This window comes from Microbacterium sp. ZW T6_19 (assembly GCF_044987465.1).
In the GTDB taxonomy this organism is placed as follows: domain Bacteria; phylum Actinomycetota; class Actinomycetes; order Actinomycetales; family Microbacteriaceae; genus Microbacterium; species Microbacterium natoriense_A.
On sequence record NZ_JBJDRH010000002.1, the window covers coordinates 111,365 to 166,585 of the forward strand.

At 67.9% G+C, this 55,221-nt stretch carries 56 protein-coding genes and 4 tRNA genes (2 of these 60 only partly in view); 44 read left to right on the plus strand and 16 right to left on the minus strand.

Translation table 11 applies throughout. The features are described from left to right. Window positions 1-518: the 5' portion of a sulfurtransferase gene (locus ACI3KT_RS02945; protein ID WP_292909068.1), read on the minus strand. 376 nt of this gene lie to the left of the window's left edge; 518 of the gene's 894 nt are visible here — the first part of the coding sequence; it begins with the start codon at window positions 516-518; the stop codon falls past the left edge of the window. Window positions 519-651: 133 nt separating this feature from the next. On the opposite strand from ACI3KT_RS02945, the gene zapE reads away from it, so the two are divergent. The 3 genes from zapE to ACI3KT_RS02960 all read left to right on the plus strand — a co-directional run bounded on the left by zapE (window position 652) and on the right by ACI3KT_RS02960 (window position 3,699). Further along, window positions 652-1,692, plus strand: a complete 1,041-nt coding sequence (gene zapE / locus ACI3KT_RS02950) for a cell division protein ZapE (protein ID WP_292909070.1) — start codon at window positions 652-654, stop codon at window positions 1,690-1,692. 131 nt (window positions 1,693-1,823) lie between these two features. Continuing rightward, on the plus strand, window positions 1,824-3,059 hold the full coding sequence (locus ACI3KT_RS02955; RefSeq protein ID WP_292909072.1) for an ammonium transporter: 1,236 nt from the start codon (window positions 1,824-1,826) through the stop codon (window positions 3,057-3,059). A 70-nt stretch (window positions 3,060-3,129) separates the two neighbouring features. Continuing rightward, window positions 3,130-3,699 carry a type II toxin-antitoxin system PemK/MazF family toxin gene (locus ACI3KT_RS02960; RefSeq protein ID WP_404902482.1) on the plus strand — a complete coding sequence of 190 codons (570 nt, stop codon included), beginning with the start codon at window positions 3,130-3,132 and terminating at the stop codon, window positions 3,697-3,699. Here the strand turns inward: ACI3KT_RS02960 and ACI3KT_RS02965 are convergent. The 4 genes from ACI3KT_RS02965 to ACI3KT_RS02980 all read right to left on the minus strand — a co-directional run bounded on the left by ACI3KT_RS02965 (window position 3,665) and on the right by ACI3KT_RS02980 (window position 6,500). Continuing rightward, window positions 3,665-4,801 (minus strand): DUF1611 domain-containing protein, encoded by a 1,137-nt coding sequence (locus tag ACI3KT_RS02965; protein WP_307297045.1) that lies wholly within the window; start codon window positions 4,799-4,801, stop codon window positions 3,665-3,667. The two genes, ACI3KT_RS02960 and ACI3KT_RS02965, sit on opposite strands and share 35 nt — an antisense overlap. A 161-nt stretch (window positions 4,802-4,962) precedes the next feature. Further along, on the minus strand, window positions 4,963-5,580 hold the full coding sequence (locus tag ACI3KT_RS02970; RefSeq protein WP_404902485.1) for a Pr6Pr family membrane protein: 618 nt from the start codon (window positions 5,578-5,580) through the stop codon (window positions 4,963-4,965). 53 nt (window positions 5,581-5,633) lie between these two features. Beyond that, on the minus strand, window positions 5,634-6,053 hold the full coding sequence (locus tag ACI3KT_RS02975) for a GIY-YIG nuclease family protein (protein ID WP_404902488.1): 420 nt from the start codon (window positions 6,051-6,053) through the stop codon (window positions 5,634-5,636). A gap of 81 nt (window positions 6,054-6,134) precedes the next feature. Further along, window positions 6,135-6,500: a cupin domain-containing protein gene (locus ACI3KT_RS02980; protein ID WP_404902491.1), complete on the minus strand. Its 366-nt coding sequence runs from the start codon at window positions 6,498-6,500 to the stop codon at window positions 6,135-6,137. A 189-nt stretch (window positions 6,501-6,689) separates the two neighbouring features. Between ACI3KT_RS02980 and ACI3KT_RS02985 the strand changes: the two genes are divergently transcribed. Further along, window positions 6,690-7,505 (plus strand): alpha/beta fold hydrolase, encoded by an 816-nt coding sequence (locus ACI3KT_RS02985; protein ID WP_404902867.1) that lies wholly within the window; start codon window positions 6,690-6,692, stop codon window positions 7,503-7,505. Between the two features lie 71 nt (window positions 7,506-7,576). Here the strand turns inward: ACI3KT_RS02985 and ACI3KT_RS02990 are convergent, their stop codons facing one another. Beyond that, window positions 7,577-9,013 (minus strand): MFS transporter, encoded by a 1,437-nt coding sequence (locus ACI3KT_RS02990; protein WP_404902493.1) that lies wholly within the window; start codon window positions 9,011-9,013, stop codon window positions 7,577-7,579. Between the two features lie 125 nt (window positions 9,014-9,138). Between ACI3KT_RS02990 and ACI3KT_RS02995 the strand changes: the two genes are divergently transcribed. Beyond that, window positions 9,139-10,044 (plus strand): helix-turn-helix domain-containing protein, encoded by a 906-nt coding sequence (locus ACI3KT_RS02995; protein ID WP_404902496.1) that lies wholly within the window; start codon window positions 9,139-9,141, stop codon window positions 10,042-10,044. A gap of 101 nt (window positions 10,045-10,145) precedes the next feature. Here ACI3KT_RS02995 and ACI3KT_RS03000 read toward each other — a convergent pair. Beyond that, a tRNA-Val gene (locus tag ACI3KT_RS03000) sits at window positions 10,146-10,221 on the minus strand. A gap of 153 nt (window positions 10,222-10,374) precedes the next feature. Here ACI3KT_RS03000 and ACI3KT_RS03005 point away from each other — a divergent pair. The 3 genes from ACI3KT_RS03005 to ACI3KT_RS03015 all read left to right on the plus strand — a co-directional run bounded on the left by ACI3KT_RS03005 (window position 10,375) and on the right by ACI3KT_RS03015 (window position 10,668). Beyond that, a tRNA-Gly gene (locus tag ACI3KT_RS03005) sits at window positions 10,375-10,447 on the plus strand. A 53-nt stretch (window positions 10,448-10,500) separates the two neighbouring features. Further along, window positions 10,501-10,571, plus strand: a tRNA-Cys gene (locus ACI3KT_RS03010). A 25-nt stretch (window positions 10,572-10,596) separates the two neighbouring features. Further along, window positions 10,597-10,668, plus strand: a tRNA-Val gene (locus ACI3KT_RS03015). Window positions 10,669-10,828: 160 nt separating this feature from the next. Here ACI3KT_RS03015 and ACI3KT_RS03020 read toward each other — a convergent pair. Next, window positions 10,829-11,782 carry an alpha/beta fold hydrolase gene (locus tag ACI3KT_RS03020; RefSeq protein WP_404902505.1) on the minus strand — a complete coding sequence of 318 codons (954 nt, stop codon included), beginning with the start codon at window positions 11,780-11,782 and terminating at the stop codon, window positions 10,829-10,831. A gap of 181 nt (window positions 11,783-11,963) precedes the next feature. Here ACI3KT_RS03020 and ACI3KT_RS03025 point away from each other — a divergent pair, with 181 nt between their 5' ends. Together ACI3KT_RS03025 and ACI3KT_RS03030 are read left to right on the plus strand one after the other, a co-directional pair. Next, the gene (locus ACI3KT_RS03025; protein WP_404902507.1) at window positions 11,964-13,112 is read left to right on the plus strand and encodes a sensor histidine kinase; all 1,149 of its coding nucleotides are present in this window, start codon (window positions 11,964-11,966) and stop codon (window positions 13,110-13,112) included. Further along, window positions 13,109-13,786, plus strand: coding sequence for a response regulator (locus tag ACI3KT_RS03030; protein ID WP_404902509.1), 678 nt, complete (start codon window positions 13,109-13,111; stop codon window positions 13,784-13,786). The genes ACI3KT_RS03025 and ACI3KT_RS03030 overlap by 4 nt, the downstream gene beginning before the upstream one ends. A gap of 63 nt (window positions 13,787-13,849) precedes the next feature. On the opposite strand, the gene ACI3KT_RS03035 is transcribed toward ACI3KT_RS03030, so the two are convergent. After that, window positions 13,850-15,502, minus strand: coding sequence for a hypothetical protein (locus ACI3KT_RS03035; protein WP_404902511.1), 1,653 nt, complete (start codon window positions 15,500-15,502; stop codon window positions 13,850-13,852). 132 nt (window positions 15,503-15,634) lie between these two features. Here ACI3KT_RS03035 and ACI3KT_RS03040 point away from each other — a divergent pair, with 132 nt between their 5' ends. The 5 genes from ACI3KT_RS03040 to ACI3KT_RS03060 all read left to right on the plus strand — a co-directional run bounded on the left by ACI3KT_RS03040 (window position 15,635) and on the right by ACI3KT_RS03060 (window position 19,980). Next, complete coding sequence (locus ACI3KT_RS03040; RefSeq protein WP_292909098.1) at window positions 15,635-15,985, plus strand: YnfA family protein; 351 nt, start codon at window positions 15,635-15,637, stop codon at window positions 15,983-15,985. 81 nt (window positions 15,986-16,066) lie between these two features. Beyond that, on the plus strand, window positions 16,067-16,249 hold the full coding sequence (locus ACI3KT_RS03045) for a hypothetical protein (protein ID WP_404902512.1): 183 nt from the start codon (window positions 16,067-16,069) through the stop codon (window positions 16,247-16,249). Between the two features lie 20 nt (window positions 16,250-16,269). Then, a complete protein-coding gene (locus ACI3KT_RS03050; RefSeq protein ID WP_404902514.1) occupies window positions 16,270-17,328 on the plus strand; it encodes an FUSC family protein in 1,059 nt (352 codons plus the stop codon). Between the two features lie 97 nt (window positions 17,329-17,425). Continuing rightward, entirely contained in the window at window positions 17,426-19,429 is a 2,004-nt protein-coding gene (thrS, locus tag ACI3KT_RS03055; RefSeq protein WP_404902516.1) for a threonine--tRNA ligase, read from the plus strand. Further along, complete coding sequence (locus ACI3KT_RS03060) at window positions 19,426-19,980, plus strand: HIT domain-containing protein (RefSeq protein ID WP_292909106.1); 555 nt, start codon at window positions 19,426-19,428, stop codon at window positions 19,978-19,980. The genes thrS and ACI3KT_RS03060 overlap by 4 nt, the downstream gene beginning before the upstream one ends. A 46-nt stretch (window positions 19,981-20,026) precedes the next feature. Here the strand turns inward: ACI3KT_RS03060 and pdxY are convergent, their stop codons facing one another. Then, complete coding sequence (pdxY, locus tag ACI3KT_RS03065) at window positions 20,027-20,878, minus strand: pyridoxal kinase PdxY (RefSeq protein ID WP_404902518.1); 852 nt, start codon at window positions 20,876-20,878, stop codon at window positions 20,027-20,029. Window positions 20,879-20,927: 49 nt separating this feature from the next. Then, entirely contained in the window at window positions 20,928-22,232 is a 1,305-nt protein-coding gene (locus ACI3KT_RS03070; protein ID WP_292909110.1) for an aminotransferase class I/II-fold pyridoxal phosphate-dependent enzyme, read from the minus strand. Window positions 22,233-22,322: 90 nt separating this feature from the next. On the opposite strand from ACI3KT_RS03070, the gene pdxS reads away from it, so the two are divergent. Continuing rightward, window positions 22,323-23,216, plus strand: a complete 894-nt coding sequence (gene pdxS, locus ACI3KT_RS03075; protein ID WP_307297017.1) for a pyridoxal 5'-phosphate synthase lyase subunit PdxS — start codon at window positions 22,323-22,325, stop codon at window positions 23,214-23,216. Then, window positions 23,206-23,802 carry a pyridoxal 5'-phosphate synthase glutaminase subunit PdxT gene (gene pdxT / locus ACI3KT_RS03080; protein WP_404902520.1) on the plus strand — a complete coding sequence of 199 codons (597 nt, stop codon included), beginning with the start codon at window positions 23,206-23,208 and terminating at the stop codon, window positions 23,800-23,802. Before pdxS ends, pdxT begins: the two co-directional genes overlap by 11 nt. Before the next feature lie 34 nt (window positions 23,803-23,836). On the opposite strand, the gene ACI3KT_RS03085 is transcribed toward pdxT, so the two are convergent. After that, complete coding sequence (locus ACI3KT_RS03085) at window positions 23,837-24,673, minus strand: MBL fold metallo-hydrolase (RefSeq protein WP_404902521.1); 837 nt, start codon at window positions 24,671-24,673, stop codon at window positions 23,837-23,839. Between the two features lie 207 nt (window positions 24,674-24,880). On the opposite strand from ACI3KT_RS03085, the gene ACI3KT_RS03090 reads away from it, so the two are divergent. The 8 genes from ACI3KT_RS03090 to ACI3KT_RS03125 all read left to right on the plus strand — a co-directional run bounded on the left by ACI3KT_RS03090 (window position 24,881) and on the right by ACI3KT_RS03125 (window position 33,511). After that, the gene (locus ACI3KT_RS03090) at window positions 24,881-25,639 is read left to right on the plus strand and encodes a YebC/PmpR family DNA-binding transcriptional regulator (RefSeq protein WP_292909118.1); all 759 of its coding nucleotides are present in this window, start codon (window positions 24,881-24,883) and stop codon (window positions 25,637-25,639) included. Between the two features lie 52 nt (window positions 25,640-25,691). Next, window positions 25,692-26,276: a crossover junction endodeoxyribonuclease RuvC gene (gene ruvC, locus ACI3KT_RS03095; RefSeq protein ID WP_404902523.1), complete on the plus strand. Its 585-nt coding sequence runs from the start codon at window positions 25,692-25,694 to the stop codon at window positions 26,274-26,276. A gap of 9 nt (window positions 26,277-26,285) precedes the next feature. After that, a complete protein-coding gene (gene ruvA, locus ACI3KT_RS03100) occupies window positions 26,286-26,891 on the plus strand; it encodes a Holliday junction branch migration protein RuvA (protein WP_292909122.1) in 606 nt (201 codons plus the stop codon). Further along, on the plus strand, window positions 26,884-27,909 hold the full coding sequence (gene ruvB, locus ACI3KT_RS03105; RefSeq protein ID WP_404902524.1) for a Holliday junction branch migration DNA helicase RuvB: 1,026 nt from the start codon (window positions 26,884-26,886) through the stop codon (window positions 27,907-27,909). Before ruvA ends, ruvB begins: the two co-directional genes overlap by 8 nt. Window positions 27,910-27,983: 74 nt before the next feature. Then, window positions 27,984-28,391, plus strand: coding sequence for a preprotein translocase subunit YajC (gene yajC, locus ACI3KT_RS03110; protein ID WP_404902526.1), 408 nt, complete (start codon window positions 27,984-27,986; stop codon window positions 28,389-28,391). 57 nt (window positions 28,392-28,448) lie between these two features. Then, window positions 28,449-30,197 carry a protein translocase subunit SecD gene (gene secD / locus ACI3KT_RS03115; protein ID WP_404902528.1) on the plus strand — a complete coding sequence of 583 codons (1,749 nt, stop codon included), beginning with the start codon at window positions 28,449-28,451 and terminating at the stop codon, window positions 30,195-30,197. Next, window positions 30,197-31,186 carry a protein translocase subunit SecF gene (gene secF / locus ACI3KT_RS03120; protein ID WP_292910911.1) on the plus strand — a complete coding sequence of 330 codons (990 nt, stop codon included), beginning with the start codon at window positions 30,197-30,199 and terminating at the stop codon, window positions 31,184-31,186. Before secD ends, secF begins: the two co-directional genes overlap by 1 nt. A 69-nt stretch (window positions 31,187-31,255) precedes the next feature. Next, entirely contained in the window at window positions 31,256-33,511 is a 2,256-nt protein-coding gene (locus ACI3KT_RS03125; protein WP_292910909.1) for a bifunctional (p)ppGpp synthetase/guanosine-3',5'-bis(diphosphate) 3'-pyrophosphohydrolase, read from the plus strand. On the opposite strand, the gene ACI3KT_RS03130 is transcribed toward ACI3KT_RS03125, so the two are convergent. Both ACI3KT_RS03130 and ACI3KT_RS03135 read right to left on the minus strand, forming a co-directional pair. Beyond that, complete coding sequence (locus ACI3KT_RS03130) at window positions 33,498-34,049, minus strand: hypothetical protein (protein WP_404902529.1); 552 nt, start codon at window positions 34,047-34,049, stop codon at window positions 33,498-33,500. The two genes, ACI3KT_RS03125 and ACI3KT_RS03130, sit on opposite strands and share 14 nt — an antisense overlap. Before the next feature lie 62 nt (window positions 34,050-34,111). Then, window positions 34,112-35,479, minus strand: coding sequence for a DUF349 domain-containing protein (locus tag ACI3KT_RS03135; protein WP_292910905.1), 1,368 nt, complete (start codon window positions 35,477-35,479; stop codon window positions 34,112-34,114). 185 nt (window positions 35,480-35,664) lie between these two features. Here ACI3KT_RS03135 and nirB point away from each other — a divergent pair, with 185 nt between their 5' ends. Genes nirB through ACI3KT_RS03155 form a run of 4 tightly spaced genes read left to right on the plus strand, consistent with a single transcriptional unit; the run spans window position 35,665 to window position 40,485 of the window. Then, on the plus strand, window positions 35,665-38,235 hold the full coding sequence (gene nirB, locus ACI3KT_RS03140) for a nitrite reductase large subunit NirB (protein WP_404902530.1): 2,571 nt from the start codon (window positions 35,665-35,667) through the stop codon (window positions 38,233-38,235). Beyond that, window positions 38,232-38,600 (plus strand): nitrite reductase small subunit NirD, encoded by a 369-nt coding sequence (gene nirD, locus ACI3KT_RS03145; RefSeq protein ID WP_404902531.1) that lies wholly within the window; start codon window positions 38,232-38,234, stop codon window positions 38,598-38,600. Before nirB ends, nirD begins: the two co-directional genes overlap by 4 nt. Further along, complete coding sequence (gene cobA / locus ACI3KT_RS03150; RefSeq protein WP_292910899.1) at window positions 38,597-39,361, plus strand: uroporphyrinogen-III C-methyltransferase; 765 nt, start codon at window positions 38,597-38,599, stop codon at window positions 39,359-39,361. Before nirD ends, cobA begins: the two co-directional genes overlap by 4 nt. Continuing rightward, complete coding sequence (locus ACI3KT_RS03155; RefSeq protein WP_404902533.1) at window positions 39,358-40,485, plus strand: uroporphyrinogen-III synthase; 1,128 nt, start codon at window positions 39,358-39,360, stop codon at window positions 40,483-40,485. Before cobA ends, ACI3KT_RS03155 begins: the two co-directional genes overlap by 4 nt. Before the next feature lie 113 nt (window positions 40,486-40,598). Here the strand turns inward: ACI3KT_RS03155 and ACI3KT_RS03160 are convergent, their stop codons facing one another. Beyond that, window positions 40,599-40,886, minus strand: a complete 288-nt coding sequence (locus ACI3KT_RS03160) for a hypothetical protein (RefSeq protein ID WP_307296992.1) — start codon at window positions 40,884-40,886, stop codon at window positions 40,599-40,601. Window positions 40,887-40,976: 90 nt separating this feature from the next. Between ACI3KT_RS03160 and ACI3KT_RS03165 the strand changes: the two genes are divergently transcribed. The 13 genes from ACI3KT_RS03165 (at window position 40,977) to ACI3KT_RS03225 (ending at window position 54,140) form a co-directional block, all read left to right on the plus strand. After that, a complete protein-coding gene (locus ACI3KT_RS03165) occupies window positions 40,977-42,308 on the plus strand; it encodes a replication-associated recombination protein A (RefSeq protein ID WP_307296990.1) in 1,332 nt (443 codons plus the stop codon). A 38-nt stretch (window positions 42,309-42,346) separates the two neighbouring features. Further along, on the plus strand, window positions 42,347-43,642 hold the full coding sequence (locus ACI3KT_RS03170; protein WP_404902534.1) for an acyltransferase: 1,296 nt from the start codon (window positions 42,347-42,349) through the stop codon (window positions 43,640-43,642). A 161-nt stretch (window positions 43,643-43,803) separates the two neighbouring features. Further along, window positions 43,804-44,433 (plus strand): 30S ribosomal protein S4, encoded by a 630-nt coding sequence (rpsD, locus tag ACI3KT_RS03175; protein ID WP_292910889.1) that lies wholly within the window; start codon window positions 43,804-43,806, stop codon window positions 44,431-44,433. A 105-nt stretch (window positions 44,434-44,538) separates the two neighbouring features. Further along, window positions 44,539-44,727: a hypothetical protein gene (locus ACI3KT_RS03180; protein ID WP_045258523.1), complete on the plus strand. Its 189-nt coding sequence runs from the start codon at window positions 44,539-44,541 to the stop codon at window positions 44,725-44,727. Between the two features lie 58 nt (window positions 44,728-44,785). Continuing rightward, window positions 44,786-47,446 carry an alanine--tRNA ligase gene (gene alaS / locus ACI3KT_RS03185; RefSeq protein ID WP_292910886.1) on the plus strand — a complete coding sequence of 887 codons (2,661 nt, stop codon included), beginning with the start codon at window positions 44,786-44,788 and terminating at the stop codon, window positions 47,444-47,446. Further along, the gene (gene ruvX, locus ACI3KT_RS03190; protein WP_292910884.1) at window positions 47,443-47,916 is read left to right on the plus strand and encodes a Holliday junction resolvase RuvX; all 474 of its coding nucleotides are present in this window, start codon (window positions 47,443-47,445) and stop codon (window positions 47,914-47,916) included. Before alaS ends, ruvX begins: the two co-directional genes overlap by 4 nt. A 2-nt stretch (window positions 47,917-47,918) precedes the next feature. Beyond that, window positions 47,919-49,499, plus strand: a complete 1,581-nt coding sequence (mltG, locus tag ACI3KT_RS03195; RefSeq protein ID WP_404902536.1) for an endolytic transglycosylase MltG — start codon at window positions 47,919-47,921, stop codon at window positions 49,497-49,499. Next, window positions 49,499-50,311: a shikimate dehydrogenase gene (locus tag ACI3KT_RS03200; RefSeq protein WP_404902538.1), complete on the plus strand. Its 813-nt coding sequence runs from the start codon at window positions 49,499-49,501 to the stop codon at window positions 50,309-50,311. The genes mltG and ACI3KT_RS03200 overlap by 1 nt, the downstream gene beginning before the upstream one ends. 54 nt (window positions 50,312-50,365) lie before the next feature. Continuing rightward, complete coding sequence (gene aroC / locus ACI3KT_RS03205) at window positions 50,366-51,595, plus strand: chorismate synthase (RefSeq protein ID WP_292910878.1); 1,230 nt, start codon at window positions 50,366-50,368, stop codon at window positions 51,593-51,595. Further along, window positions 51,579-52,097 carry a shikimate kinase gene (locus ACI3KT_RS03210; RefSeq protein ID WP_404902539.1) on the plus strand — a complete coding sequence of 173 codons (519 nt, stop codon included), beginning with the start codon at window positions 51,579-51,581 and terminating at the stop codon, window positions 52,095-52,097. Before aroC ends, ACI3KT_RS03210 begins: the two co-directional genes overlap by 17 nt. Further along, window positions 52,094-53,182 (plus strand): 3-dehydroquinate synthase, encoded by a 1,089-nt coding sequence (gene aroB, locus ACI3KT_RS03215; protein ID WP_404902541.1) that lies wholly within the window; start codon window positions 52,094-52,096, stop codon window positions 53,180-53,182. Before ACI3KT_RS03210 ends, aroB begins: the two co-directional genes overlap by 4 nt. Further along, window positions 53,179-53,703, plus strand: coding sequence for a GNAT family N-acetyltransferase (locus ACI3KT_RS03220; protein WP_404902543.1), 525 nt, complete (start codon window positions 53,179-53,181; stop codon window positions 53,701-53,703). The genes aroB and ACI3KT_RS03220 overlap by 4 nt, the downstream gene beginning before the upstream one ends. After that, entirely contained in the window at window positions 53,700-54,140 is a 441-nt protein-coding gene (locus ACI3KT_RS03225; protein WP_404902544.1) for a type II 3-dehydroquinate dehydratase, read from the plus strand. The genes ACI3KT_RS03220 and ACI3KT_RS03225 overlap by 4 nt, the downstream gene beginning before the upstream one ends. 13 nt (window positions 54,141-54,153) lie before the next feature. Here the strand turns inward: ACI3KT_RS03225 and ACI3KT_RS03230 are convergent, their stop codons facing one another. Continuing rightward, window positions 54,154-54,468 (minus strand): hypothetical protein, encoded by a 315-nt coding sequence (locus ACI3KT_RS03230; protein WP_404902546.1) that lies wholly within the window; start codon window positions 54,466-54,468, stop codon window positions 54,154-54,156. A 202-nt stretch (window positions 54,469-54,670) separates the two neighbouring features. Between ACI3KT_RS03230 and ACI3KT_RS03235 the strand changes: the two genes are divergently transcribed. Together ACI3KT_RS03235 and efp are read left to right on the plus strand one after the other, a co-directional pair. Further along, complete coding sequence (locus ACI3KT_RS03235; protein WP_404902548.1) at window positions 54,671-55,024, plus strand: hypothetical protein; 354 nt, start codon at window positions 54,671-54,673, stop codon at window positions 55,022-55,024. Window positions 55,025-55,135: 111 nt separating this feature from the next. Then, window positions 55,136-55,221: the 5' portion of an elongation factor P gene (gene efp / locus ACI3KT_RS03240; RefSeq protein WP_292911173.1), read on the plus strand. It continues 475 nt past the right edge of the window; only the first 86 of its 561 coding nucleotides appear in the window; its start codon is at window positions 55,136-55,138; its stop codon lies beyond the right edge, outside the window.

The window sequence follows — 55,221 nt, forward strand, 5'->3', positions numbered from 1 at the left end:
GGATTGCCCAGGTGTGCGAGCACGTCGTCCTTGTACGCGCGGATGACGGAATCGTCGCGTTCGACGACGGGATACTCCGTCGGGGGGCGATTCGTGGTCTCTCGGGTGATCTCGCGGCCCTCCGCGATCCAGCGATCGCGACCGCCATCGAGCAGACGCACGTCCTCGTGGCCGAACAGCGAGAACACCCACAGCGCGTACGCCGCCCACCAGTTGTTCTTGTCGCCGTAGATCACGACGGTGTCGTCGCGTGAGATGCCCTTCCTGCCGAGGAGCGCAGCGAAGCCCTCGCCATCGACATAATCCCGCACGACGGGGTCGTTGAGCTCGGTGTGCCAGTCGACCTTCACGGCGCCGGGGATGTGGCCGGTCTCGTAGAGAAGCACGTCTTCATCGGACTCCACCACGACGAGGCCAGGCGCGTCGAGGTGGGCGGCGAGCCAGTCGGTGGTGACGAGCCGACCGGGTTCGGCGTACTCGGCGAACTTGGCGGAAGACGAATCGAACTCGATGGCCACAGGGATCTCCTCAGACGGTGAGCGCGCGTGATGACGCAGGCGATGACGGCGTAGTGTTGAGCCGTCCCTTCGGCGATAGATCCCCGCTGCACCCCCGGCACCGGATTCGTAAGACTTCGACACAGGAAATCCGATGACTGACACCGCGAGCAGCCCCCGCGTCGTGCACCTGACCGAGCGCCAGCCGACCGTCACGGGTCCCGAGATGCTGGCGAGCCTCGTGCCTCCGCCCCAGTTCGACGGCGCCACCTTCGACAGCTACCGCGCGGACGCCGCTCACCCCTCGCAGGAGGAGGCGAAGGAGACCCTGATCCGCTTCGCCGGTCGCGGTGCGCCGGTCAAGCGCGGGGGGCTCTTCAGCAGGGCGAAGAAGGAGCCCGACGTCAAGCCCGGGGTGTACCTCGACGGAGGGTTCGGCGTCGGCAAGACGCATCTGCTCGCGTCGATCTATCACGCCATGCCTGCCCGGAGGAAGTACTTCGGCTCGTTCATCGAGTACACCGCGCTCGTGGGCGCGCTCGGGTACAAGAACACGGTCGATCTGCTCAAGGGGGCGGACCTGCTCTGCATCGACGAGTTCGAGCTCGACGATCCTGGCGACACGATGGTGATGACCCGTCTGCTCGGCGAGCTCGTGCCCACCGGCACCAAGCTCGCTGCGACGTCGAATACGCCCCCGAACGCGCTCGGCGAGGGGCGTTTCGCCGCCCAGGACTTCCTCCGCGAGATCCACGCCATGTCCGACAGCTTCCAGACGCTGCGCATCGACGGCGTCGACTTCCGTCAGCGGGCGCTCGACGGACACGCGGTGGTGTCGTCCGCGGAGGAGTACGCGCGCACGATCGACGCGGTCGCGGCTCAGGGCACGGCATCCGACGACTCCTTCTCCGCGGTGATCGCGCATCTCGCCCGCGTGCACCCCTCGCGCTACCTCCGAGTCATCTCGGGCATCGAACTGGTCGGGCTGCGCGATGTGAGCGTGCTGACCGACCAATCGGAGGCGCTGCGCTTCGTCGCCTTCGTCGACCGCGTGTACGACGCGCAGATCCCGATCGTCGCCACCGGAGTCAGCCTCGATCAGGTCTTCGCCGAGGAGATGCTCGGGGGCGGATACCGCAAGAAATACCTGCGCGCGATCTCGCGTCTGAACGCGCTCACGCACGCAGAACGCTGAATGTGCGGCCCGTGTAACGCGATGTTCACATGGCAGGGCCCGCTGTAACCTCGACGCAACAAACTTCACGCTTTCCGGAAATCGGGCATCGCCACACTGAAGCTCACAGTTCCCGAATGTGAGGTTTACACATGGATGCACCCGGCAACATCTCCTGGGCGATCACAGCCACAGCCCTTGTGCTGCTGATGACCCCGGGCGTCGCCTTCTTCTACGGAGGGCTCGTCAAGGCCAAGAGCGTCATCAGCATGATGATGATGAGCTTCGGCTCGATCGGCCTTGTCGCGGTCCTCTGGATCCTCTTCGGCTTCTCGATGAGCGCGGTGGAGAGCCCCACCCAGTTCGCCGGCAATCCGTTCGCCGACTTCGGCCTGTCGAGTCTCGCGGCTGGTGACGGTTCGAACGTCGCGCTGCTCGGAGTGGCATACGGTGCGACCTTCGCGATCATCACCGTCGCCCTGATCTCCGGCGCGATCGCCGATCGTGCGAAGTTCGGATCCTGGCTGATCTTCGCCGGCGTGTTCGCCACGGTCGGCTACTTCCCGGTCGCTGCCTGGGTCTGGGGCGGCGGCTGGATCATGAACCTCGGTCCGGCGCTGTTCGGTGAGGACGCCGGCATCAGCGTCATCGACTATGCCGGTGGCACCGCCGTGCACATCAACGCCGGCGCTGCGGCGCTCGCTCTCGCGATCGTCCTCGGCAAGCGCATCGGTTTCCAGAAGGGCATCCTGAAGCCGCACAACGTGCCGCTCACGCTTCTCGGCGCGGCCCTGCTGTGGTTCGGCTGGTTCGGCTTCAACGCCGGCGCCGAGTGGCTCGCGGAGGACATGGGCGGCGTCGGGCTGATCGGCCTGAACACGCTGGGCGCCACCGCCGCGGCCATCCTCGGCTGGATCCTCGTCGAGCGCATCAAGGACGGCAAGGCCACCTCGGTCGGCGCGGCTTCTGGTGCGGTCGCGGGTCTCGTCGCGATCACCCCGGCGTGCGCCAACCTGACGCCCGGTTGGTCCCTGCTGCTCGGTGCACTCGCCGGCATCATCTGCGCTCTCGCGGTCGAGCTGAAGTTCCGCCTCGGGTTCGACGACTCGCTGGACGTCGTCGGCATCCACCTCGTCGGCGGCCTCTTCGGAACGCTGTACCTGGGCCTGTTCGCGACCGGCACCGGCCTGTTCGTCGGCGGTGACTTCCGTCAGTTGGCCGTGCAGGCGATCGCCGCGATCGGCGTCCTGGTCTACTCCTTCGTCGTAGCCTTCGTCATCGGCTTCGCGATCGAGAAGACGATCGGGTTCCGCATCACGAACGAAGACGAGATCGCCGGCGTCGACCAGGTCGTGCACGGCGAAGAGGGATACGCCCTCGTCGAGTGACCTGACCGCAAGCGCCCCGGACACCGCGAGGGTCCGGGGCGCTTCTGCGTGCGGCGGCTAGGGTGAGCGAGTGGCTAAATCGAACGGCATCGTGTCGGCACTCCTCGACATCCTGCTCGCCGTCGTCCGACCAGGGCGCACGCAGGAATCGAATCCCCAGCGGCCGCGGGCGCATCTGCGGAAGGAGACGACGACGGATGCCGTCGTCGATCCCGGCCGCGCCGCGGGAACCGCGACCATGAGCATCGATCCCGACGGCATCCGCGATCTCCGAATCGCCTACGCGCCCGATCGCGATGGCGCGCCCGATGCCGGCGAGGTCATCTGGACCTGGGTGCCCTACGAGGAGAACGACGGCCGAGGCAAGGATCGCCCGGTTCTGGTGATCGGGCGTCAGTCCGCAGAACGTGTCTACGCGGTGCGGATGACCAGCAGGGCGCACGACGGCGACAGAGACTTCCTCTCGATCGGCAGTGGCGCCTGGGACTCGCAGGGACGCGAATCGTGGGTCGACATCGAACAGCTCTACAGCGTGCACGAGCAAGGACTGCGCCGTGAGGCAGCCGTTCTCGATCGGCCGCGCTACGGCCGCGTCGCCCAGGCGCTCAGCCGACGATACGGCTGGTCAGCCGCGGGCTGAGAGACGGGAAGGCCTGCAGAACCATCTCGACGAGCTGACTCTTCGGACGCGTGAGCGGGTCGGTCGCGGGCACCCCGAGGTCGAGTTCGATCTCGTCGATCGCAGCCGAGAGCTGTTCGTCCGTGAGGTTCTCGTGGTTGACGGTGATGCCGATCACGCGCGTATCGGCGAATGCTTCGATGAGAGCCACTTCGCTCGCGACAGAGGGCATCGGCATCATCGGGAAGTCGCCGAGGACCCGGCGGCCCGGCGCATGCTGGACGATCACGGCTTCGGGACGGCTGCCCCGGAGTATGTGCGCGGACGTCAGGTAGGCAGGATGGCTGAGCGCGCCCTGCCCCTCCACGACGATCACGTCGGGGTCTTCGCCCTCGAACGCCGCTACGACCTGGTGCTCGACCTCGCCCGAGCAGAACTGCGGAACGAGGGCGTCGAGCGCTACGCCGTAGCGCCCGCCCTGAATGATCGTCGTCTGTCCCGTGCCGACGAGCACGGCGCGGATGCCGTGGTCGTTGAGCGCCTGGACGAGAAGGGTCGCGGTCGTGCGCTTGCCGATGGCGCCATCGGTGCCGAGCACGGCGATCCGTGGGCAGGCGACGTCGAAGATCCGGCCTGTGAACAGGTGCAGATCCTTCGTGTCCTTCGGCCGGCGCACATCGGTGATCGTGACGCCCGCGGCCAGGCTCGCGGCGACGAACTCGACATCGTCGCCGAGGAACTCGTGCAGGCCGTTGATGATGTGCATGCCCCGGGCGATGCCGTCGAGGAGCACCACGCGCTGTTCCGCGGAGAGAAGCCCGTCGGCGGGTGCGACGCCGCAGATCAGGTAGTCGGGCACGCGACCGGCGTGGACGACGGCCTGGGCCAGGTTCGCGAGGATCGGGATGCCGTTGGGCGATCCGTCGAGGAACTCACCCGCGTCCTGGAATGCGCAGGTGCTGTCGATGACGCTGAGGATCTCGTACTTCTCGGAATGCCTGACCAGGCCGTTGGCGGTCTTTCCGTCCTGCTCACCGAACTGGCCCTCGCAGTAGACGACGGCGGTGGAGCCGGCCGGAAGGATGGACGGCTCGAGAGAGCCGAGGGGAGTGTGAACGGGCATGGTGTGCTCCTAGGATCACCCAGAGGAGGCGACGGAGAACGAAATGGCCGATGCGGGCCCGTTGGTCGACAAGAAGTCTTCCCTGACGTCGGCAAGATACCGACGCGCTCACCGTAGCAGTCGCGGCTGGGACCCAGCCGCGAGGGTCCGAGGCGTCAGCCTCAGCGCCTCGCCGGGAGGCGGCTGAGGGTCCAGGTGAGAACTGCAGCGAGCAGAAGGGCGACGAGCAGTGCGAGGACCGTCATGGACAGCTGCGCGGGACCTCGATCCGGCAACAGGAATCCGTAGGGAACCCAGCCGTCGGTCGCGCCGCGCAGCAGTGTCACGGTCAGCCACAGCAGCGGATAGGGGAGCATGAGCCAGATCCACCGCCAGGGGAGGGGCGGCCTGTCGGCGATGAGGGCCCAGTCGAGCACCAGCAGGACCGGGAGAACGAGGTGGAGGGTGGCGCTGACCCACACGGGCGCGGAACCCGTTCCAGGGACCACGAGGTTGTAGATGGCGGCCACGATGATCATGCAGGCCACTGCGATGCCACGGGCCGCGTGCATCGCGGTAGGTGTCTCTCGGTTGCCGAGGGCCTGAGCGCCTGTGGTGATCAGCAGGACGCCCGTCAGCAGACTCGTGAGATTCGTGAAGTAGCCGAAGTAGTCGAGGGGACTCGCGCCCTGCGCGGGAATCCCGATCGTGTAGGTGTAGAGCAGGATGCCGATCACCGCGGTACCGAGCGCGACCCGTGCGATCGCGATCGATCTCGAGGTCGTGGGCCGATGAGTCACGGGTTTCACCCTACGACCTCGCGTTCATGCCCGACTATGCACTCGCTCGGCGGTCAACCGCGCAGAGCGTCGCTGAGCCACCTCGCGTAGAGAAGCCAGGGGTCACCCTGCGCGCGGAGGCCGGCTGTGTGGGCTCGCAGATCGTCTGCGAGCGTGAACCATTCGCCTCCTTCACGCAGGGCGGCGAACTCGCGGTGGCGCTGCTGTTCGATGCCGCGTCCGCCGCGTTCGAAGGCGAGCAGCTCGTCATGGCGGATGCTGGCCAGGCGCTGCCGTGGGCGACGACTCGTCCCGATCTTCACGCGGCGGTCGTAGCGCAGGTAGTACACGACCTCGATGACCGGCCGCGGGAGTTCGAAGTCAGGGGCGTCGCCGTACCGCCAGCCGCAGGCCGAGCACACCCAGGCATCCTCGACGCGGGTGCCGTGCGGCTGGCCGCAGAGGTTGCACGGTCCGGGAAGACGCTCGTTCACCAGGTGCACACTATGCAGGGCCTCCGACACCCCACGCGAGCCGACGGTGGAGAAGGCGTCGTCGCAGGGTGCGGTCGGCGGCTACCCGATCTCTCGCAGCTCGGACGTCCGGTCGCCGCCTGCGTCGCCCGTGTTGACCGTGCCCTGGGGCTCGAACAGGACCGCCTCGACCTCTCCGTCTGCCTTGGGGCAGTGCTCGACGCCGCGCGGCACGACGAACACGTCGTGCGGATTCAACACGACATCCCGGTCGCGAAGCTGAATCGTCAGCCGCCCGCTCATCACCATGAACAGTTCATCGGTGTCCGGGTGGGTGTGCCAGACGAACTCGCCCCGCAGCTTCACCACCTTGACGTCGTAGTCGTTGATGCTGACGAGTCGGTGAGGCTGCCAGGGCTCGGAGATCGTCGAGAGGGCTTCGTCCACGTTGCGAACGTCGTCTGTCATGGCCGAAGTCTAACCAGGGGAGGTTCTGCGGACCGCGCTGCGATCGGAGCCGAGGGCTCGCGGCCCGCCTAATCTGAAGGCATGGCTTTTGTCGACCGAAGCGCTCGGCTGTCTGCGGGGGAGATCACTGCGCTGCCCCGCCAGGCTCTCAAAGCAGCGCCCGGGAGCGAGTGAACAGTGTTCGAGTCGTTGACGCGAGAGTTCCGGTGGCGTGGCCGGACGGTCCGGTGGGATCGTGGCGGGTCTGGGCCAGCCGTCGTCTTTCTTCACGGAACGCCCTGGTCGTCACAGCTGTGGGCGCCGATCGCTGCCACTCTCGCGGGTCAGTTCACGGTCTACCTCTGGGACATGCCGGGTTACGGCGCCTCCTCCAAGGACGCTTCTCATCCGGTCGACCTCGGTGTGCAGGGCGAACTGTTCGCCGATCTGCTCGAGCACTGGGGCCTCGAACGTCCGCATGTGGTCGCACATGACTTCGGAGGGGCGGTGGCTCTGCGTGCGCGGCTGCATCATGGAGCGGAGTATCAGTCGCTGTGCCTCGTCGACGTGGTCGCGCTCTCGCCATGGGGATCTCCGTTCTTCAGGCTGGTCAAAGAGAACGTCGCCGTATTCGAACAGCTGCCTCCGAACGTGCATCGTGGTGCGCTCGAGGCCTACATCGGCGGTGCGAGTCATCGCGGGCTGCGCCCCGACGATCTGAGCGTGCTCGCCGAACCATGGCTCGACGCGACCGGTCAGGCAGCTTTCTACCGGCAGATCGCCGAAGCCGACGAGCGCTTCACCGAGGAAGTCGAGCCGCACTACGGCGACATCGATGAACCGGTGCACATCATCTGGGGCACGGAGGATTCCTGGATCCCGAGTGACCGGGCGCAGCGTCTCGGCGAACTGATCCCCCACGCGTCGGTCGTGCTGATCGAGGAAGCGGGACACCTCATTCAACTCGATGCGCCGGCGGCACTCGCCGCAGAGCTCGGCAGGTGGTTGAGCCGGGTCGACCGATGAAGACTGTGCCGGGCTAGGCGCACACGCCGCTGTCGCGTCTGCCTGCCTCATCCCACCGAGCCCGGTCCGCCTCAATTCTCCTGCGGACGTAGGAAGACCCAGATGGCGGCGGCTGCGGCGAGACAGATCCCGCCGTTCACCCAGATCGCTGTGGTGACTCCGGAGAGCACCGCGTCCGACGACGCGGCGTCGCTGCGCAGGACCACGACGGCCAACACGGCGCTCATGACGGGTGTGCCGAGTACGATTCCCACCTGCTGGCTCATGGTGGCCAGTCCTGTGCCCAGACCTTGGTCCTGAGCTCGGAGTCCCGACGTGGCGGTGACCATGAATCCGACGATCACGACGAGGTTCGCCACGCCGCCGATGAAGGTGACGCCGAGCAGCAGCCAGGCGGATGCCGCGGCATCCGACAACAGCGCGAGCGGCATCGTCGCGAAGCCCTGGATGACGAAGCCGCCCACGATCGCCGCCTTGCTGCCGAAACGCGCGATGATCCGGGGGCCGACGAGACCGCCGATCACCGTCCCGATGCCCAGAGCCGCGAACGAGAGCCCCGCGGCGAGTGGGGTGTACCCGAGCACCTTCTGCAGATAGATCGTGAGCAGGAAGACGAGCGAGGTCTCCGTCGCGAAGGCGAGGACCCCGGCCACGTTGCCCCATGCGACGTTCGGTCGGACGACGATCGGCAGCGGCACCAGGGGGAAGGGCGATCTGCGTTCGATGAGCACGAACGAGCCGAGAAGGAGGACGGCGAGGGCCAGGGAGATGAGGGTGATCGATCCCGTCCACGATGACTCCGCCGCGGAAGTGAGCCCGAACACCAGGGCGAGCAGCCCGAGAGTCACGGTGATCGCGCCCGGGATGTCGAGCGCGGTCCGCCTGGTCCTGCGGCTCTCCTGCAAGACCACGGGAGCGACGACCAGCACCGCGACGGCGATGGGCACGTTGATGAGGAACGCCCAGCGCCAGGAGAGGAGGTCGGTGAGGAATCCTCCGAGAATCGCCCCGGTGGTGAAACCGGCGGCCATGAGGGAACCGTTCAGTCCCAGGGCCCTGTCTCGGGTCCGCCCCTCGGCGAAGGTTCCCAGGAGCAGGGACAGCGCTGCCGGAATGACGATCGCCGTGGCGAATCCTTGAGCGACCCTGGCGGCGAGCAGGAGCTCGGCGGTCGTGGCGAGACCACCGAGGAGAGATCCGGCGCCGAGGAGGACCATTCCGATCAGGAACATCCGACGGCGCCCCGCCAGATCAGCGATGCGGCCCATGAGCAGGGTGAACCCGGCGGCGCAGAGCGCGAACGAGGTGGCGATCCACTGCAGATTCTCGATGGTGAACCCGAGGTCGGCGCCGATGGCGGGCAGGGCGACGTTGAGCACGGAGAAGTCGACCGCGAGCGTGAAACTCGCTGTGAGCAGCACGACGAGCGCGATCCGCTGCTTGCCCGTCATCCCGGGCGGGTGCTCCGGGGAATCGATGTCCGCGGTGAGGGAGTTGTTCGTGGTCATGACGTGCCTTCCTGAAGTGGACCTGTTCGACAGGATCTCGGCACTGGAGACTGTCAACCACGCCCGCTCGTGCCTAGCACTGGCAGGGACAGGCACTGTGTTCGAGGAGAGCAGATAATGAGGTGATGACACACGCAAGCGAGCTCGGCGAGTTCCTCCGATTGCGCCGTGCGGCTCTGCAGCCGGAAGATGTCGGTGTCGTGGGTTACGGCATCCGACGCGTGCCAGGGTTGAGGCGCGAGGAGATCGCGATGCTCGCGGGCGTGAGCACCACGTACTACACACGCCTCGAGCAGGGGCAGAGCGTCAACGCCTCGGAGTCGGTCATCCAGTCCATCGCCCGAGCGCTGAACCTCACGGCGGATGAGCGCATCCACCTGTTCGACCTGGCTCGGGCGCGGTCGGCTCCGCGGCGCAGGCCTCCGACGAAGCCCGATCGCGCACGCCCCGGCACGCTGAGACTGATCAACTCCCTGCCGAACACGCCCGCGGTGATCATCGGCAGACGCAGTGAAGTGCTCGGATGGAACGCTCTCGGCCATCGGCTCGTCGCGGGACATCTCGACGTCGACAGCCCGGCGCATCCCGAGACTCGCCCTAACACCACTCGCATGATGTTCCTGGACGACCACACGCGCGAGCTCTACGGGCGCTGGGACGAAGAGGCCGAACGGGCCGTCTCGTCGTTGCGCGTCCTGGCCGCGAAAGACCCCGACGACATCGAGATGACCGCGCTCGTCGGTGAGCTGTGCCTGAAGAGTCCGGAGTTCGGTCGGCTCTGGGCAAGGCATCCCGTCACCGCCTGCGTGTCGGGCGCCAAGTACTTCCAACATCCGGATGTGGGGGATTTCGAACTCGCGTTCGAGGTGCTGAGCCCGCCCGATGAACCGATGCATCGCGTGCTGCTGTTCACGCCCGAACCCGGATCGGCGGCCGAGAGGGCAGTGCAGCTCTTGGCTCGAGAAGTCGAGCTCGCGGAGGACGCCGAGCAGTGGCCGCGGGGGAGAGCGGGCCTCGGATCAGACCGCTGAGCCACTCGACCACGTGCCTTGAGAACCCGAGATGTCGGTGCAGATCCCGAAGAAATCGCAGCGTGGATGCAGGAACGCCCCCGGAAGGACCGGGGGCGTGATGGTGGGCGATACCGGACTCGAACCGATGACCTCTTCCGTGTGAAGGAAGCGCGCTACCAACTGCGCCAATCGCCCATACCTTGCGGGTACGTCAACCGATACTACCCGACGCTCAGAGGCTCAGATGACCAGAAACCGAGACACGCGCGAGATTCGGTTCTGGTTTTGACAACGGCCGAACGTCGGCTAATGTTTATCAAGTGCTCGGGGCGATAACCCGGGAACAACGCGGATGTAGCGCAGTTGGTAGCGCACAACCTTGCCAAGGTTGGGGTCGCGAGTTCGAGTCTCGTCATCCGCTCAAGTGCAGGGGCTCTCTTCGGAGGGCCTTCAGCACGTGGGGTCAATCCACACGGTGGCGTGGCCGAGCGGCTAGGCACCGGCCTGCAAAGCCGTTTACACGGGTTCGAATCCCGTCGCCACCTCGCATAAACTGAATAGCCCACTTGGGCGCGATTGGCGCAGCGGTAGCGCGCTTCCCTGACACGGAAGAGGTCACTGGTTCGATCCCAGTATCGCGCACAGAGAAAACCCCCGGTTTCCCCGGGGGTTTTTCCGTTTCACAACGGTGCCGACCGGTGCGGGCAAGCGGCGTTTGGGTCAGCTATGACGGGCGCGGAGGACCGCCTGATCGCATGCGGGGCGGCATTCGGCGATCGGGCGGTTTCCGACAGCCCGAGACTCAGCTTGCGTCCGGCATCCGCGCTGATTCCCATCTACGGAGCTCTTCCGCGATGCGCGGTGACTGCGTGTGGTGCAGATAGTGACCGCCGACGAGAGGGACCACGGTGCCGTCGGCCACGGCTGCGGCCTGACGATCGTGCAACGCCAACCAGTCTGGGCTCGCCTCGTCGTCTTCGCGGACGAAGAGCAGCAGCGGCAGGTCTTCGGGGAACTCCGTGCCAAGCGCGCGGGAGAAGTTGATGCGGATGTGCGCCATCTCGTTCAGGTAAGTGGGTGCGAGGGAGTTCCGATTCGCGAGGAGCGCCATCTGGACCTGTGACTCGTGAGAGAACACGGACTCGTCGTACTCGGCTCCTCCGAAAGCGGCGGCGAGGCGCACCAGGCCCAGATTCTTCGCGGCGCCGAGAAGTCCGGTCGGGAACTGCGTATCCATGTGGGGCTGGCCGGGCACGCTCGAATCGATCCCGACGAATGCGGAGACCTCGTCGGGGAAGCGCTCAGCGAACTCGATCGCATACAGCCCGGCGATGGAATGTCCCATCAGCGCATAGCGATCGATGTCGAGTTGTGCGAGCGCGGCATGCACCTCGGTGACGATGTTCTCGGTCGTGCGCTCCCGATCGGTGCCGTCGCTGAGCCCGTAGCCGAAGGGCTCGACGACGATGACCCGATGATCCTCGCTGAGTTCGGCGACGAGCGGAGCGAAGTCGAGGGCGGGTGAGGCAGTCCCGAATCCGGGCAGGAGCACGACGTCCTGCGGCCCATCCCCGGTGATGACGACGTTCATCTCCTGGCCGTTCACCGAGATCAGCTGTCCGTAACCGTCGATCCGCTCCTTCTCGATCCCGGTCGCCACGACATTCACGATCGTGGTGGTCGTGAGACCCACAGCGACCACGGCCATGACAGCAGCCACGGCGACGAGCGCCTTCTTCTTCGCAGATTTCTTCATTTCAGACTTCTTCATCTCAGACCTGTCCCGGCACACGAACTGCGCACCATCGTTCCAGCGTGCGCTGGCTGCGGGGATGTCGCATCGCCCTCCGGTGGACATCGGTGTACCGCGTTCGTGGTACGGGAAAGTCATCCTGCAGGTGGAATCGCCGTGCTGTCGACCGGGGAATACTGGAGGGATGCCGCCTCGCCTCCGCTCCGGACCCGTCGGGCGCGTGACCGATCTGATCACGGTCGGGGTCATCGTCTTGTTCGTCGTGCTGCCGTACCCGGAAGCGGTGTTCCGCACCGCCGCTCCGCTGCTGCCGGTCGCCCTGCTTCCGGCCATCGCGATACTCTTCCGGCGCGGCTGGCCCCTGACCGTCCTCGCGCTGAGCCTGACATGCGCCATCATCCTCTCGTTCACGGGCCAGGTATCGCCGAGTTCGCTCATCGCCGTGGCCGTCAGCGCCTTCGCGGTCGCCGATCTGCGCGGCCGGATAGCGGGCGTCATCGCGGTGTCGACCGCGGCGGGTGCGGTCTTCCTCTCCAGCGCCGCTCCGCTGGGCGGTGACTTCTTCGATGCGCGCACCCTCCAGTTCGTCTTCGTCATCGCCCTGGCGGGCGCGCTGGGCGATGCGACCCGTTCCCGACGCGAGTTCGCGCAGGCGATGACGGAGCGCGCGGAGCGTGCCGAACGCGGACGTGACGACGAGGCTCGGCGCCGTGTGGCCGAGGAGCGTGTGCGCATCGCACGCGATCTGCACGACGTGGTGGCTCATCAGATTTCTGTGATCAGCTTGAGCGCCGGGGTGGCGAGCTCGGCTCTCGACGCTCGACCGGAGCGCGCCCGAGAGGCGCTGGCGACGATTCGGAGTGCTTCGCGCACCGTGCTCGCCGACATCGGCGGACTGATGGCTCTCCTGCGGTCGGATGACCGCGGCGATGCCAGCGATCTGCATCCGCAGACGGGTCTCGCGGGAACAGCCGATCTGATCGCGCAGTTCGCTGATGCCGGGATGCCTGTAGAACTGCACGACGAGTCCGGCGGAGCGCTCGTCTCACCTGCGAGCGACCACGTCGCCTATCTCGCACTGCGAGAGGGCTTGACGAACGCCCACAAGCACGGCGACGGCGCAGCGGTCGTCGTGCGGCTGAAACGTCGAGACGGCGCACTCCACCTCGAGATCCGCAATGGTCTGGGACACCGTGGCGCCTCCACCGCAGGCGGGCATGGACTGCTGGGTCTCAGGGAGCGGGTGGCCGCCGTGCGGGGCGATGTGCGCGCGGAGCGCGCGGATGACGGGTTCCTGCTCACGGTGCGACTTCCCGTGGCAGGGGCGGCATGATCTCCGTTGTCGTCGCCGACGACCAGCCGCTCATCAGACAGGCCGTCCGCGACATTCTCGGCGACAGCGGCATCCGGGTCGTCGGCGAGGCCGCAACCGGCAGGGAAGCGGTCCGCGCGGTCGAGCGCGATGCTCCGGATGTCGTGCTGATGGACATCCGGATGCCGGATCTCGACGGCATCGCCGCCACGGCGGAGATCTGCGCGAGCCACGACGGGGCGCACACTCGGGTGCTGATCCTCACGACCTTCGAAGAGGACGAGTACGTCGTGGCGGCGCTCCGTGCGGGGGCGAGCGGCTTCATCGGGAAAGGCGCCGAACCGGAGGACATCGTGCGTGCGGTCCGCACCATCCATCGGGGTGAGGCGCTGCTTTCATCCACGGCCACGCGCGCCCTCATCGAGCGATCGCTGCACAGGAGCGACGTACCTCCGGCGACGTGGGGACAGGAGCGCCTGGCGGCCCTCACCGTGCGCGAGCGCGAGGTTCTCCTGCTCGTCGCCGGGGGACGGACGATTCAGGAGATCGCCGATGTGCTGACGATCTCGCCTCACACCGCGAAGACCCATGTGAACCGGATCATGACGAAGAGCGATGCTCGTGATCGAGCCCAGCTCGTCATCCTCGCCTACGAGTCCGGTCTCCTCACGCCTGGCGACGGATCAGCTGCCTGATACCCGTGCAGGGGACGTCACGACCGATTCGAGGAGGTCATGCGCGGCTGACCACCGCACTGTTCACCGCTTCGACCGCTTGCGCGCGCCGAGGAGCACGGCTCCGACTCCGACGAAGAGCAGGACTCCCGCGGTGCCGATCGCAGCGGTCGGGACGTCCGCACCCGTGGTCGCGAGAGCTCCTCTCACGACCGTGCCCGGGGGAGTCGCGGTGACGGTGGTCATCGGTCGCGGGGCTATGGCGATCTCGGCGTCCGCGATCTCCGCTTCGACCGTGATCTCCGCGTTTCTGGGTACGGTGCCCAGCACGGTCCCGTGCCAGGTGATCGACCCTGGGGGCGGCCCGGTGGACGTCGCGCCGTAGACGTAGGTGAAGGTCACCGTGGCGCCGGGCAAGACCGCGCCCTTCCACTCCACCCCGCTCGGGATCGTCGTGGCCGATCCGGCGTCGGCCGCAGCGTGTGACAGCTCCACATCAGCATGCGAGTTAGAGAGCACATCGGCGGCGCGTACGTCGAGTACCGCGTTGCCGGTGTTGGTCACGGTGACGGTCACGAGCCCACTCGCCTCGCCATCTGTCGCCAGGTCTGGCGTGATGGTTCGGCTCGCAGAGAGAGCCGGGATGAGCCTGGTCGCCGACATGGCGCCGCCGGAACTGGCGAAGAAGGCGAGAGTCGACGGGCCCCCGACGCCGTCGCCGCCGTTCTCGTGCCCAGAGAGGGGACCGGTCACGATCCGGGTTCCCGCGCCGAAGACCTCGCGTGCAGGGGGCGGGAGAGCAGGGTTCGACGCCTCGAAGAACGCAGCTCCTGTGGAGACGAGGTCGTAGGCCTGCTCCACGACGATGTACCCGTCCGGCGGATCCGGGACTGTGATGCCGAACACCCGTCCGCCGTCGTGGGACTCCTGCTCATCCAGGGTGTACTCGACGCCGGGTCGCCATGCGGCGGACTGATCGGTGAATCCGGCGAGCGACGACGGAAGCTCCTCGACGCCGAAGATCCGAGTGGCGCCCGTGACCGGTTCAAGGGTGCCGTTCCAGGTGTCGACGCCGCCCACGCCGATCCATTGACCGCCGTCGGCGTGGAAGTCGGGTATAGCAGGCACGACGGAGCGCGCGAGGAAACGCAGAGAACCGGACGGGCTCGGCGACCACGTGCCGACAGTCCCCGAGGAGTTCCAGGGGATGGCCGAATACGAGGCGCTGAGCGGGAACGAGACGCCGGACGACGTCGCTTCGGCGTCGACCAGCGTCTTCCCCGGTCCGACCGAATCGGCGCTCACGAAGACGCCGAGAGTCGCCCGGAGATCGACGAAGGAAGCGGCGGCGGTCGAGTACGTGATCGTGATCCCGTGGCCGTCGGGCGAGACGGCGTACGTCGCGAGCTCCACACCGTCGTCATCGTGCAGTGCTCCCGCTGCGGCCGCTGCGGTGAGATTCGGGGACAGATCGAGGTGCACGGTCCCGCCGGGCACCGGGGCGGGCTCGGTCAGTTCGACGCGCAGCGCCCACGTCGGATAGGCGGTCGACGGCCACGATGCCTCCCCGGGGAAATACGGCTCGAGAGACACCTCAGTGATCGGCGATCCCGTCACTGCGGAAAGCGCAGATGGCTCAAACGCGGATGCCGTCTGCACGAGCGTCGTGAACGGTGCGCAAGCGAGAAGGAGGACTCCGCTCATCGCGATCGCGAGGCGGGGAAGCGTGAAGCGCATACGAGCCATTCCGTGGTGAACGTGCGGGGCGGGTGCACCCGCATTCACCGTATCGACTTCGAGCGGCCTACTCGCCACGGTTGACCCCGCGGGGCATCGGCGGAGGTCGGGGTCACCTGGAACACTGATCGCATGACCGTTCTGCGAATCAGCATCCTCTTCCTCCTCGCTGCCGTCGCGGAGATCGGTGGTGCATGGCTGGTCTGGCAGGCCGTGAAGGAGAACCGGGGGTGGCTGTTCGCGGTCCTCGGGGTGATGGCACTGGGAGCCTACGGATTCATCGCCGCCCTGCAGCCCGACGCCCACTTCGGTCGTGTGCTCGCCTCGTACGGCGGGATCTTCATCGCGGGATCGCTCGCATGGGGCATCATCGTCGACGGTTTCAAACCCACGACGTGGGACTGGGTGGGGTCGGCCGTCGCGCTCGTCGGAGCCGCGATCGTCATCTTCGCACCGGCGTCCCAGGCAGATGCCGCGGCCTGAAACGACGCTGTCAACCCCCTCGCGCACACGCCGCCGCCACTCCAGCCTGGACGACACGACCGTGCTGCAGAGGAGGCGGACATGTCAGACCCCCGTGCGATTCCCGACGACGAGCGTCCGATGATCCCCGAGGACCTCGTGCCTCGGCAGGAGAGCGACGATCCCGTCGACGCAGAGCGTGCGGATGCGACGTCCGGTGGCGCCGACAGTGACGACGGTGAGCATGACGGCGACGACACGATCGACGTCGAGGACCTGCCGTAGCGGCCCGTCACCCGAGTCCGATGCGTGAAGCGCTTCGCGGCGAGCGGCTGATCCTCGCCGCCAAGGCCGCGGGTGCGGCATCCCTCGCCTGGCTCCTCGCGCCGTACGTGCCTTACGCCGACGCCGAGTACTCGTACTACGCACCGCTCGGGGTGCTGGTGAGCATGTACCCGACGGTGGCCGGTTCCGCGCGTGCGGGTGCACAGTCGCTGGCCGGACTCGGCATCGGCATCGCTCTGGGCCTCGGGACCCTCGGCCTCGTCTTCGTCGGGTTGCCGGCGGTGATCGCCGTCGCCCTCGTCATCGGAGCCGGGATCGTCATCAGCGGCATCCGCGCGCTGGGCGCCGGAGGCGACTGGGTGGCGATCGCGGCGCTGTTCGTGCTGCTTCTCGGCGGGCCGCACGCCGAGGCGTTCTCACTGTCCTATCTGCTCACCATGGCCTTCGGCGTGCTCGTCGGCGTGCTGACGAACGTCCTCGTCGTCCCGCCGCTGTACCTCCGCCGCGCGTCGGAACGGCTGACGGCGCTCCGCGATGCCGTCTGTGCGGATCTGCGCGACGTCGCGGACGCGCTCGATCGGGGAACGATCGATCCCGGATGGCTCTCCGACGCGGGCTCGAGGCTCGGCGGCATGCTGAACGACGTGTCGGATGAGGTCCTGCTCGCGGAGGAGAGCAGCAGGGCGAACCCGAGAAGCCGTCGGCGTGCTGACGAGCGTCGGTTGAACGCGCGACGCATGGCCGCGCTCGAACGTTCGACGAGAGCGGCCACCGAGCTCGCCGACTTGCTGGCGCGCGGCTCCGCCGAGCACCTCTTCGCCGACGAGCAGACCCGCAGCGAACTCGCCTCGGCCGTCAGGGCCAGCGCCGACCTGGCGGAGTCGCCTGCCGCGGATCCTCGAGCTCAGGAACGGCTCAGGTCAGCGGTGGGGAAGCTGGACGACGCACTCGCCCAACTGGGGCGCCGCAGCGCGCAGACGGACGAGGCGCCCCACGCCCACGCGTACGCCTACGCCGCAGCTCTCTGCGTGCGCCGCATCGTCGACGCCTCACGCGACTTCATCGCGGCGACGGCGTGAATGTGCCGGCGTGGACCTGCCGGCGTCGTGGCGCGCGTGAGGCCGGTGCGCGTGAGGCCGGTGCTCGTCAGGCGAGTAACCTGGTGAGGACCCCGAGATGGAGTGCTCAGTGCCTGAAAATGCCCAGCCGAAAGACGGCTTCGCCCTGTTCTCTGACCGATCCGTCGTCGCGATGCGCGTCAACGGCGTCCTCAAGGACCTCGCCGCCACCGTGACCGATGCCGACGAGGTGGAGCCGGTCACGATCGACAGCCCCGAGGGGCTCGGCATCCTGCGCCACTCCACTGCGCACGTGCTCGCGCAGGCGGTGCAGCGGATCAACCCGCAAGCGAACCTCGGGATCGGCCCGCCCATCACCGACGGCTTCTACTACGACTTCGGCGTCGAGCAGCCGTTCACGCCCGAGGATCTCAAGGCGATCACCAAGGAGATGCAGCGGATCGTCCGCGAGGGACAGCGCTTCGTGCGCCGTGTCGTGACCGACGACGAAGCACGCGCCGAGCTCGTGGACGAGCCGTTCAAGCTCGAGCTCGTCGGACTCAAGGGCGCGAACGCGGATGCCGCAGAGGGCGCCTCGGTCGAGGTCGGCGAGGGCGAGCTCACGATCTATGACAACACCACGCGCGACGGCGAGGTCGTCTGGAAGGATCTCTGCCGCGGCCCGCACCTGCCGAACACGCGCATGATCGGCAACGGCTGGGACCTCACCCGCATTGCCGCGGCGTACTGGCGCGGCAGTGAGAAGAACCCGCAGCTGCAGCGCATCTACGGCACGGCGTGGCCGTCCAAGGACGAGCTGCGCGCATACCAGGAGCGCATCGCGGAGGCGGAGCGCCGCGACCACCGCAAGCTCGGCGCCGAGATGGACTTGTTCTCCTTCCCCGACGAGATCGGCTCCGGTCTCGCGGTGTTCCACCCCAAGGGCGGCATCATCCGCTACGAGATCGAGGAGAATCTGCGCAAGCACCTGCTGCGCAACGGATACGACCTGGTGAACTCCCCGCACATCACGAAGAAGGACCTCTTCATGACGTCGGGACACCTGCAGACCTACGCCGACGGCATGTTCCCGCCGATGCACCTCGACGAGATCGTCGACGACGAGGGGAACGTCACCCGTCAGGGCCAGGACTACTACCTGAAGCCCATGAACTGCCCGTTCCACAACCTGATCTTCCGGTCGCGAGGTCGTTCCTACCGCGAGCTGCCCCTGCGTCTCGCGGAGTTCGGCACCGTCTACCGCTACGAGAAGAGCGGCACGCTCTCGGGCCTGACCCGCGTGCGCGGACTGACGCAGGATGACGCGCACATCTACGTGGCTCAGGATCAGGTGAAGGAGGAACTCACCACCAACCTGAACCTCGTCCTGGATCTCCTCCGCGACTACGGTCTCAACGACTTCTACCTCGAGCTGTCGACGAACGAGGAGGGCAACCCGAAGTTCCTCGGCGAGCCCGAGCAGTGGACGACAGCGATCGAGACGCTGCGCGAGGTCGCGGTCGAATCCGGGCTCGAACTCGTCGCCGACCCGGGCGGAGCGGCCTTCTACGGTCCGAAGATCTCGGTGCAGGCGCGCGATGCGATCGGACGCACCTGGCAGATGTCGACGATCCAGTTGGACTTCAACCAGCCGGATCGCTTCGAGCTGGAGTACACGGGTCCCGACGGGCAGAAGCATCGTCCGGTGATGATCCACCGCGCGCTGCTCGGCTCCGTCGAGCGCTTCTTCGCGATCCTGCTCGAGCACTACGCGGGCGACTTCCCACTGTGGCTGGCTCCGAGCCAGGTCGTCGGCGTGCCGGTGGCAGAGCAGTACGGCGAGTACCTCGACGATGTGATCGGCCAGCTCCGCGCGGCAGGTGTGCGCGCAGACGTCGATCACTCGGACGACCGCATGCAGAAGAAGATCCGCAACCACACCACGGCGAAGGTCCCTGTGATCCTCATCGTCGGTGAGCAGGATCGTGCGGCAGGCACGGTGTCGTTCCGCTTCCGTGACGGAACGCAGGAGAACGGCGTGCCGGTGGCGGATGCCGTGCGCCGGATCGCCGCGGCGATCGCCTCGCACGCGCTGGTGCTGAAAGCAGGGGACCTGGCGTGACCTCAGGTCATGAGGAGTTGGAGGACGCCGGCCGTCTGGTCGGCGTCCCCGACGAGTTCCAGCGGCTGTGGACCCCGCACCGGATGGCGTACATCCAGGCGGGGCCCGAGCCGCTGCGCGAGGAGTGCCCGTTCTGCGAGGCGCCGAAGTTCCCCGACGCCGAGCGGCTGATCGTCGCGCGAGGCGAGACCGCGTACGTGCTGTTGAACCTGTTCCCGTACAACTCGGGACACATGCTCGTGTGCCCCTATCGGCACATCGCGACCTACGATCAGGCGACGGCCGAGGAGGTCGCCGAGATCGGCACCCTCACGCAGACCGCCATGCGCGTGCTCAGAGAGGTCTCGCGCTGCGACGGCTTCAACCTCGGGATGAACCAGGGTGCGGTCGCCGGCGCCGGCGTCGATGCCCACCTGCACCAGCATGTGGTGCCGCGATGGACGTCGGACGCCAACTTCTTCCCGATCATCGCGAAGACCAAGGCGCTGCCGCAGCTGCTCGGCGAGGTCCGCGAGGCCGTCGCCCACGCGTGGCCGATCACCGGTCGTTGAGCGAGCGCCAGTCTGGTCGCTTCGCTCCTCGCTCAACGACCAGCGTTCAGCGCACCTGGCGCGCCTCGAACTGCAGGCGCGGGTTCGCGTAGAACTCCTGCGCCTCGATGAGCTGCAGCTCCCGCTCGCCCGACTCGAGGGTCAGGGAGAGCAGGTCGAACACGCTGGACGCGGTGCGCTCGAGGGCGGTCTTGGCGCTTCCCGTCTCGACATAGTGAGCGGTGAACAGTGCCGCCGTGACATCGCCCGATCCATTCGCCTTCATCGGCAGCCGCGGGGTCTGCACGATCCAGGCCCCGGCGTCGTCTGCGACGAGCATCTCGATCGTGCCCTCCTCGCGGTCGGGGCGCTCGACGCTGGTCACGAGCACCGTCTTCGGCCCCATCGCCATCGCGAGGTCGACCGACGCGAGCGTCGACTCGAGCGTGTCGGGCTCCGTCTCGGTGAGGAATCCCAGCTCGAACTGGTTCGGCGTGATGATGTCGGCGACCGGCACGACCTTGTCGCGGAGCAGGACCGGGATCGCGGGGGCGACGAAGCATCCGCTCTTCGCGTTGCCCATCACCGGATCGCAGGCGTAGACCGCCTCGGGGTTGGCGACCTTCACCCGGGCGACCGCGTCGACGATCACATCGCCGATTCCCTCGCCGCCCTGGTAACCGCTGAGGATCGCGTCGATCTGACCGAACACACCGCGCTCCTCGATGCCCGTGATGACCTCGGCGACGTCGGACGGATCGATCAGCGGTCCGCGCCAGGTGCCGTAGCCGGTGTGGTTCGAGAAGTTGACCGTGTACACGGGCAGCACCTCGATGCCGATGCGCTGCAGCGGGAAGACGGCGGCCGAGTTGCCGACGTGGCCGTATGCGACGGCCGACTGGATGGAGAGGACCTTCATTCCTCGATCCCTTCGTGAGGGCGCGGGCAGATGTCCGCGCGGGGTGTGATCATCGCAGTGCCGCGACGAGGTCTGCGACGAGCATGTCCGCGTCGTCGTCCGAGAGGTCGTGCACGGTCAGGCGCAGGTGCCGAGACGGCTCGTTGCGGTCGCCGAGCGCGAACTCGTCACCGGTGCGCGCGAGCCATCCGCGGCGCATCAGGCGCTCGGTGACGACGCGGGCGGGGAGGGGGAGCGGGATCCACAGGCTCAGCCCGTCGGATGCCGGTGCATCGATGCCATGCGCGCGGAGCCGGGCGGAGAACGCCTCGTTGCGTGCGGCGTAGTGGGCGGCGGCGGCGGAGACTTCGGCGGTGACCCGGGCGTCCGTGAGCTGTGCGAGGGCGAGCCGCTGCAGCAGGTGGCTGACCCAGGTGGTTCCCGGGCTGAGCCGCATGGCGAGCCGGTCTGCCGTCTCCGGGTCGGTAGCCGCGATCGCGAGGCACATGTCGGGTCCGAGGAACTTCGACACCGAGCGCACCAGTGCGAACCGCCGATGCGCCGGCCCGATCAGCGACTCGTACGGGCGCTGCGACAGCATCGAGAAATGGTCGTCCTCGATGATCAGCACGTAGGGATGGTCGGCGAGCACGGCTCTCAGCGCCGCGGCTCGGGCCGCCGTCATGCTCGCACCGGTCGGGTTCTGGGCACGTGGCGTGCAGATCACGGCGCGGACGCCGGCATCCAGCGCTGCGCGGAGTCCTTCGACCGTCATCCCCTCCTCGTCGACGGGGACGGGGACAGCCCGATAGCCGCCGAGGCGGACGGTGTGGATGCTGGCCAGGAAGCAGGGGTCTTCGAGGGCCACCGCGTCGTCGCGCATGAGGGCCTGAGCCAGGAGGCGCTCGACCGCATCCACGGCCCCGCTGGTGACCGTGATGCGGAAGTCGGCCCCGAGATCGGCAGCGATCCATTCGCGCGCCCAGGCGTCGAGCGACTCGTCGATCACGGGTTCGCCGTACAGGACGGGGCGACCGGTCACGGTGGCGAGCGCGGGAGTCGGGTCGGGGATGAGACGGGGGTCGGGGTTGCCTGTCGCGACGTCGCGCAAGACGGTGTCCGCCGCGTAGCCCTCTTGCGCCACGGAGTGGTGGCCGGCGATGACGGTGCCCGCACGGCCACGGGAGACGACGAGTCCGGCCTGGGCGAGCTGCCGGTAGGCGGCGACCGCGGTGTTGCGGTTGACGCCGAGGGTCGCCGCGAGTTCGCGCACAGGAGGGAGCACGGTTCCCGGGGGGAGGGCGCCGCGGTCGCGCAGGCCGCGCACGCTGTCGGCGATCTCCGCCGCGGTGGTGCCTGTGATGTCGTCGCTCATGTGCCCTCGTGTCGATTCTAGGTTGTTCCGGACGGTGCTACTGTTTGGCATAGATCAAAACCTGGATTGGTTGCACCCGAGGAGCTCCCCATGACCGAACAGACCACCACCGGATCCTCGCGCGTCAAGCGCGGACTCGCCGAGATGCTCAAGGGCGGCGTCATCATGGACGTCGTCACCGCCGAGCAGGCGAAGATCGCCGAAGACGCCGGCGCCGTCGCTGTCATGGCGCTCGAGCGGGTTCCCGCCGACATCCGCGCTCAGGGTGGCGTCTCGCGAATGAGCGACCCCGACATGATCGACAGCATCATCGCGTCGGTGTCGATCCCCGTGATGGCGAAGGCGCGCATCGGCCACTTCGTCGAGGCGCAGGTGCTGCAGGAGCTCGGCGTCGACTACATCGACGAGTCCGAGGTGCTCTCGCCCGCCGACTACGTCAACCACATCGACAAGTACGACTTCACCGTGCCGTTCGTGTGCGGCGCCACCAACCTCGGCGAGGCGCTGCGTCGCATCAACGAGGGCGCCGCGATGATCCGCTCGAAGGGCGAGGCCGGCACGGGAGACGTCTCCGAGGCCATGAAGCACATCCGCAAGATCCGCGGCGAGATCGCGGCCCTCACGGCTCTGCCGAAGGATGAGCTGTACGTCGCGGCCAAGGAGCTGCAGGCGCCCTACGAGCTCGTCGCAGAGATCGCCGAGACCGGCAAGCTGCCCGTCGTGCTGTTCGTCGCCGGCGGCGTCGCGACGCCGGCGGATGCCGCCATGATGATGCAGCTGGGCGCCGACGGCGTGTTCGTCGGCTCCGGCATCTTCAAGTCGGGCAACCCGGCCGAGCGCGCCAAGGCGATCGTCAAGGCGACGACCTTCTTCGACGACCCCAAGGTCATCGCCGAGGTCTCACGCGGACTCGGCGAAGCCATGGTCGGCATCAACGTCTCCGACCTCCCCGCACCGCACCGTCTTGCCGAGCGTGGCTGGTAAGTCCGCGAAGGTCGGCGTCCTCGCGCTGCAGGGCGACGTGCGTGAGCACGCCGCCCTGCTCGTGGGGTTGGGTGCCGATGTCGTGCTCGTCCGACGCCCAGAGGAACTCGCGGCCGTCGACGGCCTCGTGATCCCGGGCGGTGAGTCGAGCGTGATCGACAAGCTGTCCCGCATCTTCGGGATGCAGGAACCCATCCGGGCGGCGATCGCCGACGGGATGCCGGTCTTCGGCACCTGCGCCGGGCTCATCATGCTCGCCGACACCGTCACGGACGCGATCGATGGGCAGGAGTCGTTCGGCGGGCTCGACGTCGTCGTGCGCCGCAACGCGTTCGGCAGACAGGCGGAGTCGTTCGAAGCCGAGCTCGACGTACCGGAGCTCGGGGGAGCGCCGGTCAAGGCCGCCTTCATCCGCGGACCCGTCGTCGAGAGCGTGGGGCCTGCGGCATCCGTGCTCGCAGCCCTGCCCGACGGCCGCGTGGTGGCCGTCGAGCAGGAGAATCTGCTCGGTCTGAGCTTCCATCCCGAGATCACGGGAGAGACGCGCTTCCACCAGCGTTTCCTCGACCTGCTCGCACCGCGCTAGGACGGCTCAGGCGTCCCGAGAAGCACCGGGATGACTATCGAATCCGTCGGAGCGTGAACGGCTCGCCGGGCGCGAGTACTCGGATGCGGTCGGGATTGACGACGACACCCGGCAGTGTCTCGGGATCGGCGTTGAACGGAGCGAAATCCGCGGAGTCGACGCTGCCCCAATGATGCAGGAGCAGATCCGCGTCGGGGTAGGCGTTCGCCATCTTCACGGCGCCCTCGAAACCGAAATGCCAGTCGCTGTCCGAGAAGTCGAACAGCAGTGCGTCCGGCGACGGCATGGCCAGATGGTGCTCGGGGATCAGGCGGGAGTCGCCCGGCGCCCAGATCACGCCGTCAGGTGTCGTGATCCAGAACCCACAGGAGTCCTCATCGTGGAAAACGCGCTGCCCGGGTTCAGGGTGCGCGTTCTGCCACGCGTGATCAGCGGGCGTCACCTTGACGCGCACCTCGCCGACGGCGAACTCGTCGCCGATGTCATGGCCCTCCGCACGCATACCGGATCCGCGCATCTGCTCGGCGACATATCGCGTCGAGTGGAAGCGCCCGGTGACTGCGCTCAGGGCCGTGCACGTCGGGACGCTGAAGTGATCGTTGTCCGCATGTGTGACCAGGACCGCATCGAGTCGAGGCACGTCGGCTGCTCGACGCGGGAAGTCGATGAGGACCGGCATGTCGAACCCCTCGAGCAGCGGATCGACGGCGAGCAGGGTTCCCCGCGCGTTGATGAGGAAACCAGCCATTCCCAGCCAGTGCAGCACAGTGCGATCGAGGGCATCGAATGCGGAAGCGGGTATCGGATCGGTGTCCGGAGCCATCGCCTGTCCGCGGGGACTGCGCTTGATCCGTGCACGAGGGTTCGTCATCGTTCCTCCTGAGCGGTGCATCCATGCACCTACGGGAGATGGTAGTCGCGGAGGTCGCGTCGTCGGCGTTCCACACCACGAGGACCATGCCGCGCCTGGTTCCGAGGTCACGGTCTGCGAGGCGAGCGTCGCAGACTCCGTGCTCATCTTCTAGACTGGACGATGCCCTTGGCCGAGCGCCGGGGCGGATACGACGAGCGGAGACTTATGTCCGGGCATTCCAAATGGGCCACGACCAAGCACAAGAAGGCGATCATCGACTCGCGTCGTGCCAAGTCGTGGGCGAAGCTCATCAAGAACATCGAGGTCGCGGCCAAGCTCGGCGGTCCTGATCTGGCGGGAAACCCGACGCTCTTCGACGCGGTGCAGAAGGCGAAGAAGACGTCCGTCCCGAAGGACAACATCGACCGTGCGGTCAAGCGCGGTGCGGGCATCGGCGGCGAAGCCGTCGAGTACACGTCGATCATGTACGAAGGCTACGGCCCCAACGGCGTCGCCCTCATGATCGAGTGTCTGACCGACAACAAGAATCGCGCGGCCGCCGAGGTGCGCACGGCCCTCAGCCGCAACGGCGGCACGCTCGCCGACCCCGGCAGCGTGGCCTACAACTTCAGCCGCAAGGGCGTCATCGTCGTCGGCTCCGAGGGCACGACGGAAGACGACGTCATGATGGCCGCTCTCGAGGCGGGGGCCGAGGAGATCGAGCCGCACGCCGAGGGCTTCGAGATCGTCACCGAGCCGACCGACCTGGTCACGGTCCGCACCGCGCTCCAGGACGCAGGCATCGACTACGAGTCGGCCGACGTCGAGTTCGTCCCGAACCTCAAGGTGGAGATCGACGCCGACACCGCGCGCAAGATCTTCCGCCTGATCGACGCTCTCGAAGACAGCGAGGACGTGCAGAACGTCTTCAGCAACTTCGACCTGACCGCAGAGGTGCAGGCGGAGCTCGAGAACGACGAGTGACTCTGCTGCGTGCCTGCGACGCAGTGCCGATGACCGCGCTTAGCCTGGGGGAGTGACCTCCTCCTCGCTACGCGTCCTCGGCATCGACCCCGGGCTCACGCGCTGCGGCGTGGGAGTCGTCGACGTCGATCGATCCCGCCGCGGCACGCTCGTGCACGTCGGTGTGATCCGCACCCCCGTGGATGCGCCGATCGGCGAGCGGCTCGCGCTGGTCGCCGCCGGCATCCGCGAGGTCCTCGAGATCCACGAGCCGGATGCCGTCGCGGTGGAGCGCGTGTTCGCCCAGCAGAACAGCCACACCGTGATGGGGACGGCTCAGGCCAGCGGGGTCGCCCTGCTGCTCGCCGCCGAGGCGGGGCTCCCCGCATCCACGCACACGCCGAGCGAGGTGAAGGCGGCGGTCACGGGCTACGGCGCCGCGGACAAGAAGCAGGTGCAGGCGATGATCGCCCGCATCCTGCGCCTCGACGCGCCCCCTCAGCCCGCCGACGCGGCAGATGCCCTCGCGATCGCTCTGTGCCATGCCTGGCGACGAGGAGCGGCCGGACCTCCGGGGCAGGACGCGCTCACGCCGGCGCAGAAGGCCTGGGCCGACGCGGAGCGTGTCGCTCGAACGTATGTACGATCCCGCGCCTAAGCTGGCCCCATGATCTCCTCCCTGCACGGCACCGTGCTGCACACGACGTCGGATCAGGTCGTCATCGAGGTCGGTGGCGTCGGCTTCTCCGTCGCCGTGCCCGCCGACGTCGCGCACACCGCGTCGATCGGCGAGCGGATGCTGCTGCACACCAGCCTCATCGTGCGTGAAGACGCGCTCTCGCTGTACGGGTTCGCCGACCGCGACGAGCTCGAGATCTTCGGGCTGCTGATCAGCGTCACGGGGGTCGGCCCGAAGTCCGCTCTCGGCGTGCTCTCGCACCTCACGGTGGATCAGATCGCCGAGGCGGTCACCGCCGAGGACGACGCTCCCTTCCGGCGGGTCTCCGGCATCGGGCCGAAGACTGCCAAGCTCATCGTCCTGCAGCTCGCAGGCAAGGTGCAGGCCACGGCGCCTGCGGCGAAGACCACCGGCGCATCCCGCGGCGACGTGGTCGACCAGGTCGCCGCCGCGCTCGTCGGCCTCGGCTGGTCCGAGAAGGTCGCGGTCGAGGCGGCCACGCAGACCGCCACCGACGCCTCCGAAGCCGAGCGCGCCTCCGTGTCCTCGCTCCTTCGTCGCGCTCTCGCGACACTGGGACCGGCACGTGTCTGAGGCCCGCGACGCCATGGAACCGGTCGACGAGGCCGAACTCGCGATCGAGGGGGCGCTCCGACCGAGCAGTCTCGACGAGTTCGTCGGACAGATGAAGGTCCGAGGGCAGCTGCAGCTGCTGCTCGACGCCGCGGCGATTCAAGGCCGCTCCGCCGACCACATCCTGCTCGCGGGCCCCCCGGGTCTCGGCAAGACCACTCTCGCCATGATCGTCGCGCACGAGAGCGGGCGTCCGCTGCGCATGTCGAGCGGGCCGGCGATCCAGCACGCCGGCGACCTCGCCGCTCTGCTGTCTAGCCTGACTCCGGGCGAAGTGCTGTTTATCGACGAGATCCACCGCATGGCGCGGTCCGCCGAGGAGATGCTGTACCTCGCCATGGAAGACTTCCGCATCGACATCATGGTCGGGAAGGGGGCTGGCGCCACGAGCATCCCGCTCGAGCTGGCTCCGTTCACCCTCGTCGGCGCGACGACGCGCTCGGGCCTTCTGCCGAACCCGCTGCGCGATCGCTTCGGCTTCACCGGCCACCTCGAGTTCTACGACGAGGGCGAACTCGAGCAGGTGATCGCGAGATCCGCGCTCGTGCTGGGCGTCGATCTGCCGTCCGATTCCCTCAGCGAGATCGCCCGTCGCTCACGAGGTACACCCCGCATCGCGAACCGGCTCCTGCGTCGTGTGCGCGACTACGCGCTCGTGCACGGCGGGGGAGCGGCATCACTCTCGGGCGTGCGAGCCGCGCTCGAGCTCTACGACGTAGACCCGATCGGTCTCGATCGTCTGGACCGCGCCGTGCTCGACGCCCTGGTCCGCCGGTTCCGAGGCGGCCCTGTCGGCCTCAGCACTCTCGCCGTCGCGGTGGGCGAAGAGGCTGAGACGGTCGAGAGCGTGGTGGAGCCCTATCTGGTGCGCATCGGCTTCCTCGGCAGAACGCCCCGCGGCCGCGTCGCGATGCCGGAGGCCTTCGCGCACCTCGGGCTCGCGCACCAGGCCGAGGGCGGACTCTTCGATAACCTATAATCGCTGGAGACTTCCGTCTCATCCCCCGAAGTGCAGGCCGCTGTTGGCGTGTGCGCGAATGAAAGGCATCCGTCATGGATCCCACACTCCTCATGCTGCCGGTCCTCGGCGTCCTGATCGTCTTCATGTTCGTCAACAGCCGCAAGCGGCAGAAGCAGATGAAGGCCGACCAGGAGGAGAAGGCGACCAAGACTGTTCCCGGCGCCAAGGTCCTGCTGCAGGGCGGCCTCTACGGCACGATCGTCGCGTACGACCCCGAGAACCTCGATGAGCCGGCGCTCGTCGAGATCGCACCGGGCACCATCATCGAGGTGCACAGCCAGGCGATCCTCCGCGTCGTGGAGCCGACGGTCGCGGACGACGTGGATGCCGCAGACGAGACGGATGCTGTGGACGACTCCGCAGCCGACGAGCAGGCCCCGTCGATCGAGACCGCCGAAGAGACGCGTGCGCGTCTCGAGCGCGACGCGGACGACAAGTAATCTTCTTCAGGATCTGCGCGCCGCAGCGGCGCGCCGGCATGTCAGAAAGCTGAGCACGTGGCTTCTTCCTCACCTGTCCGTCACGCCTGGAGGGTCCTTCTCGGGCTTCTTCTGGTGACGGGCGTCCTCTTCGGCATCAACGCGCTCGGCGTGTACGTGTTCCAGAAGAGCTCTTGGACTCCAGAACTCGCCCTCGACCTGCAGGGCGGGACGCAGATCGTCCTGCAGGCGCAGACCGAAGACGGCGCCGCTCCTTCGCAGGAGCAGATGGATCAGGCAGCGGCGATCATCCGCCAGCGCGTCGACGCCTCGGGTGTCAGCGAGGCGGACATCACCACCGAGGGCGGACAGAACATCGTCGTCCAGATCCCCGGTGTCGCCGATGAGGCCACCCGCAACCGGATCAAGTCGAGCGCTCAGCTCGAGTTCCGCGCTGTGCTCGCCACGACGGCCGCCGCGACCGCGTTCACGGGCGAGGACGGCAACACCACGCCATACCCGACCCCCGACGATTCGCTCAACGCGACACCTACCGCCACGCCGACCGACGCGAGCGACACCGCGTGGATCACCGACAAGCTGCAGGCCGAGTTCCTCGCCTACGACTGCGCGAACCCCTCCACCGACCCGGCCCGCGCTCCCAAAGACCAGCCGCTCATCGCGTGCGACCCGAGCGGCGCCGCGAAGTATCTGCTCGGACCGGCAGAGCTCGACGGCACCGCGATCACCGACGCGACGGCAGGCCGCGACCCGAAGTCGGGTGCATGGCTCGTGCAGCTGACCATGACCGCCGATGGCGCCGACGCGTTCGGCAAGGTCAGCACGCGCCTGTACCAGAACAAGCTCGCCAGCCTCTCGCCGCGCGATCAGTTCGCGTTCGTGCTCGACGGCAGCGTGATCAGCGCTCCGCAGATGAACGGACAGATCCTCGACGGGCGTCCCAGCATCTCGGGAAGCTTCACCCAGGAGTCGTCGAAGACGCTCGCCGACCAGCTCAAGTTCGGCGCGCTGCCGTTGAGCTTCGAAGTGCAGAGCTCCGGCACGGTGTCGGCCACGCTCGGCACGCAGCAGCTGCAGATCGGCCTCATCGCCGGTCTCATCGGCCTCGTGCTCGTCGCGATCTACTCGCTGATCGTCTATCGAGCCCTCGGCGCCGTGATCGTCGCATCGATCGCGGTGATGGGCGTGCTGACGTACATCATCATCTGCATCCTCGCCTGGCGCATGGGCTTCCGCCTGTCGCTGGCCGGTGTGGCAGGTCTGATCGTCTCGATCGGATTCGTGGCCGACTCGTTCATCGTGTACTTCGAGCGAATCCGAGACGAGCTCCGTGACGGCAAATCGATCACGGCGGCCGTGGAAGACGGCTGGGGCCGTGCCAAGCGCACGATCTACATCTCGAAGTCGATCAACATCCTCGCCGCCGTGGTGCTCTACATCCTGGCCGACGCGACGGTCAAGGGGTTCGCGTTCACGCTCGGCCTCACGACCATCATCGACGTGTTCATCTTCGTGATCTTCACGCACCCGGTCATGCAGCTGCTCGTGCGAACCCGGTTCTTCGGCAACGGCCACCCGCTGTCCGGACTCGACCCCGAGTCGCTGGGCGCGGTCTACCGCAGCAGGTCCCAGTACCGCGAGGTGGTCACTGCCACCAGCGGCCGCGGTGCGAAGAACGTCCGTTCCCGGGCCGAGGCCGACCGCCGCCAGACCATCGCCGAGCGCAAGCGCGCCGAGTCCCTGGCATCCGCCGGCAGCACCACCGACGAGAGTCCGCGCAGCAAGGCAGAGGAGGGGGAGAACTGATGGCTTCCATGAACGACTTCGGAAACAATCTCTACTCGGGCAAGACCTCCTTCCCGTTCGTCGGCAGGCGCCGGCTGTGGTTCATCATCGCGATCGCCCTCGTGGTCGGATCGGTTCTCGTGCCGGTGTTCCGCCCCGTGCAGTTCTCGATCGAGTTCACCGGCGGTTCACAGTTCACCGTCACGGCGCCCAAGAGCACCGATCAGTCCAAGGCCACCGAGGCTGTGCACTCGGTGGTGCCGGGAGCTGCGACCAAGGTCGTCACGGTCAACGAGAAGGACATCCGCGTCCAGACCGACCAGATGAGCGATGACGAGACGCAGAAGGTGTCGAATGCTCTCGCCGACGCCTACGGCGTCGAGCCCGACAGCGTCACCTCGTCGTTCATCGGCCCGGCCTGGGGTGAGAACGTCACCAAGCAGTCCCTCTGGGGTCTGGCGATCTTCCTCGCTCTGACCTTCCTGATCCTGGCGCTGTACTTCCGTACGTGGAAGATGTCGGCTGCGGCGATCATCGGCCTGCTCGACGTGCTGGTCATCACGATCGGCATCTACGCTCTCGCCGGCTTCGAGATCTCTCCCGCCGCCGTGATCGGCTTCCTGACGATCCTCGCGTACTCGCTGTACGACACGACGGTCGTGTTCGACAAGATCCGCGAGAACACCACGGAAGACGGCGACAAGTCTGGACGCACCTTCGGGGAAGCGGTCAACCTCGCGGTCAACCAGACCCTGGTGCGCTCGATCAACACGTCGGTCGTCGCGGCCCTGCCGGTCGGTGCGATCCTCTTCATCGGGTCCTTCTGGCTCGGAGCCGAGACGCTCACCGACATCTCGCTGTCGATCTTCGTCGGAATCCTCGTCGCGACGTACTCGACTCTGTTCGTCGCCGCCCCGCTGTACTCGCTGTTCCGCGAGGGGGAGCCGAAGATCAAGGCGCGCGATGCCAAGATTCTCGAAGCGCGCAGCAAGGCGACCGTCGACGCGTGACCGTCCGCGTCCTGCGGGGCTCAGCCCCGCAGGACGCGAGTAAGATGTAGAAGTTCGGGAGGTACGCGGATGGCGGAACCGCAGTCGTCGTCGCAGGGATCCAGTCTGCGACGTCTGGTTCCCCGCATCTTCTCCCGCGCGTCCCGGATCAACGACGTCGACAACCTGATCCGCACGGTCAGGGCGAACCATCCGCGCGGCGATTTCGCGGTGATCGAGCGTGCGTACGCCGTCGCCAAGCAGAAGCACGAAGGCCAGAAGCGCCAGAGCGGTGAGCCGTACATCACGCACCCGCTCGCGGTCGCGCAGATCCTCGCAGAGCTCGGCCTCGGACCGCGTGCGGTCGCTGCAGCTCTTCTGCACGACACCGTCGAGGACACCGGCTACGCACTGAGCGAGCTGACGGCCGAGTTCGGCGACGAGGTCGCCATGCTGGTCGACGGGGTCACGAAGCTCGACAAGGTCAAGTACGGCGAGAGCGCGCAGGCCGAGACGGTCCGCAAGATGATCGTCGCGATGTCGAAGGACATCCGCGTCCTGCTCATCAAGCTGGCCGATCGCCTGCACAATGCGCGAACCTGGGGCTTCGTCCCGCCCGAGAAGGCGGCGAAGAAGGCCAAGGAGACTCTCGAGATCTACGCGCCGCTGGCGAACAGGCTCGGCATCCAGGCGATCAAGTCCGAACTCGAGGATCTGTCGTTCGCCGTCCTGCATCCGAAGATCTACAACGAGATCCAGAGCCTCATCGCGCAGCGCACCCCGCAGCGCGAGAAGTATCTTAATCAGGTCGTCGAGGAGATCGACGAGGATCTGCGCGATCTTCGCATCCGCGGAACCGTGGTCGGGCGCCCGAAGCAGCTGTACTCGGTGTATCAGAAGATGGTCGTCAGAGGTCGCGAGTTCGACGACATCTACGACCTCATCGGCATCCGCGTCATCGTCGCCTCGGTGCGCGACTGCTACGCCGTGCTCGGCGCCATCCACGCCCGCTGGACACCGTTGCCCGGCCGGTTCAAGGACTACATCGCCACGCCGAAGTTCAACCTGTATCAGTCCCTCCACACGACCGTCATCGGCCCCGCGGGTCGCACGGTCGAGATCCAGATCCGCACGCAGGAGATGCACCACCAGGCGGAGTACGGCGTCGCGGCGCACTGGATGTACAAGGAGCGGATGAACGGCGGCAAGACCGAGGTCCGCGCCGCCGACGCCGACATGGCCTGGCTCGCGCACATCTCGGACTGGCAGGCCGAGACGGCCGACCCCGGCGAGTTCCTCGATTCGCTGAGATTCGAGATCGGCGCGAAGGAAGTGTACGTCTTCACGCCGAAGGGCCGCGTGATCGGTCTACCGGCGGACGCCTCACCGGTCGACTTCGCCTATGCCGTGCACACCGAGATCGGCCACCGCACGATGGGCGCCAAAGTCAACGGACGCCTGGTGCCGCTCGAGTCGGAGCTCAAGAGCGGCGACGTGGTCGAGGTCTTCACCTCCAAGAACCCTGATGCCGGACCCAGCCAGGATTGGCTCGGGTTCGTCAAGAGCACACGCGCGCGCAACAAGATCCGCGGCTGGTTCACGAAGGAGCGTCGCGAAGAGGCGATCGAGCAGGGTAAAGAGGCCATCGCCCGCGCGATGCGCCGTCAGAACCTGCCCCTGCAGCGCTTGATGAGTCAGGATTCGTTCGCCGAAGTCGCCAGGCAGCTGCGCTACGAAGACGTCTCCGCGCTTTACGCCGCAGTGGGCGAGGGGCACGTGTCGACCCAGTCGGTGCTCGAGAAGGTCACCGCTCTCGTGGCGGCGAACGACCCGGCGACCGGTCCCATCGACGTTCCGGGACACACGCAGGCCCGCGAGTCCCGCTCCGGCGATTCCGGCATCCTCGTCCGTGGCGCATCCGACATCCTGGTCAAGCTCGCGAAGTGCTGCACTCCTGTGCCGGGTGACCAGATCGTCGGCTTCGTGACCCGCGGAAGCGGCGTCTCGGTGCATCGCGCTGATTGCGTCAACATCAAGGCGCTGAGCGGCGATGCGGAACAGGAACGGTTCGTCGACGTCTCCTGGGCCCCGACGACGAAGAGCGTGTTCCGCGTGCAGATCCAGGTCGAGGCCCTCGATCGCTCGGGTCTGCTGTCGGACGTCACTCGTGTGCTCAGCGAGCATCACGTGAACATCCTCTCCGCGACGGTGTCGACGACCGACGAGCGCTTGGCGCTCAGCCGCTTCGTGTTCGAGATGGGCGATGCCGTCCACCTCGATCGTGTGCTCAACGCCGTCCGACGCATCGACGCCGTCTACGACGTGTATCGGGTCACGTCTTCCTGAAGCCCAACGCGGCAAGCGCCTCGAGCGCCTGACGGCGCCCGGGAACACGGTGCAGCGATTCGATCTCCTGCTCAGCCTGCTCGACCGCCGTGGGGAGCGCGTCGGCGAGCAGGCGCGCCCATATGAGGAAATCGGGCCCACGCCGTGTGCCGAGCAGCAGATCGGTCATGGTCCGCGCGGGGGTCGTGACCCGGACGCTGCTCAGCAGACTGACCTCGGCCGGCTCGACACGGCGGTCGTGGAACGTGACCCGCCGGTCGACGTCGATGCGCAGACGCTGGGCGCTGGTGCGGCTCACGTGGTGCCGTGCCGGGGGCGGAGCGCCGCCCGCATGCACCCAGGCCGCCGTCGGGCCGCTGGCGGCTGTGCCGGCGGGTATCAGCGAAGCGATGGCCTGGGCGCGCAGCGCCGCCCCCTCCACGAGATCGGCCGGAATGTACCCTTCGCCGAGCTCGACCACATGTCCGTCGAGGCGCGCCGCGCTCAGTTCGCTCACGCTCAGCCTGCCGCCGGGCATGTACAGGAACGCGGGATGCATCACGCCAGTGTGGCGCAGTGCATCCCGCGTTCGGATGTCGGTGCGGAGATCTGTGGAGAAGTTCAGCCGCCCAGGGCGCTGAGCCAGGTGCGGCGCGCCTCGAGAGCATCCGCCGCCGCCTTCGCGGCCTTCTTGTCGCCGGCCTTCTCGGCCGCGGCGAGCTCGGCCTCGAGCTTCTCGATCGCCTCGAGCAGCTGCGAGCTCATGTCGTTGGCGCGGGCCTTGGTCTCCGGGTTGTTCTTCTTCCAGTCGACCTCTTCGCGGGCCTTCAGCGCCTGCTCGATCACGCGCAGACGGTCGTCGAGCGCGCGTTCCTTCTCGCGCGGGAAGATGCGTCCGATCTCGTCCCACTGGCGCTGGATGCGGGTGAGGAGAGCCCGGGCGCTCTTGATGTTCGCCTCGTCCGCGACCGCCTTCGCCTCTTCGAGCAGGGCCTGACGGGCCTCGATCTTCGGCGCGGAGTCGGCCTCTTCCGCTGCGGCCTGCTCGGCGCGTGCCGAATACAGCGCGTCGCCGGCGGCCTTGAACCGAGCCCACAGAGCGTCGTCGACCTTGCGTCCGGCGCGGCCCGCCGACTTCCACTCGTCGAGCAGGGTGCGGTACGCGGGGATGCCGTCGACGCCGCGAGGCGCCAGGGCCTCTGCGCGTTCGACCAGACGGGTCTTGGCGTCGCGGGCGGATTTATGCGCGTCGTCGAGCTCGGCGTAGAAGGCGCGGCGGTGCTTGTCGACCGCGGCACGGGCGTCGCGGAATCGCTTCCAGAGCTGCTGCGAGACGCTCTTCGAGAGGCGAGGGCCGTTCTGCTGGTGGGCCTGCCATTCGTCGAAGAGATCGCTGAGCTCGGCCGTGACCTGCTTCCACTGCACCTTCGACAGGTCGCGTGCGGCGATCGCCTCGGCGCGCTCGACGAGAGCGGTCCGCTCTGCGATCGCCTTGTCGACGAGCTCCTTGGCAGCCTGTGCCTCCTGCGCCGTCGCCTCCGACAGGGAGGCGGTGAGGGCGTTCAGACGATCGCGGAGACCGGCGAGATCGCCGACGGCGGCGGCGTCGGTCGCCTCCTCCAGCAGATGCGCGGCCTGCTTCGCGAGATCGCTCGCCGATGCCCCACCGGCCTGGTGCCGCTGCTCGAGCGTGTGCACCTTGAAGGCGATGTCATCGTACTTGCGCACGAAGTAGGCGAGAGCCTCGTCAGGGGTGCCGTCCGGATACTGGCCGACGACGCGCCAGGCGTCGTTCTCGAGAACCTCGACGGTGCCGTCTTCGGACACGCGACCCCACTTGGCGACCTCCTCAGGGGAGGAGGTGGGCGCGACCGGCGCCGCAGGCGTCTGCGCAGCAGCGGGCGCCTTGGCAGGCAGCTTGCGCGGCAGCGGAGCCGTCGGGGGAGCGGGAACGGGGGGAGTCGGCTTCGAGGGCTCGGTGGCAGACACTATTGATCTCCTTGCGCGGACGACCGCGGGAGGCGGAAAGGACGAGCTTCAGCCTAGTACGCGCGGGCCGATCCGTCGTGGACGCGGATCTCACATCCCTTGTTATCGATCTGTGAGCAGATCGTTCGATCGAGGAAACACGCCACGACCACTGCGGGAAACACGGCTTTCCTATCGTCGCAGTCATGAACCAGACAGCATCCGAGATCGTGGTCGTCGGCGCCGGCATGGTCGCGCACCGTTTCGTGGAGAGTCTGCTGAGCCGCACGGATGCCGCAGTGCGCGTTCACGTGTTCGGCGATGAGGGCCGCGGCCCCTACGACCGCGTCGGACTCACCGGTTTCTTCTCAGGAGCGACGGGTGACGACCTGACACTCGACAGGTCCGTCTTCGATGACGAGCGGGTGCTGCTGCATCCCGGCGATCGGGTCATGCAGATCGACCGAGCGGCCCGCACGGTGACGACGAGCACGCGCCGCGTCGTGCGCTACGACACACTCGTGCTGGCCACCGGCTCGTACGCTGCGCGCGTCGCCGTCGACGGCGCCGACCTTCCCGGCTGCTTCGTGTATCGCACTCTCGACGACGTGCAGGAGCTGAAGGACTTCGTCGAGCGCCGTCGTCGGATGCTGGACCGGCCGCTTCGCGGCGCCGTGATCGGCGGCGGTCTGCTGGGACTCGAGGCGGCAGGCGCCCTGCAGGGCATGGACGTCGACGCGACCGTGGTGCAGTACTCGGATCGCCTGATGTCGCAGCAGCTCGACGTCGCGGGTGGGGCGATGCTGCGCCGACTGCTCGAGAGCCGAGGCATCAACGTGCGCACCGAGTCGCGCACGACGCGGCTGGACCCCGATCGCACTGGCGCGGTGGCCGCGCTCGAGTTCCAGGACGGCTCGATGCACGAGGCGGACGTCGTCGTGTTCACGGTCGGCGTGCGACCTCGCGACGAACTCGCCCGTTCCGCCGGCCTCGATGTCGACGCGCGCGGCGGCGTGCTCATCGACGAGCGGTGCATCACCAGCGACCCCGACATCCTCGCGATCGGCGAGGTCGCGAACTTCGACGGCAGGTGCGTCGGGCTCGTCGCCCCCGGCTATGCGATGGCCGAGGTGGCCGCGACTCGTCTGCTCGGTGGAGAGGCCTCCTTCCCGGGCTACGACGACTCGTCGAAGCTCAAGCTCTCCGGCGTCGACGTGGCGAGCTTCGGCGACGCGATGGCCACCACGCCGAACGCGCTCGACGTCGTCTACGCCGATGCGGTCGCCGGTGTCTACAAGAAGCTCGTGCTGTCCGACGACGCGCAGACCCTTCTCGGCGGCATCCTCGTCGGCGACGCCTCGGCCTACGGCTCGCTGCGTCCGCTGCTCGGGGCGAAGCTCGGTGCCGACCCGGCCGCCTACCTGCTTCCCGAGGGCGGGAACGAGGCGCCGGGCGGTGAGCTCCCCGACGAGGCGGTCGTCTGCTCGTGCTCGAACGTGTCGGCCGGCCGCATCCGTCAGGCCGTGCATGAAGAGGGATGCATGGACGCAGCGGCGGTGAAGGGGTGCACCAAGGCGGGGGCGACCTGCGGCTCGTGCGTGCTGATGGTCAAGAAGGTGGTCGGGCAAGAGCTCACCAAGCTCGGTCAGACCGTGTCGAACGCGTTGTGCGAGCACTTCGACATGTCTCGCCGGCAGCTGTTCGACGCGGTGCGCGTCGCCGAGCTCACGACTTTCAGCGCGATCGCCGAGCGGTTCGGCCGCGGTCGCGGTTGCGACATCTGCAAGCCGGCGATCGCCAGCATCCTCTCGGTGCTCGTCGGGGCGCATGTGCTCGACGGCGAGAACGCGACTCTGCAGGACACGAACGACCACGTCATGGCGAACATGCAGAAGGACGGCACGTACTCGGTCGTCCCGCGCATGCCCGGTGGCGAAGTCACCCCTGAAGGGCTGCTCGCGATCGGCCAGATCGCGAAGGATTACGCGCTCTACACGAAGATCACCGGCGGACAGCGGATCGACATGTTCGGCGCCCGACTCGAGCAGCTGCCGGCGATCTGGGGTCGGCTGGTGGACGCCGGGTTCGAATCCGGCCACGCCTACGGCAAGTCGCTGCGCACGGTGAAGTCCTGCGTGGGATCGACATGGTGCCGTTACGGTGTCCTGGACTCGGTGGGCATGGCGGTGAAGCTCGAGCTGCGCTACCGCGGACTGCGGGCGCCGCACAAGCTCAAGCTCGGCGTCTCCGGATGCGCACGCGAGTGCGCCGAGGCCCGTGGAAAGGACGTCGGCGTCATCGCGACCGAGACGGGCTGGAACATGTACGTCGGCGGCAACGGCGGGTTCGCGCCCAAGCACGCCCAGCTGCTCGCCTCCGATCTCGACGACGACGGCCTGATCCAGGCGATCGACCGCTTCTTCATGTACTACATCCGCACGGCGGACCGCCTGCAGCGCACAGCGCCGTGGCTCGACGACCTCGAGGGCGGGCTGGACGAGCTGCGTCGAGTCATCTTCGACGACAGCCTGGGGATCTGCGCCGACCTCGACGCGGCGATGGCGCGACACGTCGATCGCTATGAGGACGAATGGGCTGCGACGCTGCGCGACCCCGAGAAGCTGCAGCGGTTCCATTCGTTCGTGAACGCCACAGACACGCCCGACCCGTCGCTCGCCTACGTCGCCGAGCGCGGGCAGATCCGCCCAGCCACATCAGAGGAACGACGCACCGGCGGCGTCCTCATCGCCGGAACTGCACTGGAGGTACGCCGATGACGCTCATCACAGAGGACACGATGGTGCGCATCTGCTCCCTCGACGACCTGGAAGTCGAACGGGGGAGGGCTGCGCTGATCGACGTGCAGCAGATCGCCTTGTTCCGGCTGCCAGACGGCAGCGTGCACGCCGTCGACAACTTCGACCCGTTCAGTGGAGCGAACGTCATCTCGCGCGGCATCGTCGGCACGCGGGGAGCATCGGCGACGGTCGCCTCGCCGTTGCACAAGCAGGTGTTCGACCTGATGACGGGCACCTGCCTGGATTCGCAGGGCAAGCAGCCGGTGAGCGGTGTGGATGCCGCGCTGCGCGTGTGGCCCGTGCGGATCATCGGCGGCGACGTGTACATCGAGGTGGCATCGTGAGCCGCACACGCGTGGGCCGCGTCGATCTGATCGGAGGCGGCCCCGGCCCCGCCGATCTCATGACGATCCGGGCCTACCGACTGCTCCGCGAGGCGGAGGTGATCGTCGCCGACAGGCTCGGCCCGTTCGACGAGCTGCGGTCCGAGATCCCCTCCGACGTGCTGGTGATAGACGTCGGCAAGCGGCCGGGTCATCACCCGGTGCCGCAGGAGCAGATCAACGCCCTGCTGGTCGAGCATGCCAGGGCGGGCAGACGCGTCGTGCGGCTGAAAGGCGGCGACCCCTTCGTGTTCGGACGCGGAGGCGAAGAGGTGCTCGCGTGCCAAGCCGCAGGCATCCCCGTGAGTGTGACACCCGGCATCAGCAGCGCGATCTCCGTCCCGCAGGCGGCGGGCATCCCTGTCACGCACCGGGGCGTCTCGGCCGGAATCCACGTCATGAACGGTCAGGGAGACATCACACCGAGCGCCCTCGCCTCGATGGCGGACCCGGCGGTGACCACGGTCGTGCTGATGGGCGTGGCCGCGATCGGCCGGATCTCGGCATCCGCTCTGAATGCCGGAGTATCTCCGTCGACGCCGGTCGCCATCGTCGAGAACGGCTCCACGCCGCTTCAGCGCACGATCCGCACGACGGTGGGCACTATCGTGGCGGATGCAGAGGAGGCCAACGTGATCAATCCCGCCGTGATCGTCATCGGTGAGGTGGCCAGGGAAGGGCTGCTGCTCCCCGCTGATGTCCTGGCCGTGGGTACCGCGTGACCCGCCCGCGCGTCCTCGAACACGCACTCGCCGGCTGCACGATCATCGTGGCAGCCGATCGTCGTTCCATCGACCTCGCCACGGCTCTCGAGCGCCGTGGCGCCGTCGTGCACCGCGCACCTGCGCTGAGCATCGTGCCCAACGTCGACGATGCCGAGCTCCTGCGGCGCACACGACTGCTGATCGAGTCGCCGCCCGACATCGTGATCGTCACGACGGGCGTCGGATTCCGCGGCTGGATGGATGCCGTGCACGAGCACGGCATCGACGAGAAGCTGGGCGCGGCCTTCGACGGCGCCCAGTTCATCGCCAGAGGGCCCAAAGCGCACGGCGCGATCCAGCAGGCGGGCTTCAGCGCCGACTGGGTCGCCGAATCCGAGACCTCGGCCGAGGTCGGCGAGTATCTGCTCGCGAGCGGTGTCGCAGGAAAACGCATCGTCGTACAGCACCACGGCGCAGGATCGGACGGGTTGGACGAACTTCTCGCCGATGCAGGCGCCGATGTGCTCAGCGTCGTCGTCTACCGCTGGGGGCCGCCGCCGAATCCCGACGTGGTCCGGAGGTCGGCGCTGCAGGCGGCCGCGGGCGAAGCGGATGCCGTGCTCTTCACATCCGCCCCGGGAGCCGCGTCGTGGCTCGCCGTCGCCGAGGAGGCCGGGGCTCTGGACGGCATCCGTCGCCGCGCGGCATCCGGACGTCTGCTGATCGCCGCCGTCGGCCCTGTGACCGCCGTCCCGTTGCAGGAGGCGGGCCTCACCCTGACGATCGCCGACCGCGGACGGCTGGGCTCCCTCGCGCGTACGGTCATCGCGTACTTCGGTGGAGGCAAGGCTCCGTCGGTGTACACCGACGAGGGCCGCGTCGAGGTCCGAAGCGGAGGCGCGATCGTCGACAACAGATTCGTCCCGCTCTCGCGCACGGGCTCCGTGTTGCTGGAAGTGCTCGCCGACGCCGGAGGACGCGTGCTCTCGCGCGCAGAGCTGAGCGCGGTGCTGCCGGGCGGCGAGCGCAACGCGCACGCTGTGGAGGTGGCAGTGGCGCGTGTCCGCGAATCTCTCGGAGCAAGAGACCTCATCCAGACCGTCGTCAAGCGCGGGTACCGGCTCGCGGTCTCCGACCGCTGATCCCTGACACAGGGGGAGACCCGCGAGCAGCAGCCCACCGATGAGGTTGCTGACGACGGTCGAGATCTCGTTCCAGATCTCACAGGCGCGGACGGCGCCGTGTCAGCGCAGGATCACTCCGCAGGCGTCTCGACCGGTGTCGGCTCGGGGGCCGGGGCGTCCGTGGGCGCGACTGTCGAGGTCGGCGTGGGCGTCGGCTCGGGAGCGGTGGCCTGAGCGTGTACGAACTGGCTCGCCACGGCACCGGCGACGATGAGGCCGCCCAGGATGCCGGCGATCGTGTTGTCGCGTACGCGACGACGGATCCGACCGTCGTGCCAGGACGTGCGCGCTGCGTGCAGTCGAGCGCGCTCTGCCTCCGTGCGCGCCTGCTGTGCGCTCTTCGAACCGCGTGCGGCCATGCCGTGTGCTCCCTTACTGGACGTGAAACGACGACGTCGCCTGAGAGCCTATCGTCGCCGGCGTCGGAGGCCGGCATTAGCCTGGAGTGCATGACCTCCGCCGCCGCGCTCCTCTCCGGGCAGACGCCGCTCGCCGTGCGCATGCGGCCGATCTCGCTGGCCGAGGTCGCCGGGCAGAAGCATCTGCTGCGCGCCGGCTCGCCGATCGTGGCGCTGGCCGACCCGGCCGCCGCCTCGCCGGGAGCGGTGTCGATCATCCTGTGGGGACCTCCCGGCACCGGCAAGACGACGCTCGCTCAGGCGATCGCCCGCTCGTCCGGCAGGCGGTTCGTCGAGCTCTCGGCGATCACGGCGGGCGTCAAGGACGTGCGCGAGGTCATGCAGGAGGCGATCACGCAGCGCGACCTGTACGGGCAGACGACCATCCTGTTCCTCGACGAGATCCACCGGTTCACGAAGGCCCAGCAGGACGCGCTGCTCCCGGGTGTCGAGAACGGCTGGGTGCTGCTCATCGCGGCGACGACCGAGAACCCCTCGTTCTCGGTGATCTCGCCGCTGCTGTCGCGGTCGCTGCTGCTGACCCTGCAGCCCCTCACCGACGATGACATCGGCCTCCTCATAGACCGCGCCGTCACTGATGCGCGCGGACTGAACGGCGCGGTCACGCTCGCCGACGAGGCGCGATCGTCGCTGATCCGGCTCGCTTCGGGCGACGCACGCCGCGCTCTCACCGGGCTGGAGGCCGCGGCCGCGGTGGCGTTGTCGAACGCAGGAGACGACAAGAATCCGGCCGTCAGCGGCGACGACGTCGCGCAGGCCGTCGACAAGGCGCTGCTGCGCTACGACCGGCAGGGTGACGAGCACTACGACGTGATCAGCGCCTTCATCAAGTCGATCCGCGGATCCGACCCCGATGCGGCTCTGCACTATCTGGCACGCATGATCGAGGCAGGGGAGGACCCGCGCTTCATCGCGCGGCGACTGGTCATCTCGGCGTCGGAAGACGTCGGGCTCGCCGATCCGCAAGCGCTGACGATCGCTGTCGCCGCGGCCGACGCCGTCGCATTCATCGGCATGCCCGAGGGGCGGATCCCGCTCGCCGAGGCGACGGTGTACCTCGCGACGACAGCGAAGTCGAACGCCGCCTACGAGGGCATCAACGCGGCGATCGCCGACATCCGCGCGGGTGGATTCGGACGCGTGCCGGTGCATCTGCGCGATGCGCACTACCCGGGGGCGAAGCGACTCGGGCACGGGCGCGGATACGTGTACCCCCACGACAGCGAGTTCGGCATCCTTCCCCAGCAGTACCTCCCCGACGAACTCGAGGGTCGCCGTTACTACGAGCCGAAGAACCTCGGAGCCGAACGCGACATCACTGCGCGGCTCGAGAAGATCCGCCGCATCCTCGACGACCGCTGATCCGTTGAGAGGCTCGGCCCACCCCCTACAGTGGGCACATGTCACGCAGTCCGATCCGGATCCCGCCCGACCGCGACCTCTCGATCGACTTCGTGCGTGCGATCTGCCTGCCGATCGTCGTGCTGCTGCACGCGTTCCAGATGGGGATCGACGGCGAGCCGCTTAGGGCGTTCAACGCGCTGGCCGAGTGGAAGCCGCTGGCAGGCATCACATGGATCGGCATGATCATGCCGACGTTCTTCATCGCGGGCGGCTTCGCCGGCATCACGACATGGCGACGGCTGCGTCACCGAGGGGAGACAGCGGGGGAGTACATCCGAGTGCGCGCGCTGCGACTCGCCCGCCCTGTGCTGCTCGCCATGGTCGGCGTTCTCGTGACGATCGGTGCGATGGCCGCACTCGGAGCCGATCCCGAGTTCTTGCGCAGCTTCGCTTTCCGGCTCGCCGAGCCGCTGTGGTTCATCGCGGTCTACGCGATCTGCACCTCCTGCGTGCCGCTGATGGCGTGGTTGCACCACCGTGCGGCGTGGGCGACCTACTTCACGCTCGCCGCTCTCGTCGTCGTGATCGACCTGGCAGGCAAGTACCTGGGCGTGCCGCTCGGCGCGTTGAACTGGCTGTTCCTCTGGCTGTTCGTGCAGCAGCTCGGCTTCGGCGTGCGAGACCAGTGGTACTCGCGCCGGCCCGCGTGGCTGCTGCTCGCGCTCGCGCTGGTGGCCTACGCGCTGATCGGCGTGGCGGTGTTCGGTATGGGATACGACCCCGACATGATCGCGAACCTGAACCCGCCGACCGTCGTCCTGCTGCTCCTCGGACTCGCTCAGGTGTATCTGTTCACGCTGCTGCAGCCGGCGATCCGCGCGCTCATGCGACGGCGAGCGGTGCTCGTCACCATCGGAGCCCTCGGCATCTACGGCATGGTCGTGTACCTGTGGCACACTGTCGCGATGGCCGTGGTCGTCGGCGTGCAGCTCGCGCTCGGGCTGCCTTTCCCGAGCGTGCTGAGCACAGAGTGGTGGATCACGCGCGTCCCGTGGCTGCTCGCGATCTTCGCAGTGATCACGGTGTTCTGCGTGATCATCCCTCCGATCGAGAAGCGCTGGCCGGCAGAGCGCCCTCGGATCATGCCGCTGTGGGCGGCCGCGCTGTGCACGCTGCTGCTGGTCGCGGCGGTCGGCTGCGTGCTGACGCAGGGTTATCTGACGCCGTGGACGGTGGTCGCGGTGTGCGCGCTGGCGGCGTCGATCGTGTGGCTCACGGCAGGAGGACCAGGGGCTGCGCAGGGCGAGCGGATGCTCGAAGACGCCGGAGTCCGCGGCATCCCGCGGGAGTGATTGCCGATCTGTTAGACTTGACCGGCTCGAAACCGAGTTTTCGGGCATCTCCTCGTTCACACCCCACCTTGCTGGCGCCCCGGCGTGCGCTCCAAGGCAGAACGCGGTGATACGTCCGCGAGTCGCGAAAGTCGCGACCGCGTCATCGGAAGGACAGCTTCGTGACCACGAAGTCCCAGGACCGCCGCAAGGTGCGTCTCAGCCGCGCCCTCGGCGTCGCTCTCACCCCGAAGGCCGCACGCTACCTCGAGAAGCGTCCCTACGCTCCGGGCGAGCACGGCCGCACCAAGCGCAAGGCAGACAGCGACTACGCCGTCCGCCTTCGTGAGAAGCAGCGTCTGCGCGAGCAGTACGGCATCCGCGAGAAGCAGATGCGCAACACGTTCAACGAGGCCCGCCGCACCGAGGGTCTGACGGGTGAGAACCTCGTCGAGCTCCTCGAGATGCGTCTCGACGCCCTCGTGCTGCGTTCGGGCTTCGCCCGCACCACCGCGCAGGCTCGCCAGCTCGTCGTGCACCGCCACATCCTCGTCGACGGCCAGCTCGTCGACCGCCCGTCGTTCCGCGTGAAGCCGGGTCAGCTCGTCCACGTCAAGGCCAAGAGCGAGGGCACCGAGCCCTTCCAGGTCGCAGCAGCCGGCGGCCACGCCGAGGTCCTGCCTCCCGTTCCGGGCTACCTCGAGGTCGAGCTCGACAAGCTCCAGGCTCGTCTGCTCCGTCGCCCGAAGCGCGCCGAGGTCCCCGTGACCTGTGAAGTGCAGCTCGTCGTCGAGTACTACGCAGCTCGCTGATCCAGCGTTCCGCACAAGAGGCGTCGGGGTGACCCGACGCCTCTTGTCGTTTCCGCATACGATGGAGGCACCGCGCCCTCGCGGGCACAAGGCAAGGATGATCACATGAAGAACGTGCTCTGGTTCCTGATCGGCGTGATCGGCGGCTTCGTCGCGGCGCACTTCATGAACAAGGACCCGCGCGGTCACGACCTCCTGGCCGAGCTCGACGCCAGAATCAACGGATTCACCGCGATCATCGGCGACGCGTATCGCGAGCAGGAGGCGCGGCTCACCGAGCCCGCTGACGACTGAATCGCGCTCTCGCGCGGCACCTCACTCCCTTTCACACGCAAGGACACCCGGCACAGCTATGAAAACTGCGGAGATCGCGCAGCGCTATCTCGACTTCTTCGAGAAGAACGACCACCTCATCGTCCCCTCGGCATCGCTGGTCAGCGACGACCCGTCGCTGCTGTTCACCGTCGCAGGCATGGTGCCGATGATCCCGTACCTCACGGGGGTCGTTCCCGCGCCGCATCCGCGCATCGCGGATCTGCAGAAGTGCATCCGCACCAACGACATCGAAGAGGTGGGCCGCACCGCTCGCCATGGCACGTTCTTCCAGATGCTCGGGAACTGGTCGTTCGGCGACTACTTCAAAGAGGGAGCGATCCGCTACGCCTGGGAGCTGCTGACCTCGTCCGAGGCAGATGGCGGTCTCGGTTTCGACGAGAAGGATCTCTGGGTCACCGTCTACGAGACGGATGACGAAGCCGAAGCGATCTGGCGGGACATCATCGGCCTCAAGCCCGAGCGCATCCAGCGACTCGGCCGCGCAGACAACTACTGGAACACCGGCCAGCCGGGACCTGGTGGACCCGACAGCGAGATCTTCTTCGACCGCGGGCCCGCCTACGGCAAGGACGGCGGACCGGCCGCCGACGACTCGCGGTTCCTGGAGATCTGGAACCTCGTGTTCATGCAGGACTTCATCGAGAACATCCGAGGCAAGACCGAGTTCGACATCGTCGGCGAGCTGCCGATGAAGAACATCGACACCGGCATGGGCCTCGAGCGCGTCGCGTTCCTCAAGCAGGGCGTCGAGAACATGTACGAGACCGATCAGGTCCGTCCTGTGCTCGACCGCGCAGTCGAGCTGTCCGGCCGCACCTACGGGGCCGTTCACGAAGACGACGTGCGTTTCCGCGTGATCGCCGATCACGTCCGCTCCTCGCTCATGCTGCTCTCCGACGGCGTCCGACCGTCGAACGAGGGCCGCGGCTACATCCTGCGCCGCCTGATGCGCCGCACCGTCCGCGCCATGCGTCTGCTGGGCGTCGATGAGCCCGTCTTCCCTGAGCTTTTCGCGACATCCCGCGACGCCATGAAGACCGCCTACCCGGTTCTCGAGACCGACTGGTCGACGCTGTCGGCATCGGCCTTCGCCGAGGAGGAGACTTTCCGTCGCACGCTCGCTGCGGGCTCGACGATCCTCGACCTCGCCCTGGACGAGACCAAGAAGGGCGGCGGATCGCAGCTCAGCGGCTCTGAGGCGTTCCTGCTGCACGACACCTACGGCTTCCCGATCGACCTCACCCTCGAGGTCGCCGAAGAGGCGGGCCTCGCGGTCGACCGTGCGGCGTTCGACTCGCTCATGCAGGAGCAGCGGCAGCGCGCCAAGGCCGACGCCCGAAACCGCAAGCGCCAGCTGGCCGACGTCTCGGTGTACCGGGATCTCCGCGCACTCGGCGAAACCGGATTCGACGGCTACACGGCTCTCGAAGTCGAATCCCGCATCCTCGGGATCCTCGTGGACGGCCAGTCGGTCGCGAGCGCCTCCGAAGGGGCGATCGCCGAGGTCGTGCTCGCTGAGACCACGCTGTACGCCGAGTCCGGTGGACAGGTGGCCGACAAGGGCACGATCGTCGGTCCCGGATTCGAACTCGAGGTGCTCGACGTCCAGCGCCCCGTTCCCGGTCTCATCAGCCACACGGTCGAGGTCAGCCGCGGCACGGTCGCGGTGGACGACGCCGCGACCACAGTGGTTGACGCGGCGAACCGCCGCGCCGCCCGACAGGCCCACTCCGCCACGCACCTCGTGCACGCCGCCCTTCGCGACACTCTCGGCAAGACGGCCACGCAGGCCGGCTCGCTGAACCGCGCCGGTTACATGCGCTTCGACTTCTCGTGGTCGCAGGCCCTTTCGGCCGACACGCGCACCGAGATCGAGGAGATCACGAACCGTGCCGTGCAGGACGCCCTCGAAGTGACCACGCGCATCGTCTCGCTCGACGAGGCCAAGGAAGCCGGTGCCATGGCGCTGTTCGGAGAGAAGTACGGCGACGTCGTGCGCATGGTCGACATCGGCGGTCCCTGGTCGCGCGAGCTGTGCGCCGGCACGCACGTCTCCACGAGTGCGGAGATCGGTCTGGTCAGCATCGTCGGGGAGTCGTCCGTGGGCGCGTCCAACCGCCGCATCGAGGCCCTCGTCGGCCAGGACGCGTTCCGTGACCTCGCCGCCGAGCGTGCTCTCGTCTCTCAGCTGAGCACCTCTCTGAAGACCCCGCGCGAGCAGCTGCCGGAACGCATCGCAGACCTCGCCGCGAGCCTGAAAGCCGCCGAGAAGCGCATCGCGCAGTTCGAGGCGAAGGAACGCGCCGGTCAGGTTCCCGCCATCGCGGACGCAGCGGTGCGCGTCGGCGACTTCCATGTCGCTGCGCAGTCGCTCGGCGAGATCGCCTCTGCAGACGACGTGCGAGACCTCGTGCTCGGAGTACGTGACCGTCTCGGCTCGGCGGCGGCGGTCGTCGCTCTCGGCGCCGTCGTGAACGGCCGGCCCGTCGTCGTCGTCGCCACCAACGACGCGGCGCGCAAGGCCGGCGCCAAGGCCGGCGCCCTCGCGAAGCGCGCTGCAGGCATCCTCGGCGGCGGCGGCGGCGGACGCGACGACGTCGCTCAGGGCGGTGGGACGGATGCCGCGGCTCTGCCTTCGGCGCTCGACGCCGTCTCTCAGGAGCTGCACGCAGCGTGAGCGGGTTCCGTCGCGGCGTGCGGCTCGGGATCGACGTCGGCAAGGCGCGGGTCGGCGTCGCTCGCTGCGATCCTGACGGCATGCTCGCGGTGCCGGTCGAGACCGTGCCGCGCTCGGAGTCGTCGATCGATCGTCTCGTAGAGCTCTCGGTCGAGTACGAGCCGCTGGAGTTCGTCGTCGGTCTGCCCGTCAACATGCGAGGAGACGACACCGCGTCGACCGTGGACGCTCGGGAGTTCGCTGCCGCGGTCCATGAGCGCACCGGCATCCCTGTGCGTCTCGTCGACGAGCGGTTGAGCACGGTGACCGCCCACGCCGCCCTTCGTTCTTCGGGCAGAACCCAGAAGAACTCTCGTAGCATTGTGGATCAGGTCGCCGCGGTTGTGCTTCTGCAGCAGGCGATCGACACGGAGAAGAGCACGGGAAGAGCTCCCGGCTCCATGATTCCGCTCGATGAGGAGTCCCGCTGACCATGCCCGAACGTGAGAGTGCGTCCCCCCAGCACGATCCGGACGCCCGCCTCGGCGACCTGTTCGAGAACCTTCCCGATCCGTCGCCGCAGATTCCCGTCGTCGACGACGCGCCCCCAGCCCCGGGCTCCCGTCGCGCCGCACGCGAGGCCGCAGCGGCTGCGTCCGGCGCCGCGGCTCCGACCGCTCACGCCTCCGCGTCTTCCGAGAGGCCCGCGAGCGCCGAGCAGCCCGCGTCGGTCGAACAGAATCCGCCTGCGGAACCGACGATCGCTGCCGAGCCGTCGCCGCCCGCCGAAGCAGCGGTCACGTCGTCAGCGCCGCTCCCGGCATCCGATGCGATGCCGGTTCAGCCGACCGCTCAGACGGAGCAGGAGGCATCGACGCCAATCGGCGCCGCTGCACCGGCGCCGACACCGACATCGACACCGACGCCAGCCGCTCCTGCTCTCGGCGGCGGGCTCGACGACCTGTTCCACGACGACCACGACGAGCATCCCCGCACGCCGAAGAAGAAGCGTCGCACGGGCTGCCTCGTGGCTCTCATCATCGTGCTCGCCGTCCTCGGCGGGCTCGCAGCGGGTGGCGCGTGGGTGTGGAACACCTATGGCGACAAGATCAGCGACGCGATGGGTTGGGGCGACCCGAAGGACTGGGAACCGGATCTCGCGACAGGCGAGGCGATGGTGACGATCAGCGAGGGCGACACAGGACAGCCGGTGTCCGCCGCGCTCTACGAGGCCGGCGTCACGCGCACCGAAGACGTGTTCTACGACTATCTGCTCGAAGAAGACCCCAACGCGACCTTCTACCCGGGTGTGTACAGGTTGCAGAAGAAGATGACGGCCGCCGCCGCGCTCGAGGCTCTGCAGAACCCCGACAACAAGCTCGAGAACACCGTGTCGGTCGCGGAAGGCGGCACGATCGCGTCGATCCTGCCGAGCATCGCCGACACGATGGGCTTCCCGATCGAGGAGTTGCAGGCTGCCGTCGCCGACCCCGGCGTGTACGGAGTCGCCGCCCAGTCTCTCGAAGGCTGGCTGTTCCCGGCCGTGTACACCTTCGACCCAGGAGTGACCTCGACGCAGGTGATCCAGCGCATGGTCGACCGCACGCGCGAGTCGCTCGCCGCTGCCGGCGTGCCGGATGCCGACGCCGAGAGGATTCTCACGATCGCGTCGATCATTCAGCGCGAGGGCCGCACGGACGACTTCGCGAAGGTGTCGCGCGTGATCCAGAACCGCCTCGACATCGACATGAAGCTGCAGATGGACTCGACCGCGCAGTACGGTTACGGTTCGCTGCACGAGGGCGTCGTCTCGAGCTCGAAAGAAGCCCTCGAGGATCCGAACCCGTGGAACACCTACGTCAACACGGGACTCCCCGTGACGCCGATCGCGAGCGCGAGCGATGCCGCCATCGACGCGGCCATGCACCCGGCAGACGGTCCCTGGCTCTACTTCGTGACGGTGAACCTCGAGACCGGTGAGACGGTGTTCTCCACCACCTACGAAGAGCACCAGGCTGCGATCAAGCAGTGGGACGCCTGGTGCAAGGCGAACCCAGACGGCGGCTGCAGCTGATGAGCCGCTCGCGGCTGGCGGTGTGGGGCGACCCCATCGCGCACTCGAAGTCCCCTCTGCTGCATGCGGCCGCCTATCGGGTTCTCGGATTCGACTGGGAGTACGACCGCCGACAGGTGACGGAGGCCGAATTCGCAGGTGCGGTGCGCGATCTGGACGACTCCTGGCGCGGCCTGTCGCTGACGATGCCTTTGAAAGACGAGGCGTTCCGCGTCGCCGACTCGCACGATGCACATGCCGAGCTGACCGGAGTCACCAACACGCTCCTGCTGGGCGAGCGGATCGCGGGGTTCAACACGGACGTCGGGGGAATCGTCGACGCGCTCGGGGAGAACGGCGTCGTCGCGCCGGACGCGGTGCGACTCCTGGGAGCGGGGGCGACGGCGGCATCCGCCCTCGTCGCCGTGAGCGACATGGGGGCCGGCCGCGTCGATGTACGGGCCCGCAGACCGGATCGAGCCTCGGGACTGGTCGCTCTGGGCGAGAAGCTCGGCGTCACGGTCACCGTGTCGACGTTCGACGAGCCCGCCTCCACGGTCGAGCTGACGATCGCCTCGCTTCCCGGTGGGACCGCGCTCGATGAGAGCGTCGTGCGCCCGCTGGCCGATCACGGCGGGGTGCTTTTCGACGTCGCGTACTCACCGTGGCCGTCGGCGCTCGCGAGCGCGTGGACAGGCGGTGAGGCGATCGCAGGACTCGGGATGCTCCTGCACCAGGCCGTGCGGCAGATCCGCGTCTTCGCACACGGCGACCCCGCGGCCGTGCTGCCCGATGAGGCCGCCGTGGTGGCGGCGATGCGCGCGGTTCTGTAGCGACGGGACGTCACGCGGGACGAGACACGTCCGAACGCGTGGGAGACTAGAGCAATGCTCCGCGTGCTCACGGCCGGCGAATCGCACGGTCCAGAACTCATTGCCGTCATGGAGGGCCTTCCCTCCGGCGTTCCGGTGTCTTCCGTGGCCATTCAGGCCGATCTCGAGCGCCGCAAGCTCGGCTACGGCCGCGGCTCGCGCATGAAGTTCGAGCAGGACGAGCTCACGATCTCTGGCGGCGTACGCCACGGCAAGACCCTGGGCAGTCCGATCGCCCTGCGGATCGGCAACACCGAGTGGCCGAAGTGGATCGAGGTCATGAACCCCGAGCCTGTCGAGCTCACCGACAAGTCCCGAGGTCGCAGCGCCCCGCTGACGCGTCCGCGCCCGGGGCACGCCGACCTGGTCGGCATGCAGAAGTACGACTTCGACGAGGCACGGCCGATACTCGAGCGCGCGAGCGCGCGAGAGACCGCCGCCCGTGTCGCTCTCGGCGCGATCGCCCGCGCCTTCCTCGGCGAGCTGGGCATCCGCCTCGTCAGCCACACGCTCTCGATCGGCCCCGTCCAGGTCCCCTACGGCTCGCCGGTGCCGACGCCCGATGACGTCGACGCGCTCGACGCCGATCCGCTGCGCTGCTTCGACCCGGCCACGTCTGCTCTGATGGTCGCCGAGGTCGACGACGCGAAGAAGGACGGCGACACGCTCGGCGGCATCGTCGAGGTGCTCGCCTACGGCCTGCCCCCGGGGCTCGGCTCCCACGTGCAGTGGGATCGGCGCCTCGACGCGCGTCTCGCGCAGGCGCTGATGAGCATCCAGGCGATCAAGGGCGTCGAGGTCGGAGACGGCTTCGAGACCACGCGTCGCCGCGGATCCGCCGCGCACGACGAGCTGTTCGCCACCGATGACGGCATCACGCGCGGCTCGGACCGTGCGGGTGGCACCGAGGGCGGAATGTCGACGGGCACGGTGCTGCGGGTCCGCGCCGGCATGAAGCCCATCGCCACCATCCCGCACGCCTTGCGCACGATCGACGTCTCCACCGGCGAAGACGCCACAGCGCATCACCAGCGCTCCGACGTGTGCGCGGTGCCCGCCGCGGGCGTGGTCGCCGAGGCCATGGTCGCGATCGAGCTGGCGAACGCCGTGCTCGAGAAGTTCGGCGGCGACAGCGTCCGCGAGACCCGCCGCAATCTCGAGAGCTACCTCGAGGCCATCCCGGCCGAGCTGCGCACTGCTCCGGCTTCCGAGGCGGCGCTCATCGCGCATGACGAGCGAGCCTGATCAGCTGACGCTGGTGCTGGTCGGCCCCATGGGGGCCGGCAAGACCAGCGTCGGCCGACGCGTGGCGCGAAGACTCGGTGTGGCATTCATCGACACCGACAAGCGGATCGCGCGGGAGCACGGACCGATTCCCGCCATCTTCGCCCAGCACGGTGAGAAGCACTTCCGCGAGCTCGAACGCGAGGCGGTCAGCGCCGCACTCGACGAAGGCGGCGTGGTGTCGCTCGGCGGCGGCGCGGTGACGGATGCCGGAACGCGCGCGCTCCTGCGGGCGCATCCGGTCGTCTACCTGACGGTGACGCCCGACGCCGTCGCGGAACGCATCACCGGCAGCGGTCGCCCGCTGCTCGCCGGCGAGGATCCGCTCGCACGGTGGACGGAGATCTTCGCGCAACGGCGCGACCTGTACGACGAGGTGGCCACGGTGACCTTCGACACGTCCCGCCGCCCGATGCAGCGGATCGCGGAGGAGATCGCGGCATGGAGGAGAGAACAACGATGAGCACGACCACGATCACCGTGACCGGTACCGATCCCTACGACATCATGATCGGTCGCGGCATCCTCGACCGCGTCTCGGCCGCGCTCGCGCCGACGGTGCGCAAGGTGCTCGTCGTGCACCCGCCGACGCTCGCCGCGCGCGCCGCCGAGTTGCGCGATCGACTGCTCGCCGACACCGAGAACGGGCCGCGCGACGTGCTGCTGGCAGAGGTCCCCGATGCAGAGCAGGGCAAGCGCATCGAGGTCGCCGCGTTCTGCTGGCAGGTCATGGGCCAGGCCGACTTCACCCGCACCGACGCCGTGATCGGCTACGGCGGGGGAGCGGTGACCGACCTCGCCGGCTTCGTCGCCGCCACATGGCTGCGCGGCGTGCAGCTCGTCCAGGTGCCGACAACCGTGCTCGGACTCGTAGATGCCTCCGTGGGGGGCAAGACCGGCATCAACACCGCCGAGGGCAAGAACCTCGTGGGTGCGTTCTGGTCGCCGCGTGCCGTGATCGGCGATCTCGATGAACTCGGCAGCCTGAGCCCGAACGAGGCGACGGCCGGCTTCGCCGAGGTCGTCAAGGCCGGATTCATCTGGGCGCCGGAGATCCTCGACATCATCGAGGCCGATCCCGCACGAGCTGTCGATACGACGACTCCCGAGTTCCGTCGTGCTGTGGAACTCGCCATCGGCATGAAGGCAGAGGTCGTGTCCGACGACTTCCGTGAGGCCGGTCAGCGCGAGAACCTCAACTACGGCCACACCCTGGGTCACGCGATCGAGCACGCGGAACGGTACAAGTGGCGGCACGGCGCGGCGATCTCGGTCGGCATGATGTACGCCGCCGAGCTGTCGCGGCTCGCAGGGCGGCTGTCGGATGACTCGGCCGAACGCCACCGCAGCATCCTCGAATCCCTGGGCCTGCCCACGTCCTACCGGGCCGGTGCCTGGCCGCAGCTGCTCGCGACCATGCAGCGCGACAAGAAGAGCCGGGGCGGAATGCTGCGCTTCATCGTGCTCGACGAGATCGGCAAGCCGACCGTGCTGCAGGCGCCGGACGAGTCGCTGTTGTTCGCCGCATACCAGGAGATCGGCGCATGAGCATCGCCGTCCGGCGGATCGAGGCGGACGAGTGGCGCGAGGTCAAGGCGTTGCGGTTGCTCGCGCTGGCGGACCCCGCCGCGCCCATCGCCTTCCTCGATACGGTCGAGCGCGCGAGCGCTCAACCTGACGCGTTCTGGCAGGATCGGGCAGCGAACGCCGCCGGAGACGCGGCCGCGGCGCAGCTCGTCGCGGTGACGGACACCGGCGGATGGGTGGGGACCGTCACCGTGCTGCCGCATCGCGAGCGCCGCGACGCGGGCCTCATCGTCGGCGTGTTCGTCGCGGAGGGGCATCGCGGAGCCGGCGTCATCGACGCACTGCTCGACGCCGCCGCCGAATGGGCGCTCGGGCAGGGGCTGTCCGATCTCCTTCTCGAGGTGCACGTCGACAACGAGCGAGCCCAGTCGGTGTATGCCCGCTGCGGCTTCGTCCGTTCGGGTGAGATCGAGACTGCGGGATTCGGGCGCGAATGGGTCATGCGTCGCGCACTCGCTCCGACCGGTAGCGTGCAGGCATGACCGCTCTGCGTCGGCTCCTGCTCGTCAACGGCCCGAACCTGAACCTGCTCGGCACCCGTGAACCCGGGATCTACGGATCTGCGACGCTCGCCGATGTCGAGAGGATCGCCGCAGACACTGCCGCGGCCGCGGGATTCGATCTGCGCGCGATCCAGAGCAACCACGAGGGCGTGCTGATCGACGCGATCCACGCTGCACGTGAGGACTGCGCCGGCATCGTCATCAACCCCGGCGGGCTGACGCACACATCAGTGTCGCTGCGCGACGCGCTCACCGGGGTCGGGCTTCCCTTCGCGGAGGTGCACATCTCCGATGTCTACGCACGCGAGGAGTTCCGGCACTTCTCCTACCTGCACGACGTCGCCGCGGTGCGCGTGATCGGGCGAGGCGTCTACGGCTATGCGGACGCGGTGAGGGAGCTCGCCGCACTGGTCTGAATGCGCCGACGGCTCAGCCCGTCAGCGGCGCCCACACGATCGCCACGCAGATCAGCAGACCGATCAGCGTGACGAGCGTCATGCCGAGAAAGCACCCGGCGAGCGCACGCAGGCGCGGCGATCGCTCGGTCACCATCAGACGCACGGTCACCAGCGCGACGAGTCCCGAGACCAGGAGCGATGCGGTGACGAGTGCCACGGGGGCGGCGCTGCTGCCATCGGCCACGATCGCGATGAGAGGCACCAGGCTCACCGCGGTGAACAGCGCCGCCACGATGATCCAGATCGCGCCCGACGACGTGCGCAGCGCGGGCTGATCGGTGACCATGGTCGGATCCGGCGCGCGGGCGGCTCCGGTTCTCCGCCGGGCAGATGTCCTGCTGAACATGCACGCACCTCCTTGAACGGCTCAAAGATGAACCGCTCGTCGAGCGGCGTCAATGGGGTCGCTCGCACGAGTTCCGGAGGCTAGCGTTCTGTCAGCCGGTGCGTCGGCCGCGACGCCTCCCGGCGACGGAGAGGAGGCGCGCATGAGCGTGCGACTGAACAAGGAAGCACTCGAGCTGGCCCGCCGGCTGATCCGCGACGGGAACGTCGTGCGCGACGAGAGAGACGACTGGAGCGAGCACGCGCCCAGCACCGACGACGAGAACGCGTTCATCGACGAGCACGGCATGGACGAGTTCGCCAAGTGGCACCTCGGCGAGGAAACGGCGGAGACGGCCGGCACGAAGGGGCGGTGCAAGTTCCCCTACGGCGACTTTCGCCGGGTGCACCGCTGTGCGGTGATCTCGGGGGAGAGCCGAGCCGGGCAGTACGACCACGCATCGATCGAGAAGGCGCTCCGCGACCTGCTCGCGGAGATCGACGAGGGACGTTCCTGAGGTCGTGCTCGCCATGAACCGGTCATACCTGTGAGTCCTGTCCCGCTCATCCCGTAGAATCGACTGTCGGCTCCACCGAGCCCGCAGACTCAGGAACGGAACTCTCAGCGCATGGCATCTACCGCAGACATCAAGAACGGCGTCGTCCTCAGCATCGACGGACAGCTCTGGAACGTCATCGAGTTCCAGCACGTCAA

Bases quoted from the DNA above. Each gene is read 5' to 3' on its own strand.
- pdxY (WP_404902518.1), bottom strand. From the start codon at position 20,878: ATGAAGGTCCTCTCCATCCAGTCGGCCGTCGCATACGGCCACGTCGGC.
- ACI3KT_RS03020 (WP_404902505.1), bottom strand. From the start codon at position 11,782: ATGAAGAAATCTGCGAAGAAGAAGGCGCTCGTCGCCGTGGCTGCTGTC.
- secF (WP_292910911.1), top strand. From the start codon at position 30,197: ATGGCTTCCATGAACGACTTCGGAAACAATCTCTACTCGGGCAAGACC.
- ACI3KT_RS02995 (WP_404902496.1), top strand. From the start codon at position 9,139: ATGACACACGCAAGCGAGCTCGGCGAGTTCCTCCGATTGCGCCGTGCG.
- aroB (WP_404902541.1), top strand. From the start codon at position 52,094: ATGAGCACGACCACGATCACCGTGACCGGTACCGATCCCTACGACATC.
- ACI3KT_RS03220 (WP_404902543.1), top strand. From the start codon at position 53,179: ATGAGCATCGCCGTCCGGCGGATCGAGGCGGACGAGTGGCGCGAGGTC.
- thrS (WP_404902516.1), top strand. From the start codon at position 17,426: ATGGAGTGCTCAGTGCCTGAAAATGCCCAGCCGAAAGACGGCTTCGCC.
- ACI3KT_RS03160 (WP_307296992.1), bottom strand. From the start codon at position 40,886: ATGGCCGCACGCGGTTCGAAGAGCGCACAGCAGGCGCGCACGGAGGCA.
- pdxS (WP_307297017.1), top strand. From the start codon at position 22,323: ATGACCGAACAGACCACCACCGGATCCTCGCGCGTCAAGCGCGGACTC.
- ACI3KT_RS02980 (WP_404902491.1), bottom strand. From the start codon at position 6,500: ATGACAGACGACGTTCGCAACGTGGACGAAGCCCTCTCGACGATCTCC.
- ACI3KT_RS03200 (WP_404902538.1), top strand. From the start codon at position 49,499: ATGAGCCGCTCGCGGCTGGCGGTGTGGGGCGACCCCATCGCGCACTCG.
- ACI3KT_RS02990 (WP_404902493.1), bottom strand. From the start codon at position 9,013: ATGACCACGAACAACTCCCTCACCGCGGACATCGATTCCCCGGAGCAC.
- zapE (WP_292909070.1), top strand. From the start codon at position 652: ATGACTGACACCGCGAGCAGCCCCCGCGTCGTGCACCTGACCGAGCGC.
- mltG (WP_404902536.1), top strand. From the start codon at position 47,919: ATGCCCGAACGTGAGAGTGCGTCCCCCCAGCACGATCCGGACGCCCGC.
- alaS (WP_292910886.1), top strand. From the start codon at position 44,786: ATGAAAACTGCGGAGATCGCGCAGCGCTATCTCGACTTCTTCGAGAAG.
- ACI3KT_RS03170 (WP_404902534.1), top strand. From the start codon at position 42,347: ATGTCACGCAGTCCGATCCGGATCCCGCCCGACCGCGACCTCTCGATC.
- ACI3KT_RS03040 (WP_292909098.1), top strand. From the start codon at position 15,635: ATGACCGTTCTGCGAATCAGCATCCTCTTCCTCCTCGCTGCCGTCGCG.
- ACI3KT_RS03230 (WP_404902546.1), bottom strand. From the start codon at position 54,468: ATGGTCACCGATCAGCCCGCGCTGCGCACGTCGTCGGGCGCGATCTGG.
- ACI3KT_RS03090 (WP_292909118.1), top strand. From the start codon at position 24,881: ATGTCCGGGCATTCCAAATGGGCCACGACCAAGCACAAGAAGGCGATC.
- ACI3KT_RS03235 (WP_404902548.1), top strand. From the start codon at position 54,671: ATGAGCGTGCGACTGAACAAGGAAGCACTCGAGCTGGCCCGCCGGCTG.
- ACI3KT_RS03130 (WP_404902529.1), bottom strand. From the start codon at position 34,049: ATGCATCCCGCGTTCCTGTACATGCCCGGCGGCAGGCTGAGCGTGAGC.
- ruvA (WP_292909122.1), top strand. From the start codon at position 26,286: ATGATCTCCTCCCTGCACGGCACCGTGCTGCACACGACGTCGGATCAG.
- aroC (WP_292910878.1), top strand. From the start codon at position 50,366: ATGCTCCGCGTGCTCACGGCCGGCGAATCGCACGGTCCAGAACTCATT.
- ACI3KT_RS03045 (WP_404902512.1), top strand. From the start codon at position 16,067: ATGTCAGACCCCCGTGCGATTCCCGACGACGAGCGTCCGATGATCCCC.
- nirB (WP_404902530.1), top strand. From the start codon at position 35,665: ATGAACCAGACAGCATCCGAGATCGTGGTCGTCGGCGCCGGCATGGTC.
- ACI3KT_RS02965 (WP_307297045.1), bottom strand. From the start codon at position 4,801: ATGCCCGTTCACACTCCCCTCGGCTCTCTCGAGCCGTCCATCCTTCCG.
- nirD (WP_404902531.1), top strand. From the start codon at position 38,232: ATGACGCTCATCACAGAGGACACGATGGTGCGCATCTGCTCCCTCGAC.
- ACI3KT_RS03070 (WP_292909110.1), bottom strand. From the start codon at position 22,232: ATGAGCGACGACATCACAGGCACCACCGCGGCGGAGATCGCCGACAGC.
- ACI3KT_RS03025 (WP_404902507.1), top strand. From the start codon at position 11,964: ATGCCGCCTCGCCTCCGCTCCGGACCCGTCGGGCGCGTGACCGATCTG.
- ACI3KT_RS03085 (WP_404902521.1), bottom strand. From the start codon at position 24,673: ATGACGAACCCTCGTGCACGGATCAAGCGCAGTCCCCGCGGACAGGCG.
- ACI3KT_RS02955 (WP_292909072.1), top strand. From the start codon at position 1,824: ATGGATGCACCCGGCAACATCTCCTGGGCGATCACAGCCACAGCCCTT.
- ACI3KT_RS03125 (WP_292910909.1), top strand. From the start codon at position 31,256: ATGGCGGAACCGCAGTCGTCGTCGCAGGGATCCAGTCTGCGACGTCTG.
- ACI3KT_RS03165 (WP_307296990.1), top strand. From the start codon at position 40,977: ATGACCTCCGCCGCCGCGCTCCTCTCCGGGCAGACGCCGCTCGCCGTG.
- ACI3KT_RS03210 (WP_404902539.1), top strand. From the start codon at position 51,579: ATGACGAGCGAGCCTGATCAGCTGACGCTGGTGCTGGTCGGCCCCATG.
- ACI3KT_RS03225 (WP_404902544.1), top strand. From the start codon at position 53,700: ATGACCGCTCTGCGTCGGCTCCTGCTCGTCAACGGCCCGAACCTGAAC.
- yajC (WP_404902526.1), top strand. From the start codon at position 27,984: ATGGATCCCACACTCCTCATGCTGCCGGTCCTCGGCGTCCTGATCGTC.
- ACI3KT_RS03030 (WP_404902509.1), top strand. From the start codon at position 13,109: ATGATCTCCGTTGTCGTCGCCGACGACCAGCCGCTCATCAGACAGGCC.
- ACI3KT_RS03180 (WP_045258523.1), top strand. From the start codon at position 44,539: ATGAAGAACGTGCTCTGGTTCCTGATCGGCGTGATCGGCGGCTTCGTC.
- ACI3KT_RS03050 (WP_404902514.1), top strand. From the start codon at position 16,270: ATGCGTGAAGCGCTTCGCGGCGAGCGGCTGATCCTCGCCGCCAAGGCC.
- ACI3KT_RS03035 (WP_404902511.1), bottom strand. From the start codon at position 15,502: ATGCGCTTCACGCTTCCCCGCCTCGCGATCGCGATGAGCGGAGTCCTC.